General features: G+C 70.6%; 52 protein-coding genes, 2 tRNA genes and 1 other RNA gene (2 of these 55 running past the window's edge). 29 read left to right on the top strand and 26 right to left on the bottom strand.

Translation table 11 applies throughout. From position 1 onward, the window contains the following. Nucleotides 1-502 carry the 3' end of a DNA polymerase III subunit beta gene (gene dnaN, locus AB0I38_RS18390; protein ID WP_358468808.1) on the top strand. 599 nt of this gene lie to the left of the window's left edge, so the window shows 502 of its 1,101 coding nt (coding positions 600-1,101); the start codon falls outside the window, past its left edge; its stop codon occupies nucleotides 500-502. Between the two features lie 76 nt (nucleotides 503-578). On the opposite strand, the gene AB0I38_RS18395 is transcribed toward dnaN, so the two are convergent. The 6 genes from AB0I38_RS18395 to upp form a co-directional block, all read right to left on the bottom strand. After that, nucleotides 579-1,043 (bottom strand): MarR family winged helix-turn-helix transcriptional regulator, encoded by a 465-nt coding sequence (locus AB0I38_RS18395; protein WP_358468811.1) that lies wholly within the window; start codon nucleotides 1,041-1,043, stop codon nucleotides 579-581. Between the two features lie 31 nt (nucleotides 1,044-1,074). Further along, nucleotides 1,075-1,746, bottom strand: a complete 672-nt coding sequence (locus tag AB0I38_RS18400; protein WP_358468814.1) for a FadR/GntR family transcriptional regulator — start codon at nucleotides 1,744-1,746, stop codon at nucleotides 1,075-1,077. A 109-nt stretch (nucleotides 1,747-1,855) separates the two neighbouring features. Beyond that, complete coding sequence (locus tag AB0I38_RS18405; protein WP_358468817.1) at nucleotides 1,856-3,199, bottom strand: helix-turn-helix transcriptional regulator; 1,344 nt, start codon at nucleotides 3,197-3,199, stop codon at nucleotides 1,856-1,858. Nucleotides 3,200-3,295: 96 nt separating this feature from the next. Beyond that, nucleotides 3,296-3,826, bottom strand: coding sequence for a PH domain-containing protein (locus AB0I38_RS18410; protein WP_189122362.1), 531 nt, complete (start codon nucleotides 3,824-3,826; stop codon nucleotides 3,296-3,298). Between the two features lie 251 nt (nucleotides 3,827-4,077). Beyond that, complete coding sequence (locus AB0I38_RS18415; protein ID WP_358468821.1) at nucleotides 4,078-4,302, bottom strand: hypothetical protein; 225 nt, start codon at nucleotides 4,300-4,302, stop codon at nucleotides 4,078-4,080. Between the two features lie 139 nt (nucleotides 4,303-4,441). Then, the gene (upp, locus tag AB0I38_RS18420; RefSeq protein ID WP_358468824.1) at nucleotides 4,442-5,080 is read right to left on the bottom strand and encodes a uracil phosphoribosyltransferase; all 639 of its coding nucleotides are present in this window, start codon (nucleotides 5,078-5,080) and stop codon (nucleotides 4,442-4,444) included. A gap of 142 nt (nucleotides 5,081-5,222) precedes the next feature. Between upp and AB0I38_RS18425 the strand changes: the two genes are divergently transcribed. The 4 genes from AB0I38_RS18425 to AB0I38_RS18440 all read left to right on the top strand — a co-directional run bounded on the left by AB0I38_RS18425 (nucleotide 5,223) and on the right by AB0I38_RS18440 (nucleotide 6,779). Next, entirely contained in the window at nucleotides 5,223-5,732 is a 510-nt protein-coding gene (locus AB0I38_RS18425) for a tRNA adenosine deaminase-associated protein (protein WP_189122358.1), read from the top strand. Nucleotides 5,733-5,771: 39 nt separating this feature from the next. Further along, entirely contained in the window at nucleotides 5,772-6,227 is a 456-nt protein-coding gene (locus tag AB0I38_RS18430) for a tRNA adenosine deaminase-associated protein (protein ID WP_358468827.1), read from the top strand. After that, nucleotides 6,224-6,679, top strand: a complete 456-nt coding sequence (locus AB0I38_RS18435) for a nucleoside deaminase (RefSeq protein ID WP_358468830.1) — start codon at nucleotides 6,224-6,226, stop codon at nucleotides 6,677-6,679. Before AB0I38_RS18430 ends, AB0I38_RS18435 begins: the two co-directional genes overlap by 4 nt. A 10-nt stretch (nucleotides 6,680-6,689) precedes the next feature. After that, nucleotides 6,690-6,779 (top strand) — tRNA-Ser (locus AB0I38_RS18440). Nucleotides 6,780-6,825: 46 nt separating this feature from the next. Here AB0I38_RS18440 and AB0I38_RS18445 read toward each other — a convergent pair. From AB0I38_RS18445 to AB0I38_RS18460, 4 genes are all read right to left on the bottom strand, one after another. Then, nucleotides 6,826-7,122: a type II toxin-antitoxin system VapB family antitoxin gene (locus AB0I38_RS18445; RefSeq protein WP_358468833.1), complete on the bottom strand. Its 297-nt coding sequence runs from the start codon at nucleotides 7,120-7,122 to the stop codon at nucleotides 6,826-6,828. 47 nt (nucleotides 7,123-7,169) lie between these two features. Continuing rightward, entirely contained in the window at nucleotides 7,170-8,012 is an 843-nt protein-coding gene (ypfJ, locus tag AB0I38_RS18450) for a KPN_02809 family neutral zinc metallopeptidase (protein ID WP_358468836.1), read from the bottom strand. Nucleotides 8,013-8,224: 212 nt separating this feature from the next. Then, nucleotides 8,225-9,643 carry an Ig-like domain-containing protein gene (locus AB0I38_RS18455; protein WP_358468839.1) on the bottom strand — a complete coding sequence of 473 codons (1,419 nt, stop codon included), beginning with the start codon at nucleotides 9,641-9,643 and terminating at the stop codon, nucleotides 8,225-8,227. A gap of 318 nt (nucleotides 9,644-9,961) precedes the next feature. After that, nucleotides 9,962-10,049, bottom strand: a tRNA-Ser gene (locus AB0I38_RS18460). A gap of 83 nt (nucleotides 10,050-10,132) precedes the next feature. Here AB0I38_RS18460 and ffs point away from each other — a divergent pair. Continuing rightward, an RNA gene (gene ffs, locus AB0I38_RS18465) (signal recognition particle sRNA small type) lies at nucleotides 10,133-10,228 on the top strand. A gap of 32 nt (nucleotides 10,229-10,260) precedes the next feature. Further along, a complete protein-coding gene (locus AB0I38_RS18470; RefSeq protein ID WP_358468842.1) occupies nucleotides 10,261-12,720 on the top strand; it encodes a DNA polymerase III subunit gamma and tau in 2,460 nt (819 codons plus the stop codon). Nucleotides 12,721-12,924: 204 nt separating this feature from the next. Here AB0I38_RS18470 and AB0I38_RS18475 read toward each other — a convergent pair whose 3' ends face one another. Continuing rightward, on the bottom strand, nucleotides 12,925-14,352 hold the full coding sequence (locus tag AB0I38_RS18475) for a helix-turn-helix domain-containing protein (protein ID WP_358468845.1): 1,428 nt from the start codon (nucleotides 14,350-14,352) through the stop codon (nucleotides 12,925-12,927). A 327-nt stretch (nucleotides 14,353-14,679) separates the two neighbouring features. On the opposite strand from AB0I38_RS18475, the gene AB0I38_RS18480 reads away from it, so the two are divergent. The 5 genes from AB0I38_RS18480 (at nucleotide 14,680) to AB0I38_RS18500 (ending at nucleotide 18,569) form a co-directional block, all read left to right on the top strand. Next, entirely contained in the window at nucleotides 14,680-15,030 is a 351-nt protein-coding gene (locus AB0I38_RS18480; RefSeq protein WP_189122348.1) for a YbaB/EbfC family nucleoid-associated protein, read from the top strand. A 2-nt stretch (nucleotides 15,031-15,032) separates the two neighbouring features. Then, the gene (gene recR, locus AB0I38_RS18485; RefSeq protein ID WP_357680580.1) at nucleotides 15,033-15,632 is read left to right on the top strand and encodes a recombination mediator RecR; all 600 of its coding nucleotides are present in this window, start codon (nucleotides 15,033-15,035) and stop codon (nucleotides 15,630-15,632) included. Continuing rightward, the gene (locus tag AB0I38_RS18490) at nucleotides 15,625-16,155 is read left to right on the top strand and encodes a DUF5063 domain-containing protein (RefSeq protein ID WP_358468848.1); all 531 of its coding nucleotides are present in this window, start codon (nucleotides 15,625-15,627) and stop codon (nucleotides 16,153-16,155) included. The genes recR and AB0I38_RS18490 overlap by 8 nt, the downstream gene beginning before the upstream one ends. Nucleotides 16,156-16,239: 84 nt before the next feature. Beyond that, entirely contained in the window at nucleotides 16,240-17,514 is a 1,275-nt protein-coding gene (locus tag AB0I38_RS18495) for an aspartate kinase (RefSeq protein WP_358468851.1), read from the top strand. Then, complete coding sequence (locus AB0I38_RS18500; RefSeq protein ID WP_358468854.1) at nucleotides 17,511-18,569, top strand: aspartate-semialdehyde dehydrogenase; 1,059 nt, start codon at nucleotides 17,511-17,513, stop codon at nucleotides 18,567-18,569. Before AB0I38_RS18495 ends, AB0I38_RS18500 begins: the two co-directional genes overlap by 4 nt. A gap of 57 nt (nucleotides 18,570-18,626) precedes the next feature. Here the strand turns inward: AB0I38_RS18500 and AB0I38_RS18505 are convergent, their stop codons facing one another. Further along, a complete protein-coding gene (locus AB0I38_RS18505) occupies nucleotides 18,627-19,394 on the bottom strand; it encodes a hypothetical protein (RefSeq protein ID WP_358468856.1) in 768 nt (255 codons plus the stop codon). A gap of 173 nt (nucleotides 19,395-19,567) precedes the next feature. Between AB0I38_RS18505 and AB0I38_RS18510 the strand changes: the two genes are divergently transcribed. The 4 genes from AB0I38_RS18510 (at nucleotide 19,568) to AB0I38_RS18525 (ending at nucleotide 23,252) form a co-directional block, all read left to right on the top strand. Then, entirely contained in the window at nucleotides 19,568-20,236 is a 669-nt protein-coding gene (locus AB0I38_RS18510) for a TetR/AcrR family transcriptional regulator (protein ID WP_358468859.1), read from the top strand. An 81-nt stretch (nucleotides 20,237-20,317) separates the two neighbouring features. Further along, nucleotides 20,318-21,277, top strand: coding sequence for an LLM class F420-dependent oxidoreductase (locus AB0I38_RS18515; RefSeq protein WP_358468862.1), 960 nt, complete (start codon nucleotides 20,318-20,320; stop codon nucleotides 21,275-21,277). 11 nt (nucleotides 21,278-21,288) lie between these two features. Beyond that, entirely contained in the window at nucleotides 21,289-22,707 is a 1,419-nt protein-coding gene (locus tag AB0I38_RS18520; RefSeq protein ID WP_358468865.1) for an amidase, read from the top strand. Nucleotides 22,708-22,907: 200 nt separating this feature from the next. Beyond that, nucleotides 22,908-23,252 (top strand): YkvA family protein, encoded by a 345-nt coding sequence (locus AB0I38_RS18525; RefSeq protein WP_358468868.1) that lies wholly within the window; start codon nucleotides 22,908-22,910, stop codon nucleotides 23,250-23,252. On the opposite strand, the gene AB0I38_RS18530 is transcribed toward AB0I38_RS18525, so the two are convergent. From AB0I38_RS18530 to AB0I38_RS18540, 3 genes are all read right to left on the bottom strand, one after another. Continuing rightward, complete coding sequence (locus AB0I38_RS18530) at nucleotides 23,249-24,442, bottom strand: amidohydrolase family protein (protein WP_358468871.1); 1,194 nt, start codon at nucleotides 24,440-24,442, stop codon at nucleotides 23,249-23,251. The genes AB0I38_RS18525 and AB0I38_RS18530 overlap by 4 nt on opposite strands. 185 nt (nucleotides 24,443-24,627) lie before the next feature. Beyond that, the gene (locus AB0I38_RS18535; protein WP_358468874.1) at nucleotides 24,628-25,374 is read right to left on the bottom strand and encodes a tyrosine-protein phosphatase; all 747 of its coding nucleotides are present in this window, start codon (nucleotides 25,372-25,374) and stop codon (nucleotides 24,628-24,630) included. A 10-nt stretch (nucleotides 25,375-25,384) separates the two neighbouring features. Continuing rightward, nucleotides 25,385-26,173: an SURF1 family cytochrome oxidase biogenesis protein gene (locus tag AB0I38_RS18540; RefSeq protein ID WP_358468877.1), complete on the bottom strand. Its 789-nt coding sequence runs from the start codon at nucleotides 26,171-26,173 to the stop codon at nucleotides 25,385-25,387. Between the two features lie 199 nt (nucleotides 26,174-26,372). On the opposite strand from AB0I38_RS18540, the gene AB0I38_RS18545 reads away from it, so the two are divergent. Beyond that, the gene (locus tag AB0I38_RS18545) at nucleotides 26,373-27,020 is read left to right on the top strand and encodes a VC0807 family protein (protein WP_358468879.1); all 648 of its coding nucleotides are present in this window, start codon (nucleotides 26,373-26,375) and stop codon (nucleotides 27,018-27,020) included. Here the strand turns inward: AB0I38_RS18545 and AB0I38_RS18550 are convergent. Further along, a complete protein-coding gene (locus AB0I38_RS18550; protein ID WP_358468882.1) occupies nucleotides 26,994-27,461 on the bottom strand; it encodes a winged helix-turn-helix transcriptional regulator in 468 nt (155 codons plus the stop codon). The genes AB0I38_RS18545 and AB0I38_RS18550 overlap by 27 nt on opposite strands. A 60-nt stretch (nucleotides 27,462-27,521) precedes the next feature. On the opposite strand from AB0I38_RS18550, the gene AB0I38_RS18555 reads away from it, so the two are divergent. From AB0I38_RS18555 to AB0I38_RS18565, 3 genes are read left to right on the top strand one after another with little or no spacing between them, the layout of a single operon-like run. Then, nucleotides 27,522-28,004: a GNAT family N-acetyltransferase gene (locus AB0I38_RS18555; protein WP_358468885.1), complete on the top strand. Its 483-nt coding sequence runs from the start codon at nucleotides 27,522-27,524 to the stop codon at nucleotides 28,002-28,004. 26 nt (nucleotides 28,005-28,030) lie between these two features. Continuing rightward, nucleotides 28,031-28,630, top strand: a complete 600-nt coding sequence (locus AB0I38_RS18560) for a TetR/AcrR family transcriptional regulator (protein WP_189122334.1) — start codon at nucleotides 28,031-28,033, stop codon at nucleotides 28,628-28,630. A 34-nt stretch (nucleotides 28,631-28,664) separates the two neighbouring features. Next, entirely contained in the window at nucleotides 28,665-29,621 is a 957-nt protein-coding gene (locus AB0I38_RS18565) for an NAD(P)-dependent oxidoreductase (protein ID WP_358468888.1), read from the top strand. Here AB0I38_RS18565 and AB0I38_RS18570 read toward each other — a convergent pair. Then, the gene (locus AB0I38_RS18570; protein ID WP_358468891.1) at nucleotides 29,614-29,916 is read right to left on the bottom strand and encodes a hypothetical protein; all 303 of its coding nucleotides are present in this window, start codon (nucleotides 29,914-29,916) and stop codon (nucleotides 29,614-29,616) included. The two genes, AB0I38_RS18565 and AB0I38_RS18570, sit on opposite strands and share 8 nt — an antisense overlap. A 157-nt stretch (nucleotides 29,917-30,073) precedes the next feature. Between AB0I38_RS18570 and AB0I38_RS18575 the strand changes: the two genes are divergently transcribed. Then, a complete protein-coding gene (locus AB0I38_RS18575; RefSeq protein WP_358468894.1) occupies nucleotides 30,074-31,471 on the top strand; it encodes a class I SAM-dependent methyltransferase in 1,398 nt (465 codons plus the stop codon). 305 nt (nucleotides 31,472-31,776) lie between these two features. Here the strand turns inward: AB0I38_RS18575 and AB0I38_RS18580 are convergent, their stop codons facing one another. The 3 genes from AB0I38_RS18580 to AB0I38_RS18590 form a co-directional block, all read right to left on the bottom strand. Continuing rightward, nucleotides 31,777-34,743, bottom strand: coding sequence for an AfsR/SARP family transcriptional regulator (locus AB0I38_RS18580; protein ID WP_358468897.1), 2,967 nt, complete (start codon nucleotides 34,741-34,743; stop codon nucleotides 31,777-31,779). Nucleotides 34,744-35,018: 275 nt separating this feature from the next. Further along, nucleotides 35,019-35,663 carry a GNAT family N-acetyltransferase gene (locus tag AB0I38_RS18585; protein ID WP_358468900.1) on the bottom strand — a complete coding sequence of 215 codons (645 nt, stop codon included), beginning with the start codon at nucleotides 35,661-35,663 and terminating at the stop codon, nucleotides 35,019-35,021. Nucleotides 35,664-35,804: 141 nt separating this feature from the next. Beyond that, a complete protein-coding gene (locus AB0I38_RS18590; RefSeq protein WP_358469200.1) occupies nucleotides 35,805-37,091 on the bottom strand; it encodes a pyridoxal phosphate-dependent aminotransferase in 1,287 nt (428 codons plus the stop codon). Nucleotides 37,092-37,170: 79 nt separating this feature from the next. Between AB0I38_RS18590 and AB0I38_RS18595 the strand changes: the two genes are divergently transcribed. Genes AB0I38_RS18595 through AB0I38_RS18605 form a run of 3 tightly spaced genes read left to right on the top strand, consistent with a single transcriptional unit; the run spans nucleotide 37,171 to nucleotide 39,787 of the window. Beyond that, a complete protein-coding gene (locus tag AB0I38_RS18595) occupies nucleotides 37,171-38,109 on the top strand; it encodes a LysR family transcriptional regulator (RefSeq protein WP_358468903.1) in 939 nt (312 codons plus the stop codon). A gap of 11 nt (nucleotides 38,110-38,120) precedes the next feature. Beyond that, a complete protein-coding gene (locus AB0I38_RS18600; RefSeq protein ID WP_358468906.1) occupies nucleotides 38,121-38,792 on the top strand; it encodes a ribonuclease HII in 672 nt (223 codons plus the stop codon). Between the two features lie 2 nt (nucleotides 38,793-38,794). Continuing rightward, nucleotides 38,795-39,787, top strand: a complete 993-nt coding sequence (locus tag AB0I38_RS18605; protein ID WP_358468909.1) for an LLM class flavin-dependent oxidoreductase — start codon at nucleotides 38,795-38,797, stop codon at nucleotides 39,785-39,787. Between the two features lie 73 nt (nucleotides 39,788-39,860). Here the strand turns inward: AB0I38_RS18605 and AB0I38_RS18610 are convergent, their stop codons facing one another. Beyond that, on the bottom strand, nucleotides 39,861-40,247 hold the full coding sequence (locus AB0I38_RS18610; RefSeq protein ID WP_358468911.1) for an SCO5389 family protein: 387 nt from the start codon (nucleotides 40,245-40,247) through the stop codon (nucleotides 39,861-39,863). A 98-nt stretch (nucleotides 40,248-40,345) separates the two neighbouring features. Next, nucleotides 40,346-41,275 carry an ATP-binding protein gene (locus tag AB0I38_RS18615; protein ID WP_358469203.1) on the bottom strand — a complete coding sequence of 310 codons (930 nt, stop codon included), beginning with the start codon at nucleotides 41,273-41,275 and terminating at the stop codon, nucleotides 40,346-40,348. Between the two features lie 68 nt (nucleotides 41,276-41,343). Between AB0I38_RS18615 and AB0I38_RS18620 the strand changes: the two genes are divergently transcribed. After that, complete coding sequence (locus AB0I38_RS18620) at nucleotides 41,344-41,823, top strand: tetratricopeptide repeat protein (RefSeq protein WP_358468914.1); 480 nt, start codon at nucleotides 41,344-41,346, stop codon at nucleotides 41,821-41,823. A 94-nt stretch (nucleotides 41,824-41,917) separates the two neighbouring features. Here the strand turns inward: AB0I38_RS18620 and AB0I38_RS18625 are convergent, their stop codons facing one another. Next, nucleotides 41,918-43,285: an LCP family protein gene (locus AB0I38_RS18625; protein ID WP_358468917.1), complete on the bottom strand. Its 1,368-nt coding sequence runs from the start codon at nucleotides 43,283-43,285 to the stop codon at nucleotides 41,918-41,920. A gap of 128 nt (nucleotides 43,286-43,413) precedes the next feature. Between AB0I38_RS18625 and AB0I38_RS18630 the strand changes: the two genes are divergently transcribed. From AB0I38_RS18630 to AB0I38_RS18640, 3 genes are all read left to right on the top strand, one after another. Continuing rightward, nucleotides 43,414-44,127 carry a class I SAM-dependent methyltransferase gene (locus AB0I38_RS18630; protein ID WP_358468920.1) on the top strand — a complete coding sequence of 238 codons (714 nt, stop codon included), beginning with the start codon at nucleotides 43,414-43,416 and terminating at the stop codon, nucleotides 44,125-44,127. Nucleotides 44,128-44,164: 37 nt separating this feature from the next. After that, complete coding sequence (locus AB0I38_RS18635) at nucleotides 44,165-45,598, top strand: MFS transporter (protein WP_358468923.1); 1,434 nt, start codon at nucleotides 44,165-44,167, stop codon at nucleotides 45,596-45,598. Between the two features lie 173 nt (nucleotides 45,599-45,771). Then, nucleotides 45,772-47,028 carry an ATP-binding protein gene (locus AB0I38_RS18640; protein ID WP_358468926.1) on the top strand — a complete coding sequence of 419 codons (1,257 nt, stop codon included), beginning with the start codon at nucleotides 45,772-45,774 and terminating at the stop codon, nucleotides 47,026-47,028. A gap of 11 nt (nucleotides 47,029-47,039) precedes the next feature. Here the strand turns inward: AB0I38_RS18640 and AB0I38_RS18645 are convergent, their stop codons facing one another. Then, nucleotides 47,040-47,900: a LysR family transcriptional regulator gene (locus tag AB0I38_RS18645; RefSeq protein WP_358468929.1), complete on the bottom strand. Its 861-nt coding sequence runs from the start codon at nucleotides 47,898-47,900 to the stop codon at nucleotides 47,040-47,042. Between the two features lie 71 nt (nucleotides 47,901-47,971). On the opposite strand from AB0I38_RS18645, the gene dapA reads away from it, so the two are divergent. Further along, nucleotides 47,972-48,850 (top strand): 4-hydroxy-tetrahydrodipicolinate synthase, encoded by an 879-nt coding sequence (gene dapA, locus AB0I38_RS18650; protein ID WP_358468932.1) that lies wholly within the window; start codon nucleotides 47,972-47,974, stop codon nucleotides 48,848-48,850. Nucleotides 48,851-48,940: 90 nt separating this feature from the next. On the opposite strand, the gene AB0I38_RS18655 is transcribed toward dapA, so the two are convergent. Together AB0I38_RS18655 and AB0I38_RS18660 are read right to left on the bottom strand one after the other, a co-directional pair. After that, on the bottom strand, nucleotides 48,941-50,104 hold the full coding sequence (locus tag AB0I38_RS18655; protein ID WP_358468935.1) for a Cmx/CmrA family chloramphenicol efflux MFS transporter: 1,164 nt from the start codon (nucleotides 50,102-50,104) through the stop codon (nucleotides 48,941-48,943). Nucleotides 50,105-50,606: 502 nt separating this feature from the next. Continuing rightward, nucleotides 50,607-55,225, bottom strand: partial view of a DNA repair ATPase gene (locus AB0I38_RS18660; RefSeq protein WP_358468938.1) — the 3' portion only. Its footprint extends 268 nt past the window's final position; the window shows 4,619 of its 4,887 coding nt (coding positions 269-4,887); its start codon lies beyond the right edge, outside the window; the stop codon is at nucleotides 50,607-50,609.

Raw genomic sequence — 55,225 nt, forward strand, 5'->3', positions numbered from 1 at the left:
AGTGGCCAAGTCGCTGCGCGGGGGCGAGGTGGAGATCGCGATGGGCGACGGGGTGGCCGGGTTCGAGAGCGTCGGGCGCAGCACCACCGTCCGCCTGCTCGACGAGCAGTTCATCGACTATCGCGCCAGGCTGACCTCCGACTGGTCGATCAGGGCCGACGTACGGGTGGGGCCGTTCGTCGAGGCCATCAAGCGGGTCGCGCTGGTGGCCGAGCGCAACACCGCGATCCGGCTGTCGTTCACCCAAGGGCAGGTGACGATCCAGGCAGGTGGCGGCGACGTCGGCCGCGGCACCGAGGTGCTCGACTGCGAGCTGCACGGCGACGACATCCAGATCGCCTTCCAGTCGCAGTTCCTGATCGACGGCCTCACCGGCATCGACAGCGAGCTGGCCCGCATCAACATGGAGTCGCCGTCCAGGGCCGCCCTCATCCAGGACGTGCCGGGCGACGCCGAGCCCGCCTTCCGCTACCTGGTGATGTCACTGCGGCTCGGCGGCTGACCGGCGCCTGGCGACCAGCGTGGCTGACCGGCGCGGAGCGGCCTGCGCGGTGACGGGCGCCGGTCACCGCGGTTGACTAACGCTCGGTGGCCGGCGCGGTTGACCGGCGATCGGCGACCAGCCGGAAGACCCGCTTGAACTCCGCGTAGGCCTCCGCGCCCACGGCCGCGGCATGCCGGGCCTCGATGGCGGCCATGGCGGCATCCGACACGGCCATCTCCTCCAGGCCTTTCGCCGTGGGCACGATCAGCTTGGCCCGCCGGTCGGCCGGATCGGGCCGGCGCTCCACGTATCCCAGCTCGGCCAGCTCGTCGACGAGGGTGCCGATGACCTGCTTGTGCTGCCCTGACCGCACGGCCAGGTCGGTGGCCCGGCTGCCCTCCTCGTCGAGGTAGGCCAGCACCGCCCCGTGACGCGGCCTGAGCTCCGGATGGCCCTGCTCGGCGATGGCGGTGAAGAGCTCGCGCTGCAGGCTGAACAGCGTGCGACTGGTCAGGACGCCCAGGTCGGGATCGTCCCGCTTGTGCTGGCTCCGGCGCACGGCCGCCCCTTGGAACGTACTTTCAGCGCGGTCAATCGGTGAGGGCGATGAGGATGTGCTCCATGCAGGCGTGACCGGCGCGCTCGGCGGCGCTGGCGTCGCCCGCGGCGATGGCACGGGCGATCGCGTCGTGCGGGATGTAGGTCTTGTTCAGCGATGTGCCCGCGGCCGTGATGCTGGCCCGCAGCGCGGCTGAGAAGTCCTCGTAGAGGTCGATGAGCACCAGGTTGTGCGTGGCGTGCGCCACGGACATGTGGAAGGCCAGGTCGGCCTCCACGAAGTAGTCGGCGTCGTCGAGCTCCCAGGCCCGGTCGCGCTCGGCCAGGGCCGCCTCGATGCGCAGGATGTCCTCGTCGGTGCGCCGGGTGGCGGCGAGCCGCGCCGACTCGATCTCGAGCGCGCGCCGCACCTCCAGGATCTCCAGCTGCTCGGCCTGCCGCAGCCGCCGGAGCATGGCGCCCGAAAGCTCGCTCGTCGCGCGGACGTAGGTGCCGTCACCCTGGCGGCATTCGAGCAGCCCGGCATGGGTGAGCGCGCGCACGGCCTCGCGAACGGTGTTGCGCCCCACTCCTAGCTGCTCGGCGAGCACGGTCTCGGTTGGGATCTTGCCGTTCATCTGCCATGACCCTGAGACGATCTGCTCCTTGAGCTGATCGATCACCTGGTCGACGAGCGAAGCCCGCTGCGCCGTACGCAGACTCACAGTCCGCCTCCTCCGGGGGAAAACCAATCATCCGATGAGTCAATGACTGGTAAGCCCTAGTGTATTCCAGACTGGGCACCACATAACTGGAGCCCCCGGAGGACTGCGGTCAGCGAGATACAGAGGCGTCGACCGTAAGGCCTGCCAGCGCGGAACGCACTCCGGCGGCTTCGAGGGCTTTACGATACGCGCCGGTCTGCTGCGCCGGGTCACCGACCCTGCCGTACAGGTCACCCAGCTCGCCCCAGCAGCGAGCGACCTGCCGGTCGGAGCCGAACACCGGCCGGTTGAGCCCGTCGAGCAGCGCGCGAGCGCGACCCAGGTGCTTGGCGGCGTCACTGTCGAGATCGAGGGCGACGGTGGCGAGCACCAGGTGCGCCTCGGCCGGAGCGGTCCCGCGAGCGTCACCGAGCAGATCGAGCGCCGCCGTCGCGACCTCGCCCGCCCGGCCGGCGTCGCCGGCCCGCAACCTGACCCTGGCGTGCGCGATGAGGGTCTCACCGTGCTCGTGTGTGGTGCCCGGGGTGGACGCGAAGGCACGGGCCGCCGCGCCGACCAGGCGCTCGGCCTCCTCGACGGGCGTCGTGGCCAGCTTGGCCCAGTGCATGGCGACCCTGGCCAGCTGGAGCGCCAGCCGGTCCTGACGGCCCGCGGTGATGGCGTCGTCGGCCAGGCGTACGGCCAGCGCGGAGTCGTCACCGGCGGCCGCGGCGGCACTCGCCTGCCACAGCGCCTGGATCTCTCCGGAACGGTCCACAACGTCAGGCACGCCGGCGATGTCGAGCACGCGCTTGACGAAGGCGAGCTCGGGGGAGGCGGGGTCGTGCTCGCCGCGGGCCTCGACGATCGTGGCGGCCAGGTCGACGGCGATCTCGCCCTGCGCGATGTCAAGGCGCATGGCCTGCTCAAGGGCGTGGGCCGCGAGGTCGCGGGCTCGTAGCCGGTCGCCGGCCCGCTGGTAGCAGCGGCTCAGCGCGACGGCGAGGGGCAGATCGGCGAGCCGCTCGGGGTGGGCCGCCGCCTCTCGGCGCAGTCGCTCGAAGGCCTCCACCGCCTGGCCGAGCCGGCCCTGTGCCTCCAGCGCACGCGCCCTGCCGAAGCGGGCGTGCGCGGTCAGCATGGCGTTTTCCTCGTCGGCGACCTTCACGATCTCGGTGAAGCGTTCGGAGGCCACCGCCGGATCGCCGTGCTGGAGCTCCAGCTCGGCGTGGCGAAGACCGAGCTCGGTGTCGATGCGCTGCCGAGGCTCGATCCCGTGCAGGAGGAACTCGGTGGTGCACCCCAGGCGCTCGGCCAGGAGTCGGGCTACAACCGGAGTCGGAGTGCGCTTACCCGACTCGATGAGCGAGACATAACTGTCAGACAGGTCGGGTCCGGCCAGCTGGGCTTGGGACATCCGCCTGTTCAGCCGCAGTCCGCGGACGCGGTCACCGATGGTTCCCTGACTCGGCATCTCATCTCTCAAGGCGGGGAAGGGTCAACACTCCGCAATGATTGCATGAAGTAGCCGAATCGGGTATCCCCAGGTGAAGAATTCCCCAGCTAAGGGTTAATCGTCACCACTGTCCTTGCTGGGGAAGAGCATCTGACAGACCTCAAGGTAAAGCGTCTCAGGATACGGGATGTACTCGACGTTGGACAGAGCCTGATCCTGACCGGCGGACTCGAGAATGAACTCGCCGTAGCCGAGCATGCGCCCCATCAGCGAGCGCTTGAAGCTCATGTCGGTGACCTTCTGCAGGGGCATCATCGCGACCTTGCGCGTGATCAGGCCCGTGGTCAGCAGCATTCGCTTGGAGGTCACCACAAAGTAGTCGACCGACCACTCTGCGACCTTCCATACGAAGCGGATCAGAAGGAGCAGCCAGAGCCACCAGACGACGACGAGGGCCGTGCCGCCTCCCGAGTCGCCGAAGACCTTGCTGAGCAGGCCGGCGATGATCAGGCCGCCGAAGACTTCGGCGACCGGACGGAGTAGCACGGCCGGGTGGCGCCGCACCATGATGACCTGTTGTTCGTCGGGGAGTAGGTAGCGGTTGACCGACGACGGGGCGGAGTCCCCGTGGGTCACAAGTCTCATGCGAGGTTGTTCACAAATTGGGCCAGTGAGTCGGCCGCGTTGAACACGCTGGTGAACGCCCCTCGAACCGCGTCAGCGGCGTCGTCTGGGCGCGCGAAGAGGTAGTACGCCAGAAACCCGACGCCACCGTATGTCAGGACCTTTTTGACCTGCACTGTCGCCTCCGTACCACTTACCCACTACACCCGCTCTATACATTACCCACCTAGGTGCCGGGGTAAAGGTAACTTTGCGGGTTAGTTGTGATCTTGCTAGCCGCGCTCGCTAGCGACGAGCGCGAGGACATGAAGGTGCTTGCGCGCGATCCGCTCGACCAGGCTGGGATGGGCATAGCCCGTCACTTCCAGCGCGCCGTAGTGCGCCGCCTCGACGCAACGCGTTACGGTGGTCGCGGAGTGGACGCCGGCGAACTCACCACGAAGAGCCGTCTCGACGTCCGTGTACGGTGTCGGGTCCGGATGGGTGCGATCGCTCACGACGACACCCCCGCAACCGGAAAATCACTCATTGCGCCCCCTCGCGCCCCGTGCGGAAGCTGCCTTCCTGGCTCTTCGTACCCCCGCGACAGCATTATGTAACGAAGCGACCACTGCGCGTGACGGAAGGGGGGCTTTCTCAGACGACCCCGTAGAGCCGGTCGCCGGCGTCGCCGAGGCCCGGCACGATGTAGCCGCTCTCGTTCAGCCGGTCGTCGACCGCGGCCGTGACCAGGCGGATCGGCCGGCCGGAGTTGGCGAAGACCTTGTCCATGTAGGCGAGCCCCTCGGGGGCGGCGAGCAGGCAGATGGCGGTGACGTCGACGGCGCCCCGGTCGAAGAGGAACTGCACGGCCGCCGCGAGGGTGCCGCCCGTGGCCAGCATCGGGTCGACCACGTAGCACTGCCGCCCCGACAGGTCGTCGGGCAGCCTGGTCGCGTACGTCTCGGCCAGCAGCGTCTCCTCGTCGCGGATCATGCCGAGGAAGCCCACCTCCGCGGTGGGCAGCAGCCGGGTCATGCCGTCGAGCATGCCGAGGCCGGCGCGCAGGATCGGCACCACCAGTGGGTACGGCTTGGCCATCCGCACGCCGTGAGCGGGGGCGACCGGCGTCTGGACCGTGACATCGGCCACCCGGACATCACGGGTGGCTTCGTACGCCAGTAGCGTAACCAGCTCGTCGGCGAGCCGGCGGAACGTCGGCGAGTCGGTGCGGACATCGCGCAGCGTGGTGAGCTTGTGGGCCACGAGCGGATGGTCGACGACGAGGGTTTCCATATCGGGCAACGCTATCTTGTGTGGAACGAACCGGCACGTCGCGTCTTCGGATTTGATCACAATTTGGTCGGAGAGGCACACGGCGGCTGTTCGTGTCTGGAACGATTGGAGGCCGTAGAGGCCACGTCGGGTGGGGTGGACGATGACAGAAGAAGATGCGCTCGACTTCGCCATCGTGGTCTATCGCGAGGACGAGCGCTGGGAAGCCGAGCTGCTGCCCATCGCGCTCACGTCCGACCTCAGGGGGCTGATCAAGGCCCTGCGCCAGCAGCCGAGCGAGAGTGGCACGATTGGCCTGGTCGCCGTGGGGGATGAGTTCTTCGTGGCGCTGCGTGTTCTGCCCGATCGCGTCGATGTCTTCCTGTCGGACATCTCCGCGTCCTGGGACTATCCGCTGGCCGAACAGGTCCTCGAATACCTCGACATCCCCATTCCGGACGAGGACGAGCTCGACGAGATCCTGCAGGACGAGGAGACGGCCTTGCCCGCGGGCGACCTGTCCATCTTCGCCGATCTCGGGCTCGACGAGATGGAGCTGGGCATCCTGTCCGGCGACATCGACCTGCTCCCCGAGGACATGTTGTCCAGCATCGCCGCACGGCTCGGCTTCTCCGAGCCTTTCGAACGTGCGATCGAATCGGTCTTCGGCTGACCCTCTGGAGCTTGGACAATGGCGGCGAACACCTTCTCTGTGGCTCTCGTCAGGACCCCGGACGGCTGGAGCGGGGCCGAGATCGACCTGAGCGAATCCGAGATCGTCGACGACTTCGGCGACGCCGTGAGCGAGGCGCTGGGCCTGGCCGGTGACGAGCTGGCGCTGCTCTGCGTCGAGGTCGAGGACGAGTGGTTCGCCATCGTCCGCTACCTCGGCGAGGAGGAGCCGCGGGTGTTCCTCTCCGACGTGCACGCGGTCCAGCCCGGGAGCCTGGGCGAGCTGTTCGCCGAGTTCGCCGGCGTCGCGCCGGACAAGGAGGGCAACGGGCTCGGCGTACGGCCCGCGGGCGACTTCGAGCTGCTCAGCGATCTCGGCGTGAGCTCCGAGGAGCTGCTGGAGCTGAGCATGGAGGAAGGCGTGCTCCCGGCCGACATCCTCTCGGTGATCGCCGAGCGGCTGTCGTTCGCCGACGAGCTCGACCGGCTGCGGTGACCCACTCCGAGGCGATGCGCCTGGCCCTGGCCGAGGCCGTCGCCGCGGGCGCCCGTGGCGAGGTGCCCGTCGGGGCCGTGGTGCTCGACCCGCTCGGCGAGGTGCTGGCGGCCGCGGGCAACGACCGCGAGTCCGCTGCCGATCCCACCGCGCACGCCGAGGTGCTCGCGCTCAGGCGGGCCGCCCGGCTGCGCGGGCAGTGGCGGCTCGACGGCTGCACGCTCGTGGTCACGCTGGAGCCCTGCACGATGTGCGCCGGCGCCGCCGTACTGGCCAGGGTCGACCGGATCGTGTACGGCGCGATCGACGAGAAGGGCGGCGCCGTGGGCTCGCTCTGGGACGTCGTCCGCGACCGCCGGCTCAACCATCGGCCCGAGGTCGTGATGGGCGTTCTGGGCGAGGAGTGCTCTGCCGTGCTTAAGGAGTTCTTCGGCACTCGGCGGATCCGGTAAGCTCGTCGGCGGTGGTGTCGCCTAGTGGCCGAGGGCGCACGCCTCGAAAGCGTGTGATGGGGCAACTCATCCGTGGGTTCAAATCCCACCACCACCGCCACCGAAAAGGAGCCGCGCTCGCGGCTCCTTTTCTCGTTCGGCGGCTGCTAGGCGGGCAGCTCCAGCACCCTGGCGTGCAGGATCGATCGTTGGTGCAGAGCGGCCCGCAGTGCCCGGTGCAGACCGTCCTCGAGATAGAGGTCGCCCCGCCACTGCACCACGTGCGGGAAGAGATCGCCGTAGAACGTGGAGTCGGCGGCGAGCAGCGAGTGCAGGTCCAGCATCGCTTTCGTGGTGATCAAGGAGTCGAGCCGGACCTGCCGTGGCGGTATCTGAGCCCACTCGCGGTGGGTCAGACCATGTTCGGGATAGGGGCGTCCGTCGCCGACCAGCTTGAAGATCACCCATTGATTTTAGGAGAGTTTCCACATCCTCGCGCTGTCCGGAGCCGTCACCGCAGGTCCGCGGTGTCACATCGGGCGGGCCGGCCGGTCTTGTAGCCCTGCTGGAACGCGTTCACGCGCTGCTCCGAAGAGCCGTGGGTGAACGAGTCGGGATCGACCCGGCCCTGGGTCCGCTGCTGGATGCGGTCGTCGCCGACCGCCGCGGCCGCGTCGAGCGCCTCGGCGATCTCCGACTGGGTGAACGGCTTGTCGTAGAAGCCCGTGTCGATGGCCTTCTTCGCCCACACCCCCGCGTAACAGTCGGCCTGGAGCTCTGTGGCCACCGAGCCGCCGCCTTCGAGCGCGCCGAGCAGGTTCTGGACGTGGTGGCCGTACTCGTGCGCGATCACGTACGCCTGCGCGAACGGGCCGCCCTTGGCGCCGAAGCGGCTCTGGAGATCGTCGAAGAAGGTCAGGTCGAGGTAGACGCGCTGGTCACCGGGGCAGTAGAACGGCCCGACCGAGGAGTCGGCCGCGCCGCAGGCGGTGCGCACCCCGCCGGAATAGAGGATCGTCTTGGCCGCGCGATAGCCGGAGACCTCGGTCTTCCAGTAGTCCTGGATGCTGTTGACCACGCCCACGACCCGGCACTTCTCCGACTGGTCGGCGTCCTTGCCCGTCTTGCACTCCTGGGAGAGGTTGGAGGAGGGCTGCTGCTGCGCCGGTTGGCCTTCGCCGCCACCGCCGAGGCTGTTGATGACGAACACCGCGACCATCACGATCAGGGTGAGGATGCCGCCGCCACCGACCACCATGCCGCCCGGGAAGCCGCCCCCACCACCACCACCCCCGCGTCCACCGACGTCCTCGACCTGCGAGGAGTCGAGGTTGACGTCGTCTCTGAAATCCATGACCAACGTCCCTTCTCGGGTCTGCCGGGGGGACAGCTTCCCGAAAGGGACCCATAGATGCCATCCCCTGCTCCAGATCATTCACCACGTGTCTGTTGATGTGGCGAAATGATCGAAGGTTCGATCGGCATCGCACTGGAACGCGAGAAGGGGCGCACCGACAGGTGCGCCCCTTCAGGGAAGAGCCCCTGAGTGCTCGACCCTTATCCGTGTCATCCCGTGCTGGTCGTGTTCGGGCAGGGTGGCGTGCTGAACGTCACACCGTCCAGGAAGTTGCCGGCCGTCGGGGTACCGCCCGCGGCCGACACCGATTCGAAGGCGAATCGGGTGGTGGTCTGTCCCGGAGGTACGACGTACACACCGGTGTAGTAGCCCCAGGCGGTGTTGTCGTCGGAGATGTCCGGCGAGGAGGCCCCGGCAGGAGTTTGGGCCACGGTCGCGCCCGGCGCCCCGATGAGCACCCGCATCACGTCGGTGCCCAGGCGGCCCCGATGGTACAGCGACCAGGTCATCGGCGTTCCGGGAACGGTGGGCACGTCCTGGTAGAGCGTGGAGACCTGGTTCGCGTTGAGTTCGGCGTACTGCTGGCCGTCGGCCGCCGGTGCCCCGCTCCGCCAGATCTCCAGCTTGTTGTCGGTGGCGGTGGTGTGCCAGCCGACGCTCGGGTTGGTGGAGGCGTCGGGGATGTTCCAGTCGACCGTGGCCACGGGCGGCGTCTCGAAGCTGCCGTTGATCAGATTGACCGGTTTCCAGGGGCAGATGACGGTGACGGTGACCGTGGCGGTGCTGGTGCCGCAGGCGGTGGTGATGGTGTAGGCGAAGGTGTCGGTGCCGGCGAAGCCCGGAGCGGGCGTGTAGGTCACGTTGCCGCCGGAGAGCGTCGCGGTGCCGTTGCCGGGCTTGGTGACGTTGCTGATCGTCGGCGAGCTCGCGGTGTCGTTGCCCAGGACGGGCACGTTGACGGCTGCGCCCATGGGGGTGGTGGCGGTGTCGGCGACGGCGACGGTGGGCGAGATGGACTGCCCGTTGACGATCTGGATCGGCGGGGCGGGTGTGTTGTTGCCGAGCTGGCCGGGCGCCGCGATGACGCTGCTGATCCCGCTCGGCCGGATGGTCATGCCGTTCCCGATGGTCCCCTGCCTGACCTGGAAGGTGATGACCTTAGGGGATGGATCGGTCTTGGAGCCCGACGAGGTGATCGACAGAGTGTTGCCGCTGATGGTGCCGGTCCCCGACTCGCTGATGACGGTGGCGCTGGCCAGCAGTGACGACAGGTCCCACGTGGTGGTGTAGCGGGTGACCAGCAGCGGCCACTGGGCCGTGCGGTGCGTCAGTGTGAGGGTGAAGACGCTGCCCGGGGCGATCTGTCCGCCCCACAGAGATGGGGAGGTGTCGACCGAGACCGACCCGCTGCCCAGCCGTGCGCCGATGACGTTCTTCCAGTAGTAGCTGACGGGGTAGGTCGCCTGCCCCTGCCGGACACAGGGCGTGGCGGCGGCTCGCGTGAGAGTCAGCCGCGCGCTGTCGTGCGCACCGCCTTCGGCGGCGGCCACCGGCGTCCCGGGCACGGCCAGCAGCGTCAACAGCGCACCGGCCAGGGCGGTGAGCGCGGATCGGGATCGTTGTGACATCAACACTGAACTCCCACTGTCGTGAGGGATGTCGTCGTAGATCGACTTCACGACGGACGTTACTCTACGTAGTCGCTCAAGTGCGTTCAGGCGCGTACGCGATCTCCGTGTCGCATCCGGAGGCTCGGGGCCGGGGGCTCATCGAGCCGGGGAACCGCGCGGTGCCGCGATGCGGGAGCCGTCGGAATTCACGGCCGGGCAGCGATCCACCGCATCGTCGGCCGCGACGGGATGGGGGCGCCGGGCGCCAGTAGGTCACTGACATCAGCAGGCAAGCCAGAAGGGGTGTGCCGCTGAATCGGCACACCCCTTCTGAGCTGGCGGAGGATAGGAGATTTGAACTCCTGAAGGGTTGCCCCTTACACGCTTTCCAAGCGTGCGCCCTCGGCCACTAGGCGAATCCTCCGTCGCCGAGTTTACCGGACTCCTCAGGTTGTGGTGACCACGATTTCACTGGAGCGAGCACTGCGACATCCCGCTAGACTGTCCACGGACCCCTCGCGCGGCGTCATCCTGTGAACCTCCCCAGGGCCGGAAGGCAGCAAGGATAAGCGGGCTCTGGCGGGTGTGCGAGGGGTTCTCTTCGTTAGAAGCCCCCTCGCAGGCGGGATGGTCGCATGAGTCTTGCGCTTTACCGCAAGTACCGACCCGGGACGTTCGCCGAGGTCAAGGGTCAGGAGCACGTCACAGATCCGCTGCGGCAGGCATTGCGGACCGGCCGGGTCAACCACGCCTACCTGTTCAGCGGCCCGCGCGGCTGCGGCAAGACGTCCAGCGCCCGCATCCTGGCCCGCTCGCTCAACTGCGAGAAGGGCCCGACCCCCGACCCCTGCGGCGTCTGTGAGTCGTGCGTCGCGCTCGCCCCCACGGGGCCCGGCCACCTCGACGTCATCGAGATCGACGCGGCCTCCCACGGTGGTGTCGACGACGCGCGTGAACTGCGCGAGCGGGCCTTCTTCGCGCCCGTCTCCGCGCGCTACAAGATCTACATCATCGACGAGGCGCACATGGTGACCCGAGAGGGTTTCAACGCGCTGCTCAAGCTCGTCGAGGAGCCTCCGCCCCACCTGAAGTTCATCTTCGCGACGACCGAGCCCGAAAAGGTCATCGGCACCATCAAGTCGCGCACCCACCACTACCCGTTCCGGCTGATGCCGCCCGCGACGCTCCGGGCGCTGCTGGAGGAGATCCTCTCCTCCGAGAGCGTCCCTTACGAGCCCACGGCCCTGCCCCTGGTCGTCCGCGCGGGCGCCGGGTCCGCGCGTGACTCGCTGTCCATCCTCGACCAGCTGCTGGCCGGGGCCGACGACGCCGGCATCACCTACGCCAAGGCCGTCTCGCTGCTCGGCTACACCGACGGCGACCTGCTCGACGAGGTCGTCAACGCGTTCGCCGTTCGTGACGGGGCGCGGGTCTTCCACACCGTCAACCGGGTGATCGAGGGGGGCCACGACCCTCGCCGGTTCGCCGCCGACCTGCTCGAACGCTTCCGCGACCTGGTCATCCTGGCCAACGTTCCCGAGGCGGCCTCCAGCGGGCTGCTGGACCGGCCCGCCGACGAGCTGGAGCGCCTCGTGGCGCAGGCCGCGTCGATGGGGCCGGCCGAGCTGACCCGGGCCGCCGAGCTCTTCAACACCGGTCTCACGGAGATGCGTGGCGCCACCTCGCCCCGGCTGCTGCTCGAGCTCATGTGCGCGCGCGTCCTGCTTCCGGCCGCCGCGCAGGGCGAGGCGGCGCTCCTCGCCCGTCTCGAACGTCTCGAACGCGGCGGCGCCGTCGCCGCCATGGCCGCTCGCACCGGCCCCGCCACATCCGTCGCGCCCGTGCCACAGCCGGGAGTCGCCGGCGCCCAGATGGCCGAGCTCCGGCAGGCGGCCGCCTCAGTCGGGCCGGTGGTGCAGGGCGCGCCCGGCCACGATCTCGCTAGCGGTTCCGCGAGCGGTCACGCTGGGAGTGGCCAGGCCGCAGGGGGCCAGGATGTGGCCGGTCAGGCGGGTGACGTCGCGGCCGATCACGCCCGCGATGCCGCAGGCGGCGTGCCGACTTCGTCGGGTGGCCAGGCCGCCGACGACGGATGGCCGGAGCCGGCTCGTCCAGGAGCCCCGTCCGGCACCGCGCCGCACGCCGCGAACACCTCGGGATCCGGTACGAGGCCCGCCGCACAGGCCGGCGGGCCCGGCCCGGCTTCGCCGCCCGCCGCCGCGCAGGGCGGGGCCGGAGCGGGTGGTGCCGGGGCGCTCCAGCAGCAGTGGCCCGCGGTGCTGGCCGCGCTCAAGCAGCGCAGCATCGTGGTCTGGGCCAATGTGAGCACCAACGCCCAGGTGGTCGGCGTCGAGGGCAACCTGGTCACGCTCGGTTTCGCCCAGGTCGGCGCGATGAAGAACTTCACCGGTGGCGGCAAGGACGCCGTGGTGGCCGCCGCGCTCGGCGACGTGCTGGGCGGCACCTGGCGAGTCGAGGCGGTCGTGGGCGGATCGCCCGCGCCCCAGGCCAACCGAGGGCCGCAGTCGGGTCCGCCCTCCGGCCCGGCACGTCAGCAGGCCGCGCCGCAGCCGCAGACGCACACGCCTTCGGCTCCACAACACCAGTCCGGCGGCCGTACGAGCTCGCATGGCTCGTCATCGGGGCAGCTCGGCGCCCAGGAGGCGAGCCAGCCGCCTGGCCCGGCCGGGCACGCCGCGCCGGCAGGCGGTGGACCGGCGGCCGGCACGGCCGTCATCTCCGCGACCCCAGGCCGGCAGGCGACGGACGAGTCCTGGCCGGACGCCCCGGACGACCCAGGTCCAGGCTCGCCGCCGGCGCCCGATCCCACGCGCGCGAGCGTTGCCGCGACCGGTGCGGGCCTGGCCGCGGCCAGGTCGGCGGCCAAGGCGGCGGCTCAGGCGGGGCCTCGCTCTCCTCGGCAGACGGGCACGACGGCCTGGCCGGACGCCGTCCCCAACCGCCGCAAGGGGCCCGAGTCGGACGACGTCGACCCGCTCAACGACGCCGACGCCGACGTGGACGAGCTTTCGGGCATGGCGCTCCTGCAACGCGAGCTGGGCGCCCAGCTGATCGGCGAAATCGATCACACCTGATCGGTCAGGTGCCGCTGTGGTGGCGGCCAGTGGTCAAGGGGGAGAGGGTGAGATCCCTCACACCTGTGGAGGCATGGTCCAGTGCGCTGTGATGCGAGGTGGATCCGGCCGGCCTGTTCCGGCAGGCTCGGTGTGTGCGGGGTCAGTCGGCGGCGAGGCGGGCGTGGGCGGGGTCAGTCGGCGGTGAGGCGGGCGTGTGCGGGGTCAGTCGGCGGTGAGGCGGGCGTGGGCGGCGGCGGCGCGGTGGTCGGTGGGGGGTAAGGAGCCGGCGAGGCGTTCGAGGATCTCGATGTCCTCGCGCCCGTTGGTCGTCTGGGCGTAGGCCCACAGGTCGCCGGGTGAGCCGCTGAGCAGCAGACGGCTGCGCACCTGTACTTCGAGCTCGTCGCGTTGGCGGCGGATCTCGGGTGACTCCGAGCGGGGCAGCAGGGGGCCGGTGTAGGTGCGGGACAGGGCGGCTGGGGCGTTGGCCGCGAGGAGCTGCCGCACCTGCAGGAAGTCGCCCTCTACCGGCGAGGTGAGCTGGTAGGGCTTGGCGGTGATGTGACCGCCCAACTGGCCGCGGAGCCGGTGGATCTCGGCCCTGATGGTGACCGGGTTGCCCTCGTCGCCGTACAGGTGGAAGGAGAGCTGCTCGGCGGTGAGGCCGCGGGGGTGGAGCGCCAGGAGGGCGAGGATCTCGGCGTGCCGGAGGGAGAGCGGCAGGCGGCGCTCGCCGATGGCGGCGGTGTGCCGGCCGTCGCCGAGGAAGCTCAGGGTGAGCGTGGGCGCGGCCGGCGGCGCGCCCTGGACGAGGTAGCCGTCGGCGAACGGCTCCAGCGCGGCCACGCGGCCGTCGCGGAGCAGGAGGCGCTCGCCGGGGGCGGGGAGCTGGACGCGTTCGCCGAGGAGGCCCGCCGGGTCGCCGGCGATGACGCGGCCGGTGGCCGACAGCAGGATGCCTGGACGCCCGCGCAGGGCGTCGAAGCGGTGGCGCAGGCGGGCGTCGCGTTCGTGCATGCGCAGGGCGAGCTGGGCCTCGGCGAGCCTGGCCGCGGCGCCGACCAGGGCCACGGTGGCGGGATGCAGGCTGGGCGCGGTGCCGCTGACGTCGACGCAGCCGAGCAGCGCGCCCGTGTCGGGGTCGACGATCAGGGCGGCGCTGCACGACCAGACGTGCAGCATGCGCAAGACGTGCTCTTCGGAGTAGACGTGCACCGACCGGCGAGTGGCCAGGGCGGTGCCGATGCCGTTGGTGCCCATGCGGCCCTCGGCCCACTGGTGGCCGGCGGCCAGCCCCACCCGGTCGGCGAGGCGCATGACACCGCGGTCGCCGTCGCGCCAGAGGACCCTGCCCTCGCTGTCGGTGACCGCCACGACGTGCTCGGAGACCTCGGCCGTGGCGGTGAGCGTCTGGGCGAGCAGGGGGAGCAGGGGACGCAGCGGGTGGGAGGCGCGTACGTCGGCGAGGTCGGCGGAGTCGTAGACGAGGGGAGCCGGGCCGCCGTCGGGGTCGACCCCCGCGTCGATGGAGCGTCGCCAGGACGCGCTGATCAACTGGCGGAGGCCGGCCGGTGGGAGCTCGCCCGACACCGCCCTTTCGTACGCATGGCGCAGGCTGTCGGGATAGGCGTCGAGATCGGCGTAACTCATCGGCCACTCCAAGTAGTCAACCCCGCATGGCGAGCATCAGCGCTGGAGGTGTGTCGGCGCAACCCTTTCGAGGAATCGCGCAGGGTGATCGGGTCATCGCAACGTGTGTGCAACGTCACGACTTCTACGGTCTTAGCTCAAGCGTCGGCATGGGCGCGGCCGCTCCGGTCGGCGTGATGGCCGGGTCCTGGACACTGGAGGGGGGCCGGGACCCGGCCGAACAATGATCAGAGGTCGAAACACCTGCATGCCGCCAGTACATGACGACGCCCAAACACCGTAGGCTCGTGACAGTCAAGAACGCGGAGCCACGAGGAGCGCACGACGGTGAACCCAGGGGATGTCAACCTGCAGCAGCTGCTGGAGCAGGCCCAGCTCATGCAGCAGCAGCTTGTGAGCGCCCAGCAGGAGCTCAACGACGCGCAGATCGAGGGCTCGGCCGGCGGCGGCCTGGTCACGGCCGTCGTCAACGGTTCGGGCGAGCTGCTCGAACTCAAGATCGACCCGAGTGTGGTCGACGCCGCCGACCCGCAGGACACGGCCGACACGATCGCCGACCTGGTGATCGCGGCCGTGCGCGACGCGGTGCGCGCGGCGGCCGATCTGCAGCAGGAGAAGCTCGGTCCGCTGGCCCAGGGGCTGGGCGGCGGCGGCCTCGGTCAGCTGCCAGGGTTCTAGGCATGTACGAGGGCGTCGTCCAGAACCTGATCGACGAGCTGGGGCTGCTGCCCGGCGTCGGTCCCAAGAGCGCGCAGCGGATCGCGTTCCATCTGCTGGCGGCCGATCCGGTCGACGTCAAGCGGCTGGCGCACGCTCTGCTGGAGGTCAAGGAGAAGGTCCGGTTCTGCCGGGTGTGCGGCAACGTGGCCTCCGAGGAGGAGTGCCGCATCTGCCGCGACCAGCGCCGCGACACGCACGTGATCTGTGTGGTGGAGGAGCCGAAGGACGTCGTCGCGATCGAGAAGACGCGCGAGTTCCGCGGCACCTACCACGTGCTCGGCGGCGCGATCAGCCCCATCGACGGCATCGGGCCCGACGACCTGCGCATTCGCGAGCTCATGACGCGGCTGGCCGACGGCCGCATCACCGAGCTCATCCTCGCCACCGATCCCAACCTCGAGGGCGAGGCGACGGCGACCTACCTTGCCCGTCTGGTCAAGCCGATGGGTGTGAAAGTGACACGACTGGCCAGCGGTCTGCCTGTGGGCGGTGACCTCGAGTACGCCGACGAGGTGACCTTGGGCCGCGCGTTCGAAGGACGGAGGCTGCTGGATGTCTGACCAGTGGAGTGCGCTCGCCGAAGAGATCGCCGGGCACGCGCAGAACTACGTGGACGGCCTGACCAGGGTCGCCGGCGGTGAGGGCGGCGACGCCATCTGGTCGTTGCTGCTGGTCGAGGTGGCGCAGATGAGCCTCGCGGGCGCCAAGCTGGGCGCCAACGAGGACGTCATCCTCTCCGGCAACTACGAGCCGCCGCTGAGCGAGGACCCTGACATCGACGGGGTGCGCACGGCGCTGGCCGAGTTGCTGGAGGCGGTCGACGACTACGCCGAGGTGTTCGACCCGTACAAGGACACGGGCGTCACCCCCTACCGGCTGTCCGACGACCTGACCGCGGTCGCGGCCGACCTCATCCACGGGCTGCGCCACTATCAGGCGGGCCGGCCGCACGAGGCGCTGTGGTGGTGGCAATACTCCTACTTCAATACCTGGGGCAACCACGCGGGCGCGGCCATGCGCGCGCTGCAGGCCCTCGCCGCGCACTCGCGCCTCGACGTGGCGGAGGAGACCACCTCAGTTTGATCATCCACATAGTGATATAGCCCAGCGGCGCCATGAAACGCCCCCGGTAGACTGGCATCTCACAGTCCTAACCGGGAGACTCTCGTGGCGCTCGTTGTGCAAAAGTACGGTGGTTCGTCCGTCGCCGACGCGTCCTGCATCAAGCGGGTCGCGCAGCGGATCGTCGCGACGAAAAAAGCCGGCAACGATGTCACGGTGATCGTGTCGGCCATGGGCGACACGACCGACGAGCTGCTCGATCTGGCCGAGCAGGTGTCGCCGCTGCCTCCGGGCCGCGAGCTCGACATGCTGCTGACCTCCGGCGAGCGGATCTCGATGGCCCTGCTGGCGATGGCGATCGCCAACCTGGGCTACGAGGCGCGGTCGTTCACCGGCTCGCAGGCCGGTGTGATCACCAATTCCACGCACGGCAAGGCGCGCATCATCGACGTGACGCCGAGCCGCATCCGCGAGGCGCTCGACCGTGGCCACATCGCGATCGTGGCCGGGTTCCAGGGCGTCTCGCAGGACACCAAGGACATAACGACGCTCGGCCGGGGTGGCTCCGACACCACGGCGGTGGCGCTGGCGGCGGCTCTCGACGCCGACGTCTGCGAGATCTACACCGACGTCGACGGCATCTTCACCGCGGACCCCCGCATCGTGCCCACGGCCCGCAAGATCCCCAAGGTCTCTTATGACGAGATGATGGAGATGGCGGCCTGCGGGGCGAAGATCCTGCACCTGCGCTGCGTCGAGTACGCTCGCCGGTTCGCCCTGCCGATCCACGTACGCAGCTCGTTCAGCACCAAGGAAGGCACATGGGTCGTCTCCGACCCTTACACCGAAGGAACCGAGATGGAGCAGCCGATCATCTCCGGCGTCGCGCACGACCGGAGCGAGGCCAAGATCACCGTGGTCGGGGTCCCCGACAAGGTCGGAGAGGCTGCCGCGATCTTCAAAACCCTGGCCGGCGCCGAGATCAACATCGACATGATCGTGCAGAACGTCTCGGCCGCGGCGACGGGCCGCACCGACATCTCGTTCACGCTGCCCACGGCCGACAGTTCGACCGCGCTGACGGCGCTGAAGCGGATGCAGGGTGAGATCGCGTTCGAGTCGCTGCTCTTCGACGACCAGATCGGCAAGGTGTCGCTGATCGGCGCGGGCATGCGCTCCCACCCGGGCGTCACGGCGACGTTCTTCGCGGCCCTGGCCGACGCCGGGGTCAACATCGAGATGATCTCCACCTCGGAGATCCGCATCTCGGTGATCGTCGATCAGGATGATGTCGACGTGGCCGTGGCGGCCGCCCACCGAGCGTTCGAGCTCGACGCAGACCAGGTCGAAGCCGTGGTGTATGGAGGCAGTGGACGATGAGCAGGCCCAATCTCGCCCTGATCGGGGCCACCGGTGCCGTGGGCACCGTCATGCGTGACCTGGTGTCCACCCGCGACGACATCTGGGGCGAGGTCCGTCTCGTCGCCTCGGCGCGATCCGCGGGCAAGGTGCTGCGGGTGCGCGGTGAGGACGTCGTCGTCCAGGCGCTCACGCCCGAGGTCTTCGACGGCATCGACATCGCCATCTTCGACGTGCCCGACGAGGTGTCGGCCGTGTGGGTGCCGATCGCGGCCGAGCGCGGCGCCATCGCGATCGACAAGTCCGGCACGTTCCGCATGGAGCCCGACGTGCCGCTGGTCGTGCCCGAGGTCAACCCGCTCGACGCGCGCGACCGGCCGCGCAACATCATCTCCACGCCCAACTGCACGACGCTGTCGATGATGGCGGCCATGGGGGCGCTGCACGCCGAGTACGTCCTCAAGGAGCTCGTCGTCGCCTCCTACCAGGCGGTGTCGGGCGCCGGCGTGGCGGGTTCGGCCAGGCTGTACGACGAGGTCGAGGCGCTGGCCGGTGACCGGGCGATCGGTCAGGCGGCCGGTGACGTACGCAAGGCGCTGGCCAACAAGCTGCCCGAGGAGTCGCCGTTCCCCGCGCCCATCGCGTTCAACGTGGTGCCGTGGGCCGGCTCCTACAAGGACGGCGGCTGGGCGTCGGAGGAGCTGAAGCTCCGCAACGAGTCGCGCAAGATCCTCGGCATCCCCGACCTCAAGGTCTCCGCGACCTGTGTCCGGGTGCCGGTGATCACCACGCACTCGCTGGCCGTGCACGCCCGGTTCGAGCGTGAGATCACGGTCGCCGACGCGCACCGGATCCTCGAGGCGGCGCCGACCGTGGTGCTCATGGACGACCCGGCCAACGGCGTCTGGCCGACGCCGATCGACGTGGTGGGCACCGACCCGACCTACGTGGGCCGGGTCCGGCAGGCGGTCGACTTCCCCAACACGCTCGACCTGTTCGTGTGTGGTGACAACCTCCGCAAGGGGGCCGCGCTCAACGCGGCGGAGATCGCCGAGCTGGTCGCCGGCGAGCTGTAGGACACTTCCGCGCGACGGCGCCGTGCCCGGCCATCAGGGTACGGCGCCGTCACGCTGTCACCGGAACATGATGTCCCAGTGGTCCGACTCGTTGGCGAAGATCGTGCCCGAGGCGGAGCGGTAGAGAGTCGATCCGTCGCCGCGGTGACCCACCATCTGATGGGTGCGGCCGATGTGACGGTTGATGCACTCGTTCTTTGAGATGTCCAGCTTGTAGCCCTGGCCGTGGCTGTAGCGCCCAGGCGCGTGGCCGACCTCGGTGCCGCCGGTGACCATGATGGGGCAGCCGCTCTCGCGCTTGAGCTGGATGACCCGGGCGATCGTGTTCGTACGGACGGAGGCCAGGGAGGTGCACGTGCGCACCTGCTGGTTGGTGCAGCCGCCCGTCGACTTGTAGCGCAGCCCGGCGCTCTTCAGGTAGCCCGCGGCGAGGTTGTGCGACAGGTACGTCATCGCGTGCCGCGGCCTCGCGCGGCTCAGGTTCAGCTTCGGAAGTCCTTTCTGGTCGCCGTCGGTCATGGACCGCAGGGCGGCCAAGCCGATCTTCTCGCTCGCCTCGCCGAGCACGCCGGCCGTCTCGCCGGTCTCCCCGGTCACGATCTCCCCGGGCTGGCCGGCCAGACCGGCCAGCACGACGGTCTGGCCGGACGTCGGCGGGTACCAGCGGGCGACCTCGATCGGTCCCTCCAGCCGGTACGTCCGAGTGATGATCGATGGCGCTCGCCGTGGCCCCTCGTCGGGGGGCCTGGGAGCGGCGGAGGCTGCTGAAGCCAGCGCGATTATGGAGATCTCAATGCCGAGGAGCGCGCCTACCAGGAGGCGCACAGTTCCACGTATCCACATGTCGATGCCTTTTCGCGGAAATAGCCCTTCCGCCTGAAACATCAATCCCATGCTTCACACCAGCTGACCCCTGTCGCACACGGATTTTTGCCGTGTGTCGGCGATCACCGTGCGGCTCCATGACCTAATCGGCATCACGCCGTAAAGTGACGAAGGTGTCCGAAGCCCGAAGCAGAGGAGCGGAGAGCACCCGAGAGGTCATCGTCGAGACGGCCTTGCGACTGTTCCGGGAGCGCGGCTTCGACGCGACGACGATGCGTGCGATCGCGGCCGAGGCCGGTGTGTCCGTGGGGAACGCCTACTACTACTTCGAGAGCAAGGAGGCGTTGATCCAGGCGTACTACGACCGTGCCCAGACCGAGCACGAGGCGGCCTGCCGCGTGCTGCTCGCCACGACGCCGTCCTTCGCGGCCAGGCTGACCGGCGTGCTGCGCGAGTGGGTACGCGTGTCCGAGCCGTACCACGAGTTCGCGGTGAAGTTCTTCAAGCACGCGGCCGAGCCCACCAACCCGCTGAGCCCGTTCAGCGCCCAGTCGTCGCCGGCCCGCGAGGCGTCGATCGCGATCTACCGGCAGGTCGTCGAGGGCTCGCGCGACTCCATGAACACCGAGTTGCGCGAGGAACTGCCCGAGCTGCTCTGGCTGCTCTCGATGGGCATGGTGCTGTTCTGGGTGCACGACACCTCTCCCGGCTGCGAGCGCACCCACCGGCTGATCGACGCCACGGTGCCGCTCGTGGACCGGCTCGTCGGACTGTCACACCTGCCGGGGCTGCGGGGGATCACGAAGGACTTCATCGCGGTGGTGCACGAGTTGCGCGCCTGACCTGACCGGAGCTTCCGGGGCAGAGACGACATACCATCCGGTTGGTATGGTCGCGGTACTGTCGCTCGGCTGGAGGTCTCGATGACACAGAACTGGGGCATGACGATCCCCTTCTTCGACCGTTCGCTGGCGAAGTCGCGGGAGCTGATCGCGGAGCTGCCCGCGCTCGGCTACACCGACGCCTGGTCGGCCGAGGTCAACGGGGTCGACGGCTTCGTGCCGCTGGCCATGGCCGCCGAATGGGCCCAGGGGATCAGGCTGGGCAGCGCGATCGTCCCCGTCTCCACGCGCGGGCCGGGCCTGCTGGCCATGTCCGCCGCCACGCTCGCCGACCTGGCGCCCGGACGCTTCGTGCTGGGCATCGGCTCGTCCTCTCCCGCGATCGTCGAGCGCTGGAACGCCGGCACCTTCGCCAAGCCCTACGCGCGTACCCGCGACACCCTGCGCTTCCTCAGGAAGGCGCTGGCCGGCGAGAAGGTGTCCGAGACGTACGAGACGTTCGAGATCAAGGGCTTCAAGCTGGAGCGGGCGCCGAAGGTGGCGCCCAAGATCGTGCTGGCCGCGCTCCGGCCGCGCATGCTGCGCCTGGCCGCGGAGGAGGCCGACGGCGCGATCACCAACTGGCTCTCGCCCCAGGATGTGCGCCAGGTGCGGGCCGAGATCGGGCCGGACACCGAGCTGATCGCCCGGCTGTTCGTGTGCGTCAGCGAGGACACCGCCAAGGTACGCGAACAGGCCCGCTGGATGCTCGCCAGCTACCTCACCGTGCCCGTCTACGCGGCCTTCCACGACTGGCTGGGCCGGGGCGAGGTGCTGCGGCCGATGCACGAGGCCTGGGCGGCGGGCGATCGCCAGGCCGCGCTGAAGGCCATCCCCGACGAGGTGGTCGACGCGCTGGTGGTGCACGGCGACGCCGCGACGTGCCGGGCCCGGATCCAGGAGTACGTCGACAACGGCCTCGACACCCCCGTCCTCGCCCCCATCCCCGGCGGCGAGGTGTCCATCACCCAGGCCGTACGCGATCTGGCCCCCAAGGCCTGAACGGAGGACCCATGGACGACGTGCTGAGGCTGGACGCGATCGGGCAGGCGCGGGCCGTCCGCGACGGTCAGGTGTCGGCGCGGGAGCTGGTCGAGGCGGCGATCGCCAGGATCGAGGCGCGCGACGGTGAGCTCAACGCCGTCGTCCACCCACGGTTCGAGCGGGCGCTGGCCGAGGTCGACGACATCCCCGCCGGCGCGCCGTTTCGCGGGGTGCCGATCCTGCTCAAGGATCTCGGCTGGCGGCAGGCCGGGGAGCCCTACAGCGCGGGCTCGCGGGTGCTCGACGGCGTCCCGGTCGAGGAGAACGGCTACGGCACGGTCAGGCTGCGGGCCGCCGGGTTCGTGGTGCTGGGCCGTACGAACACGCCTGAGTTCGGCAGCACGATCACCACCGAGCCGGTCGCCTTCGGGCCCACGCGCAATCCGTACGATCCCGCGTATTCGGCGGGCGGATCGAGCGGCGGGTCGGCGGCGGCGGTCGCGGCCGGGATGACGGCGATCGCCACGGCCAGCGACGGCGGCGGCTCGATCCGCATCCCCGCCTCGCTCTGCGGCCTGGTGGGGCTCAAACCCACCCGCGGGCGCGTCAGCTTCGGCCCCCTGGGCGGCGAAGGGTGGAGCGGCTTCTCCTGCCCGGGATTCGTGACCCGGACCGTCCGCGACACGGCGGCGGCGCTCGATCTGGTCTCCGGCTACGTGAACGGCGACCCGTACGACGCCCCACGGCTGCCGGGGCCGCTCGCCGAGGAGGTCGGCGCGGACCCGGGACGGCTGCGCGTCGGGTTCGTGAGCAGCCACCCGAGGGGCGACGTGCCGGACGTGCCCGAGGTCACCGAGGCGGTCACCCGTGCCGCCGGGTTGCTGGAGACGCTCGGCCACGACGTGTCGCCCGGCTGCCCCGAGGCGCTCGGCGAGGCCGGCTTCCCCAGCCACTTCGGCGCGATCGTGGCGAACAACCTGGCGGCGGAGATGGAGAACATCGGCGTCCGGCGCGGCCGGCCCGTACGGATGGACGAACTGGAGCCGCGCAACGCCGCGATGGTCGGCGCGGCGGGCCACCACAGCGCGGCCGAGCACATCCTGGCACTCCAGTGGATCGACGGGTTCCGCAGGCGGATGGCGGCGTGGTGGGACTCGGGCTACGACCTGTTGCTGGCGCCGTCGCTGGGGGTGGCGCCGTTCGCGCTCGGCTGGATCCCGCCCGACGACCTCAGCGTCGCCCTGGGCCGCACCGCGCACGCCGTGGGCTACACCTCGCCGGTCAACGCGACCGGCCAGCCGGCGATCTCGCTGCCGCTGCACACCACGCGGGCGGGGCTGCCGGTGGGTGTCCAACTGGTGGCGGCCGCGGGCCGGGAGGACCTGCTGGTGCGCGTGGCGGCGCAGATCGAGCAGGCCGCGCCGTTCACGCACGGCGCCGTGCGCTGAGGACCGGCGCGGGGCACGGCCTCGCGGCCGGGAGGCATCGCGCGGCCTCGTGGTCGGGAGGCATCGCACGGCCTCGCGGTCGGGAGGCATCGCGCGGCCTCGCGGTCGGGAGGCAACGCACGGCGTCGTGCGCTGACGGTGGGAACCATGCGGCCCCCGCGACGCGTTATGTCGTGAGAAGTCAGGGTAGGAGGGACGTCATGATGGCGAAGGCGGCACGGGCGGCGGCGGCTTGGCGGGCCTACCGAGACGTGACCAAGCCCGGCACACCGGGCGTGATGGCGCGGGTGCGGGCGATCCCGCGGATGGTCGGCGCGGTGATGCGCGGGAAGTACACCGGACTGGGCAAGAGCAAGCTGGCCCTGATGGGCCTCGGCGTGGTCTACATCCTCTCGCCGATCGACGTCATCCCCGACTTCCTGGTGCTGGTCGGGGTCGCCGACGACTTCGGTGTCTTCCTCTGGCTCTTCGGCTCGCTGCTCGGTGAGAGCGGTCGCTACATCGACCACGAGCGCGATGTCGTCCAGGGCAGGATCGAGAACTAGATCTCCTCCATCCGCAGCCAGGCGCGCGACGGCAGCGGGTGGCCGAACAGGCGTGCCGCGTTGCCGTAGGCGACCCTGGCGACGTCGGCGGGCGGCAGGGCGCCGAGGTTGTGGGTCACCGCGTGTTGCGTGTCGGGCCAGGTGGAGTCGGAGTGCGGATAGCCGCTCTCCTGGAGCACGTGGTCGAGCCCGACGGCCAGCCGCACTCCTGACAGGGCGTGGTCGTCGAGAGTGCCGAAGTAGAAGTTACGGCGCAGCACCTCGCTGGGCTTGAGCCCGCCCTCCCACGTCACCTCGCCCACGGGATGGTCGAGCGCGTAGTCGGCCCGCTCGGCCAGCATCGGCAGCCACGCGACGCCGCCCTCGACGATGAGGATCCGCAGCGCCGGGAAGCGCAGCGGCAGCCCCGACCAGAGCCAGTCGGCGCAGGCGAACATGGCGGCGGTGGGCATCAGCGTGGTGATCGCCTCGATGGGCGTGTCAGGGGAGGGCACGGGCGACCAGCTCGACTCGCCGGTGTGCAGGGCCACGACCGTGCCCGTCTCCTCGCAGGCGGCGAAGAACGGGTCCCAGTGGCCGCTGTGGATCGACGGCAGCCGCAGCCGCGTCGGGAACTCGGGGAACACCACGGCCTTGAACCCACGGGCCGCGTTGGCGCGGATCTCCTTGGCGGCGATGTCGGGATCGGGCAGCCACGGCAGTTGCAGGCCGATGATGCGCTCGGGATAGGTGCCGGCCCAGACGTCGATGTGCCAGTCGTTCCACGCCTTGACCAGGGCCAGGCCCAGCTCCTGGTCGCGGGTGCGGGCGAACGGCATGCCGGCCTGCCCGGCCAGCATGCCCGGAAAGCAGAGCGCGGCCCAGATGCCCGCGAGGTCCATGTCGGCGATGCGGGCCTCGATGTCGTGGCAGCCGGGACGCATGCTGTCGAAGCGGACCGGATCGAGGGTCCACTGCTCGCGCGGCAGACCGGCGCCCACGTCGAGACCGGCGCACGGATAGGTGGCGCCTCCGTATCGCCAGGCCTGGTGACCGGCCTCCGTCTCCACGACCTTGGGCGCGACATCGGCGTATTTCTCCGCGAGCCGGCCCTCGAAGAGGTCAGGGGGCTCGATCAGGTGATCGTCGGCGGAGATGATCACATAGTCGCGCCGCCTCGGATCCGGATCGGGGAGCAGCGGCGTAGTCACGCAGGTAACCGTACGACGGCGGGATAACGTGGAACAAGCTGCGACGTCTCCGTTGGGTCTCCCCAGCCGCGTGGAGCCCGGAATCGCCTGGAGGGGGATGGTCGGCGATCCCGGGCCCGGAGGGTCCGCCTTGCGAGGATGCTGCTCATGCGAACCCGGTCGCCCCCTACCCCACGAAGTTCTGGTCAGTCGGTGTTCTGATCGGTCGGCGCGAGGAGATGGCTCCGCAGCGCCTCGACGGTCCTGGAGTCGATCCGGAGCACGTCGGCACAGTAGTCGTCGATCGAGCCGTGACGGTCGGCGAGATCGGCGAGGAAGAGCCGCATGGCCTCGGCCGGGGCCACGCCGAAGCCCGGCCACCTGCTGGCGGTCGGATGGCGTTTCTGCCAGCTGACGATGAACCGCTCGGTGGCCAGGCCGGTCAGCGCGTAGTCGGCGATGATGTCCTCCTCCGCCACGCCCACCAGGGCCAGGACCAGCGCGGTGAGCAGCCCGGTGCGGTCCTTGCCGGCGGCGCAGTGGATCACGACCGGCGCGTTGTCGGCCAGGGCGATCGTCTCGACGGCCTCGCGCAGGTTGTCGACGCCGTCCTCGGTCACCTCGAGATAGCGGTCGGCCAGGTATCTGCCGACGCCCAGGGTGTCGTTGTAGGCGGTGACGTCCCAGCGGCGCCCTTCGATGGGCAGGTTGAGGTAGTCGAGCTCGCCGGCCTCGGGGACCCGGCCGGAGTTGGCCACTTCCTCCGGATGCCGCAGGTCGATGACGGTCCGCACGCTCAGCGCGCGGAACGTGTCGATGTCGGCCCCGGCCAGCCAGCCGAGGGAGTCGGCCCGGTAGAGCCGTTTCCATCGGACGGATCGCCCATCTTTTCCGGCGTATCCGCCCACGTCACGAAAGTTGTAGATGTTGAGGAACTCAATGTGACGAAGCACCCTTAGTACTTTAACCGGTGGACGTGGTCTCCTCTGAGGCCACACTCCCTGCCGCCGCGGCCTTCCTGTCGGCCACCTCGCGCCGGATGAGCAGCAGCCACCCGCCGATGGCCACCCCGATGAACAGCCACCACTGCACGCCGTAGGCCAGGTTGAGGCCGCCGCCGGAGCCCACGTCGGGCGCGGGGACCGGCGCGGGCGCCGGGTCGGTCTCCGGTTGCTGCGCGGTCAGCTCCACGTAGCCGTCGAGCAGCCGGTAGGGCAGGCTCTGGCCGATCGCGTCGCTGTTGATGAGCAGCACCTGGCCCGCGGGCAGGCCGGGCCGGTCGCGCAGGCCGCTCGACTCCTCGGTCTCGGTCAGGCGTAGCCGTCCGGTGACATTTACCTGGCCTGCCGGCGGCGGCGGCACCTCGGGCGGCGTGTCGGCCGTCGCCCCGGCCTTCACCCAGCCGCGGTTGACGAGCACGGCCCGCCCGTCGGCGAGGGTCAGCGGGGTGAGCACGAAGTATCCCGGCCGGCCCTCCTGTGGCCGCCGTCGCACCAGCAGCCCGTGGGCGGGGTCGTAGGTGCCCGTGGCCGTCACGGTCCGGTAGCGGTCATCCTGGTCGATCTCCTGCCCGGCCAGGCTCTCCACGGGCACCGCGGGGGCGGTCAGGTTGGCGGCGACCCGGTCGGAGTTGGCCGAGCGTTCCTCGAACCGCCCGAACTGCCATTGCCCCAGGAAGACGAAGGCAGGGATCACCAGCAGCACGACGACGTGCAGGGCGATCCAGCGAGGTGTGAGGAGGAACCGGTACACCCTTCAAGGGTAGGCACCGGCACCCGTGCTCTCCCACGCGCCTCCGCTCCTCCTCGCAATGGCGCGATCGTTATCCGGTCGAAATGGTTACCGGATCACGGTTCATCGCGTACGGTCGGAATTCGTCCCGTACGACCCCCGCGCAGGGCCTCATCCGGGATCCCCCCGCCACCCTCGTGAGAGGCCCTCGAAGACCCCCATGACCATGCTTGCCACGCCCGCCGCCGGGCCCGTGTTCGAGCTGCCCAAGCTTCCGTCGCTGCTCCGGCACGCCGTGCCGAGGATCGTCGAGGGCATGATCCTGCCCGTCGCCGTCTTCTACGCCGGCCTGGTCGTCGCCGGTGTCGCCGGAGGCGTGGTGGCGGCGATGGCCTGGGTGTACGGGGGAGTGGCGTACCGGCTGGTCAGGGGCCGGCTGGTGCCGGGGTCGGTGCTGCTGGCCGCGGGCATGGTCAGCGTGCGGGCGGTGCTGGCGCTGCTGTCGGGGAGCGCGGTGCTGTTCTTCCTGCAGCCGACGCTGGGCGTCTTCTGCGCCGCCACGGCGTTCCTGGCGACGGCGAGGGTACGCAGGCCGCTGGTGCGCCGGGTGGCGGAGGATCTGGTGCCCCTCCCCGCCCATGTCCTGGAAAATCCGTTGATGCGGCGGTTCTTCGCCCGGCAGTCCCTCGTCTGGGGATGCGTCCAGCTCGGCAACGCCCTTCTGAGCCTCTGGCTGCTGCTCAGCCAGCCCATCCAGACCTACCTCGTCGTACGCACCTCGGTGGTGGCCGTGCTGCTGACCGGGGCCGCGCTGCTGACGCTGGCCGACTTCCGGCGCTGCCTACGCGCCCTTGAGCGCGGCGCCTGAGCCAGGCAACGGCGTCACCTCGCGCGGTCCGGCAACCTCGTGACCGGCGGCGCACCGGAAGTGCTGCTCGATCGCGGCCCCGCAGTCGCGGTGGGTCAGGAGCACGGGCGGCCCCTGCTCGCCGGAGAGGTATTTGTCGCCCCAGTGCATCAGTGAGACCAGCAGCGGATAGAGATCGCGGCCCTTCTCGGTCAGGCGGTACTCGTCGCGCTGGCGCTGACCGGGCTCGCGGTAGGGGACCTTGCGCAGCAGCCCCTCGTCGACCAGGCGCGCCAGCCGGGCGCTGAGCACCTGCCGCGGCGCGCCGGTGGCGGCCTGCATGTCGGCGAACCGGCGTACGCCGCCGAATGCCTCACGCAGCACCAGGAACGTCCATTTCTCCCCGACGATGTCCAGCGTTCGCTCGATCGAGCAGTTGTCCACCCGGAAAGAAACGTTCATGCTCTCTATCATACCTGAGTTCATTTGACAGACCCAGGGTCGATGGGCAAAGCTGAGTTCGTGATTGGAACTCAGATACGACTGGCCCGCTCCGACGACGAAGACCGGATCAGGCGTTTCCTGACCGGGCTGTCCCTGCACACGCAGACCCTGCGCTTCTTCACCGGGGTCGCCAGTCCGGCCGCCGGCCTGGTGCGCGCCCTACTCGCCGTGGACGAGCGTCGTGACGTCCTGGTCGCCACGCACGAGGGCGAGATCATCGGCCATGCCATGAGCTACCGGGGCGGTCCGGCCGACGTGGAGGTCGCGGTCGTGGTGACCGACCAGTGGCAGGGCGTCGGGCTGGGGCCGAGGTTGATCGACATGCTGCTGTTACGGGCCGCCGTGCGGGGCGCGACCACCGTCGGCATGGACGTGCTCGGCGAGAACAGGCGGGTGCTCAGAATGATCCGCCGCCAGTGGCCGGACGCCACGATGAAGGTCGTTTCCGGTTCGGTCGAGGTGACCGCTATGATCCAACGGCCGGGAGTATTTGCGGAATAAGGTTCTGGTGCCCCACCATTGACCTCGTGAAGAGTGTCAAGAACGGACGTGACGGGCGTACCCGGATCATCGAGGGCGCGCTCCGCCGATTCAGCCAGGACGGGGTGTCGGCCACCACGCTGGCCAGCCTTCGCGAGGAGAGCGGCGTCAGCGTCGGCAGCTTCTACCACCACTTCGCGAGCAAAGAGCACGTCTTCGGCGTGCTCTACACCGAGATCCTCAACGCCTACCAGGCCGCGTTCCTCGCCGAGCTGGTCCAGCACGAGAGCGCGCGCGACGGCATCGAGGCGGTCGTCGCCTTCCACATGCGGTGGGCCCGCGAGCACCCCGAGCGGGCCAGGCTGCTGATCAGCGAACGCCCGCCGCGCAAGAACGAGCCCGGGGGCGCCGAGGTGGCCGAGGGCCGCCGCGCGTTCTTCCGCCACGTGTCCGACTGGTGGATGCCGCGCATGAAGGCGGGCCTGCTCCGGCCCGTGCAGCCCACGATGTGCTACGTCCTCTGGCTCGGCCCAGCGCAGGAGATGTGCCGGCTCTGGTTCGCCGGGGCCTACACCCCCACCGACGAGGAGATCAAGGGGCTGGGAGAGGCCGCGTGGCAGAGCCTCCGCCAGCGCGGGGAGCAATGATCCCAGCACCCTCCGTGGTGTTATTGTCGCGGATGTGAAACGACCTCAGGCGCTGGTGCTGCCCGCTCTGCCGGAAAGTGCCCTCGCCCGCCTGGGCGAGGTCGCCGACCTGGCCGAGGTTCCAGCACGACCGAGCCTCGGCTTCACCGACGAGCAACTCGCCGACCTGGTCATCGCGACCGGCGCGACCGTGATCATCACCGACGGCGACGAGGTGCGCGCCGCGGTCCTCTCGCTGCCGCTCGACGTGGTGGCCACCATCGGCGGGCCGGCCGGCGTCGACCTGGCGCTCGCCGCCGAACGCGAGGTGACCGTCCTGTCCGCCACCGACCGCGACTCCGAGGCGGTCGCCGAGCTGACGATCGCGCTCATGTTCGCGGTCGTCCGCAACATCGTCACCGCCGACCGGGAGGTCCGCCGGGGCCGCGTCTACCGCGGCCGGGTGCCACCCGCGCAGCGGCATCGCGGCCGGCGGCTCAGCGGCAGGACGTTCGGCGTCGTGGGCCTCGGCCGGGTCGGCAGGGCCATGCGGTGGCGCTGCGAGGGCCTCGGCATGCGGGTCATCGCCTGCGACCCCTACGTCGCGGAGGCCACCCACACCTTGCCGGCCCTGCTGGCCGAGGCCGACGTCGTCTCGCTGCACGTGCCGATGACCAGCGAGACCAGGGGCTTCTTCGGCGGCGTCGAGTTCGCCGCGATGCGGCCCGGCGCCATCTACCTCAACACCTCGCGCGGCGGGCTGCACGACCTGACCGCGCTGGTCGAGGCGCTGCGCTGGGGGCAGCTGGGCGGAGCCGGGCTCGACCACTTCGAGGGCGAGTGGCTCGACCCCACACATCCGCTCACCCGGCTCTCCAACGTCGTGCTCACGCCCCGCCTGGGCGAGGCGACCGGGGAGAGTCAGGCGGAGCGGGCGGAGGCGATCGTGGAGGACATCGCGCGGCTGCTGCGTGGCGAGCGGCCCGCGTACGCCTGCGGGCCGGTCATATGAATTGGCGGATCCGCGTAGACACCCGCCAGCGGCCCGCGTCGAGCGAGATGTCGAGCCGCAGGTCACCCCGCTTCCGGCTGAGCCCCGGCACGCGCAGCCGGTCGTCCACGGCGAACCGCCCGCGATAGGGGTAGCCGAAGCCGAGCTCACCGGGCAGCACGCGGAGGTCGTCACGGTTGCCGCAGCGGGGGCAGGTCCACGACACCAGGTCCAGCCCGCGGTTGTAGTCGGAGCAGGCGCGGAAATACTCGTCCGGCACGAATCGGGACTCGCAGGCCAGGCACGGGATGAGCATGGGATCCGCTCCTCTTGCGAACGGCGAGGCAGGGCTTCCCTAGAGATATCGCGCCCCACTTGTCCAGCGCTTGCAGAACGCTTGGGTATTTCGGTAACAGTATGAACACCGTGAGTATTGGATCAAGTGTGGCGCTCTGCGGTGAAAGGATGGACCCGTGGAACGACTGCGCGACCACCTTCTGGAGACCGGCTACACGATCGACGGCGTCCGCGACCGGCTGGGCCGGATGGCGGCCTCCGCCCTGGCCCGCGAGGAGCTCGTCCCGGCCCTGCGCGCCACGGCCGACGGCGACCCGCTGGCCACGATGATCCGGCTCTGGTGGCTCGGCGTTCCCGTTCCCGCCCCGCACCTGCCGCCGGCGGTGCTGGAGTCGGGCCTGGTCGTCGGCGAGGGTGAGCGGGTCAGGGCCGAGGTGCACCTGCAGCCCTGGGAGACGGGTGGCTACCTGGTCTCCGACCGCACGGTGCGGCCGGGCGACCCGGCCCTGCGTGCCGACCACGTCGTGGGCGCGGGCGGCGCCTCGGCCAACCTGGCCCAGCTGGTCAGCCGCCGGCCGGTCGGCCGGGCGCTCGACCTCGGCACCGGCTGCGGCGTGCAGGTGCTCGGACTGGCGGGCCGGGCGGACGAGATCGTGGCCACGGACGTCAACCCCCGGGCCGTCGAGCTGGCCCGGCTGAGCTGGGAGCTGTCCGGCATCTCGGGCGTCGACGCGCGAGTGGGGTCGATGTTCGATCCGGTCGAGGACGAGCTGTTCGACCTCGTCGTCTCCAACCCCCCGTTCGTCGTCTCTCCCGGCGGCGAGCTGACCTATCGCGAAACAGGCGAGGAGGGCGACGCCTTCTGCCGCGATCTCGTACGACGGACGCCCCGCCACCTCAACCCCGGCGGCCAGGCCCACTTCCTGGCCAACTGGCTGCACGTCGAGTCCGAGGACTGGCGCGAGCGCGTCGGCGGCTGGCTGTCCGACACCGGCTGTGACGCCTGGGTGGTGCAGCGCGACGTGCAGGACCCGGCCGAATACGTCGAGCTGTGGCTCAGGGACGCCGCCGAGCAGGGCACGCCCGGCTACACCGAGCACTACGACCGCTGGCTGTCGTGGTTCGAGGAGCGCAAGGTCGAGGGCGTCGGCTTCGGCTGGATCACCCTGCGCAACTCCGGCACGCTCGACCCGGTGGTCCGCGTCGAGCAGCTCACCCACCAGGTCACGCTCCCGGTGGGCGACTACGTCGACGACGTGCTCGACGCCATCGCGACCGCGCACCGCGCCAAGGACCTGCCGTCCGCGCTGCCGCGGACGGCCGACGGGCTGCTCGACGAGCGGATCGGCCTGCCGGGCGCCGAGGACCCGATGCGGATCGTGCTGCGCCAGACCACGGGCCTGCGCCGGGTGCGGGAGGTCGGCACGGTGGAGGCCGCGCTGGCCGGGGTGTGCGACGGCGAGCTGGCACTGGGCCCGCTGCTCAACGTGATAGCCGAGCTGGTCGGAAACGGCGAGATGCCGCACGCCGACGCCATCCGCCCGCTGATCGCCGAGGGCTACTTCCTGCTCTGACACGTCTCTGACACGTGCGGCAATCGGCTGTTGATCGGATGTTGAGCCTCCGGGGAGATGCTCTGACCACGACACGGACCCGGGGGGTTCGAGGTCCGTGTCTGGTCCGGTCGGCCGTCTTCGTGAGGCGGCTAGCCGGCACGCGGAGCATCCGGATAACCGGGCCCCCTAGCGACGCGTGACGGTCAGGACGGCCGGCCGGGCCGAACCTCCTCAGGAACCGCCGGTCACGGGGGCTTCGTGACTCCCAAAGGACAGCCTTGATCAACCATGTGTGGATGACACGTCTGGACGACGAGCTGTACTCAGGACTCGACGACCTGAGCACTGTCGAGGAGGACCTTGAGGTCCCCGGCCTCGGGGGCGCCGAGCCTGGTGAAGATGCCGAATGCCTGCCGTAGACAGTCGGTGCTCCGCTCGGTGTTGCCGAGCCCCTTGAGCGCCTCGCCCAGCACCGTCAGCGAGAGCGCCTCGCCGTACGGATGACCGATCTCCCTGGACACGATCAACGCCTCCTCGGCGTGCCGTACGGCGTCGGTGTGGCGCTCGGCGGCGATGAACGTCTCCGCGAGGCGCGAGCAGACCCGCTGCTCCCACACCCGCTGCTTGCTGGCCCGGAAGAAGGCCAGGCACTCGGCGTGGTGGTGGACCGCCTCGGTGAGGCGGCCGACCCGGGACAGCACGATGCCGAGGTGATAGCGGGCGCGGGCGGTGCCGGCTCCGCTGCCGATCTCGGTGAAGATGGCCAGTCCCTTCTCGGCGGCGGCGATCGCGTCCTCGGACCGGCCGAGGCCGAGATGGTCGCGGGCGGAGTAGCTGAGCACGAGGGCCTCGCCGGCGGGCACGCCGTTGGCCCGGTAGAACCCCGTGGCCGACTCGAACCACGACAGCGCCTCGGTGTGCCGGCGCTGCCGGCCGACGACGACGGCCAGCGCGTTCATCACCTCGCCGGTGACGACCTTCTCCTCGCGGGCCACCGACAGCTCGTGCACGATCCTGAACTGCGCCTCGGCCTCGGCCAGCCGGTTGCCCGCGAACAGCACCCTGCCGAGGACGTAGCGGGCGCGCAGCTCGCTGCCCTGGTCGTCGATGCGCTGCGCGGTGGCCAGCACGGCGCGGGTTCCCTGGGCGAACTCACGGGTGTGGGTGCCCGCCTCCAGCAGCGGCTCCATCGCCACCAGCAGGTCGCCGGCGGGCAGCAACTGCTCGGACGTACGGGAGGAGTCGGCGGCCTGGTTGATCGCGGCGAACAGCGAGTCGCCCTCGGCGATCAGCCACGCCACGGCCTCCTGGACCGTGCCGAACTCGCGCCCGCTGGCGACCACCACCAGATTGTCGGCGATCATGCTGCCCTCGTAGGCCAGCCGGTGCGCCGACTGGGCCGAGGCCAGGTAGAAGCCGAGCAGCCGGCGCAGCGCCATCGTCCGGGCCTGCTGCCGCTCGGTCTTGTCCAGGAGCCGCCGGGCGAACAACCTGATCAGGTCGTGGAAGCGGTAGCGGCCCGGCGCGGGCGCCTCCAGCAGGCTGGCGTCGACCAGCGACTCCAGCAGGTCCTCGGTCTCCAGCGTGCTCATCGACAGCACCGCGGCAGCCGCGCCCAGCGAGATGTCGGGCCCGCTGGGCAACGACAGCAGCCGGAACGCGCGGGCCTGGGCGGCTTCGAGCTGGCCGTACCCGAGGGCGAAGGTGGCCTCGACGGCCAGGTTGCCCACGCGCAGCTCGTCGAGGCGGCGCTGCTCGTCGGCCAGCCTGGGCACCAGAGAGGCGACCGTCCACGAGGGCCGCGCGGCCAGCCTCGCCGCCACGATCCGTACGGCCAGCGGCAGGAACCCGCAGGCGGCCACCACGTCCATGGCCGCGCCGTGCTCGGCCGCCACCCGCTCGGGCCCGGCCACCGCGGCGAACAGCGACAGCGCCTCGTCCGGCTCCATCACGTCGAGGTCGATCAGCCGCGCCGACGGCAGGTCGGCCAGCTTGACCCGGCTGGTGATGATCGCCGCGCAGCCGGGCGAGCCGGGCAGCAGCGGGCTGACGTGCTCGGCGTCGCGGGCGTTGTCGAGCAGCACGAGGATGCGCCGGTCGGCCAGGATCGACCGGTAGAGCGCCGACCGCTCGGCCAGCCCCTCGGGGATGACGTCGGCGGGGATGCCGAGGGCCCGCAGGAACGCTCCCAGGGCCGACTCGGGCGCGGTGACCTCGCCGGTGTTGCCGCGCAGGTCGGCGTAGAGCTGGCCACCGGGGAACAGGTCATCGGTGGCGTGGGCCACGTGCACGGCCAGCGCGGTCTTGCCCACGCCCCCTATGCCGCAGATCGCGGCCACCGGCACGCCCTCGCCGGACGCCTGCGCCGACAGCAGTGTGCGCAGCCGCCCGACGATCTCCCTGCGCCCGGTGAAGTCGTTCACGGCGGCGGGGAGCTGCGCCGGCCTGGGCAGCTCCGGCGCCGGCTCCTCCTCCTCTTCGGGCTCCTCGGGGTGCTCGGCCACGGCCAGGGTCGGGTCGGCGGCCAGAATGCGGTGGTGGAGCTGGGTCAGCTCGGGGCCGGGCTCGATGCCCAGCTCGTCGATCAGCGCCTCGCGCGTCTCGGTGAACACGTTGAGCGCCTCGCCCTGCCGGCCGCACCGGTAGTAGGCGAGCATGAGCTGGGCGCGCAGTCGTTCGCGCAGCGGGTGCTCGGCGGTCAGCGCGATCAGCTCCGACACGACCGACGCGTGGCCGCCCAGCTCCAGGTCGACGTCCATGAGCGTCTCGATCACGTTGATCCGGCGCTCGGTCAGCCGGTCGCGCTGGTGCTCGGCGTAGGGGCCGACGGCGCCGGCCAGCGGCTCGCCCTCGAACAGGGCGACCGCGGTGCGCAGCGCCCTGGCGGCGTCGGTGAGCCGGCCGGACCTGCGGGACGCCTCGGACTCGGCGACGCAGCGTTCGAAGCGGGTCAGGTCGAGCGACCCGTCGGGCAGCCGCAGCGCGTAGCCCCGGCCGACGGAGGTCAGCAGCTCGGGCCGGGAGCGGGCGGGCCGGTCGGGTTCGAGCACGGTGCGCAGCCTGGAGACGTAGGTGCGGAGCGCGCCCAGGGCTCTCGGCGGGGCCTCCTCGCCCCAGACGGCGTCGATCATCTCCGAGGGGGTGACCGCGCGGCCCTCGCGCATCAGCAGCATGCCGAGAATGGAACGCTGCAATGGGGTGCCCAGGTCGAGCTCCTGGTCATCACGCCACGCGCGCACAGGACCGAGCACGGCGAAGCGCAGTCCGCCTTCGATGTCCTGACCAGCCATGCCGTACATCTCCCAGGCAATGGAACGATTTGTTACCAAATCATAGATCCATCCTCGCGTAACAGACAGGCGCCGTGCACTTCGTTAACCGAAGCGTTGATCTGCCGTTGATTGTCTGTTGAACGTCCGGTCGCATGCTGAGGTCAGTAAAGGCATGGCCCCAGTACACGGGGGCGGTCATGCCTCTTTCATATCGGGCTCGGAGAAACAACAGGCCCCGCCCTGGGTTTGCGGGCGGGGCCTTGGGTGGACGTTTTCCTATGCCGCCGGTTTTCCTACGCGGCCGGGACCAGGCCGAGCCGGAGCGTCAGCCGTTCTCGGACCGCGGGCCATTCGGAGTGAAGAATCGAGTAGTACGCCGTATCTCGGACCGTGTCGTCGGCGCCCCGGCTATCCGCTCGTCGCACCCCGTCGAAGTGTGCGCCGAGGGCGTCGATGGCGGCCCGGGATCGGCTGTTGCGGACATCTGCCTTCAGGGTGATGCGGTGGACGTTCCACGTCTCGAAGGCGTGCGAGAGCAGCAGGAACTTGCTCTCCCGGTTGACACCCGTGCCCTGGGCGGACGCGCCCAGCCAGGTGTAACCGATGTCGGCCACGGACGGGACCTCGCCCACCGCGCCCCGCGTGCCAGGAGGCCAGGGCAGGGGACCCTGCCAGTACTCCAGGTGCATGAGACGGGTGGCACCGACCACGCGGTCGGTGTTCAGCCACCGGATGGCGAAGGGCATCGTGCGGCCCTCCGCCTGCTCAGCCAGGGCGGCCTCCACGTAGGAGACCATCTCGTCCCGGCCATCCGGGACCCGAGTGAAGGCATACGCGGAGCGGTCTTCACTCGCCGCGGCGACGAGCTCGTCGACCGCCGCGTGGCTGAGAGGTTCCAGGCGCACGAGGCGCCCGGACAAGGTGACAAGAGCGGGCATGAGCACATGATGAGGGCTGCCCGGGCATGGCGTGACCAGGCGCCGCCGGACAACTTTCGCGTCGTTCGACGAGGTAGGTGTTCGCCCAGGTCAGGCGGCTGATTTCGACGCCCGGGAGCACCCCGTCGGGAAAGATTTCGGCTAGCCGTGACAGGCGGTCGGGACGAGCGCCGGACGCCGTTCACGGGGGGCCGTGCGGCGGACTGCGGACAGCCCCTTCAGACCGGTCGAAAGGTGGTCGAGGCTGGCCGCGATCCAGGGCAACCGGAGTGGGTCGGAGCTGTGCAGGGCGGCCAGGCGCTGGGCCTTCGTCTCGCCGTAGAGGAGGCTGACCGCGACCCGCACCCGCGCCGCGGCCGGGTCGTCGCCGAACGCCTGCCCGGGCAGTACGCCGATGCCGTGCTCGTCGAGCAGTGTCCGGGCGACGTCGGCCGAGCCGCCCAGGCGCAGGTGGCCCAGGTCGGGGTAGAGGTAGAAGCCGCCCTGCGGCGCCGGTGCCGAGGCGCCGATCTCGGCGAACCTCTCGTGCACCGCCCGCGCCACCGCGCCGTGCAGCCGGCGGCTCTGCGCGATGCGGCCGAGCAGCTCGGGCGGGTCGGTGAAGGCGTAGGCGGCGGCTTCCTGCACCGGAGCGGCCGGGGCCGACCAGATCTCGCTGGCCACCGCGAGCAGCTTGCCGCGCAGCTCGTACGCGCCGTCGGGCAGCCGGGCCACGCCGATGCGCCAGCCGCCCAGGGCCAGGCTCTTGCTCAGGCCGGTGGTGATGACCGTGCGCTCGGGCGCGAACTCGGCCGGTGACGCGTAGGGCAGGTCGGGGTCGTGCAGCAGGTCGCGGTAGATCTCGTCCGAGATGATGACCAGGTCGAGGTCGCGGGCGACCTGGACCAGCCGGCGGACGGTCTCGGGGGTCGCGAGCCGTCCGGTCGGGTTGTCGGGCAGCGTCACGAGCAGCGAACTGACGGTCCGGCCCTGGGCGCGCGCGTGGAGCACCGACGAGGTCACCAGGTCGGGGTCGGGCACGCCGCCCTCACCCGGAGGCGCGGGGATCAAGATCGGGTGGGCGCCGATGAGGTCGGCCTGCGCGGCGTAGCTGACCCAGCTGGGCATCGGCAGCACGATGTCGCCGCCGATCGCCAGGAGCAGGCCGTACAGGAGGGACTTGCTGCCGGGCCCGCAGACCACGAGTTCGGGGTCGGTGGGAAGCCCTCGCCGGGTCCAGTAGCCCGCGGCCGCCGCGCGGAGGCCGGTGGCGCCCGCGACCGGCCCGTAGCCGTTGCGGCCGGAGGCGGCGACCAGCCTTTCGCGCAGCGCCGGGTGGACGGGCAGTCCTGCCTCACCGAAGGCCAGATGCAGGACCTGCTCCCCGGCGCGCCGGCGTCGGTCGATCTCCTCGTTCGCCGCCAGCGTGGCGGACAGCGTCACCGTCATTTTTGTCACGTTCCCAGGGTGGTTTGATGAAGGCATCAGCACAAGCGACCCTTGTTGTGGGTAGGCATAAGGAAGTCCGATGCTCGAATTGCGACGGTTGGCGTTGATCTGCGAGTTCGCACGTCGTGGCAGCATCGCCGCCACGGCCGAGTCGCTCGGCTACAGCCCCTCCGCTGTGTCCCAGCAACTCGTGGCCCTCGAACGTGAGACCGGCACCGCGCTCATCGACCGGACCGCGCGCAGCGCCGAGCTCACCGACGCGGGCCGCCGCCTCGTGGTGCACGCCGAGCGCATCCTGTCCATGGTCGAGGAGGCCGAGTCGGACCTCTCGGCGCACGCGGGCACTCCCAGCGGCCGCGTGGTGCTGACCGCCTTCGCGACGGCCGCCGTGGCGTTCGCGCCCGCGCTCGCCCGCTCCCTGCGCCGCCACACCCAGCTGACGTTGCGGATGCGCCAGAGCAGGTCCGGGCGCGGCCTGCGCGAGGTGCAGTCGGGTGAGGTCGACATCGCGCTCGTGGACGACTGGTACGGCAGGGCCGGCCGCGGCAACGAGAGCGTGCGGGTGTTCCCGCTGCTGCACGACCCGCTCGTGCTGGTGGTGCCGCGCAAGCACCGGCTGGCCGACCCAGAGGTGCCGCTCGACCTGCGGGAGCTGCGCGACGAGCCGTGGATGGCCACGCCCGACGGGGAGCCGTCCCGGCTGGCGGTCGATCGGCTGTTCGTGGACGTGGGCGGCACCAAGCCGACGCCCTGGGAGTTCGAGGGGCTGGGCACGATCCTGTCGCTGGTGGCCAAGGGCATCGGCATCGCCGCCGTGCCCGCGCTGGCCCTCGGGGCCGGGGTGCGCGGGCTGGCCGTCCGCCAGTTCCCGGGCGACCCGGTGGGCCGCGAGGTGCACGCCGTCGCCCGCGCCTCCAGCGTGCACCGCCCCTCGGTGTCGGTGACCCTGCGGGCCATCCACGTGGCGGCCCGCCTCATCGCCGCCGATCTGGATCCGGTACGTCTCGCGGACCGGTAGCGTCTGCGGCTATGGCGCCGTCCTACGACATCGAGCACCTCCTGCTGTCCCGCTCCAGCGCCCGTACGGTGGCGGGCATCGACGAGGTGGGCCGCGGCGCCTGGGCGGGCCCGGTGACGGTCTGCGCGGTCGTCACCGACCTGTCGGTTCCGCCGGCCGGCCTGACCGACTCCAAGCAGTTGACGGCCGCCAGACGCGAGGCACTCGCCGTCGAGATCGAGTCGTGGGCCGCCGGCATCGGCTACGGCGAGTCCACGCACGCGGAGATCGACACGCTGGGCATGACCGAGGCCCTGCGCCGGGCCGCCCGCCGGGCGCTCGACGCGCTGCCCGTCCGGCCCGACGCGGTGATCCTCGACGGCGGCCACGACTACATCGGCGCCCCATGGCCGGTCCGCCTGGAGGTCAGGGGAGACGCCGCGAGCATCTCGGTGGCCGCCGCGTCGGTGCTGGCCAAGGTGCGCCGCGACGCCTACATGGCGACGATCGGCGGCCCTGACCACGGCTTCGCGGACAACGCCGGCTACCCGTCGCCCGCGCATCAGGAGGCCCTGGCCCGGCTCGGGCCCACCGAGCACCACCGGATGTCCTGGTCCTACCTCGACGACCTGCCGCGCTGGCGGCACCTCAAGCGCCACCGCGATCCGGCGGTGAGCGAGGGCCAGGGCAGCCTGTTCGGCTAGCCATGCGCATCGGGATCTTCCTCGTCGTGGCGCAGTTTCCCGGGCAGCGGCCCGAGCGGGTGCTGGCCGACTCCGTCGAGCTGGTCGTGGCGGCCGAGGAGGCCGGGTTCCACGACGCGTGGATCGCCGAGCACCACTTCATGAGCTACGGCGTCTGCCCGTCGGCGACCACGCTGGCCGCCGTGGCGATCGGCCGGACGACGCGCATCGGCCTGGGTACGGCGGTGAGCGTGCTGTCCACGTGGCACCCGATGGCGCTGGCCGAGCAGGCGGCCATGCTGCACCACCTGTCGGGCGGCAGGTTCACGCTGGGCGTGGGCCGGGGCGGGCCGTGGGTGGATCTGGAGGTGTTCGGCACCGGTCTCGACCGGTTCGAGCGGGGCTTCGGAGAGTCGCTGGACGTGCTGGTGCGGGCCCTGGCGGGGGGCCGGGTGTCGGCGGACGGGGAGTTCTTCCGGTTTCGCGAGGTGCCGATGGTGCCCTCGGCCCGGCTGCGGCCGGTCGTGGCGTGCACGTCGGCGTCGACCCTGGAGCTGGCCGCGGACCGCGGACTGCCGATGCTGCTGGGGATGCACGTCGACGACCGGGAGAAGGCCGCCGCCGTGGCAGCGTACGAGGCCCGCAGGGGAGAGCGCGAGACCGGGCACGTGGCGGCGGTGGTCGGGCACGTGGCCGATTCCACCAGGGAGGCCGTGCGGGAGCTGAAGGAGGCGATGCCGCGCTGGCTGGAGCCCGGACTGGCGGGCTACGTGACGGTGGACGGCCGGGCCAGGGCACCCCGCGATGTCGGTGAATATGTGGACTTCCTGACCCGTGTTCACCCGGTCGGGTCGGCGGATCGGTGCGTGGAGACGATCCTGCGCACCGCCGAGGCGACCGGGGTGGAACACCTCGTCCTGATGGTCGAAGGGCTCGGTGACCACCGGCGCACCCTGGCGAACATCCGCCGGCTGGGCGCCGAAGTGCTGCCCGAGGTGCTGCGCGAACGGCGGTGAACCGGATGGCGCCGAGGTGCCGCGCGAACGGCGGTGAACCGGGCGGGACCCGGCTCACCACCCGCACCCTTGATCAGCAGTCGACCAGCTCCGGCTCCTGGTTGAGGATCTGGGCCCTCGGGGTGACGAACTCGCGCAGGGCCTTGGTCGCCGCCGGGTCGAACACCGCGACCCGATGGCAGTTCTGGAAGGCCAGCCGTACCCCGAAGTGGTTCTCGAGGGCGCCGCGCATCGCGTCGCTGGCCAGGCAGCGCAGGAGCTGGCCGCGCGCCTCCTCCGACGGTGGCGGGACGTGGTTGTCGGCGAACTCGGCGCCGGACTGATCGCGTTGCTGGACCAGCTCGCTGATCACCGACCACGCGTAGGGCAGGGAGTCGCGGACGCAGGCGACGAACGCCGCGTCGTCGATCTCGCCGGCTCTCGCCTGGTCGAGCAGATCGTTCGGAACGGTCAGCGACATGCTGTCTCCTCTCAAAAGGGGATCAACCTGACGCTATGTGGGGTCGGCGTAACGCTCCAGATGGCTGGAGGGCGACAGTCGTGTGGTCAGCCGGGTGGTCAGGGGCCGTAGACGAACTCGGAGTCGATCTGGTCGGCGAGGTCGAACCCGGCCCTGGCGTTGGCCCACGCGCGGGCGTTGCGCAGGTGGAACTCCTCGGTCTGGTGGCCGAACCTGACCCAGTCCTTCTCCTGCGCGTCCACCTGCTTGAGCAGCGTGGCCAGCGCGTCGGTGTTGGCGGGCTCGAGGTCGTCGAGTGCGAACGCCCGGCCCTGCTCCATGGCCCGGACCCCGGCGGAGTGCTCCATCCAGGTCAGCAGGTCGTCGCCCACCTGGGAGCGCAGGAAGTCGACGTCGGACGGGCCGTGCACCTTGTTGCCGACCACCGCGAGCGGCACGTCGAAGTCGGCGGCGTAGTCGTGATACTGCCGGTAGACGCTCACGCCCTGCCGGGTGGGTTCGGCGACCAGGAAGGTCAGGTCGAAGCGGGTGAACAGGCCGGAGGCGAAGGAGTCGGCGCCGGCGGTCATGTCGACCACGACGTACTCGCCGGGGCCGTCGACGAGGTGGTTGAGCAGCAGCTCCACCGCGCCGACCTTGGAGTGGTAGCAGGCCACCCCCAAATCCTCCTCGGCGAACGGGCCGGTGGCCATGAGCCGGGCGCCCTCGGACGTGGTGACCGCGTAGTCGCCGCCCGCCAGATCGTCGAAGGAGAGCAGCCGCGAGCCGCGGCCCGGTGGGGTGGTCTTGACCATGGCGTCGGCCGAGGGGATGCGCGGGTTGTCGCCGCGCAGGCGGTCCTTGATCTCGGTCAGGTGCGCGCCCAGCGGCTCGGGTGGCTGGTCGACGCCGAGCACCATGGCGAGGTGCTGGTTGATGTCGGCGTCGATGGCGACCACCGGCGCGCCCAGGCTCGTCACGTATCTCGTGAACAGCGCCGACATCGTGGTCTTGCCGCTGCCGCCCTTGCCGACGAACGCCACCCTCACGTCCACGCTCCAATGATTATGAAAACCGTTGTCGTTGTGGTCGGTGGTCATCATGCCACACTGGCCACATGGCGAACGGGGAATTGGCACACGCCGTGCGACTGCGCGAGAAGGGCGACCACGAGGCGGCCCGCGAGCTCCTGCTGGAGCTGTCCAAGCGGCATCCGGACGATCCCGAGGTGGCTTACCAGACGGCCTGGGTGCACGACGCGCTCGGTCTGGAGGCCGAGGCGGTGCCGTTCTACCAGCGCGCGCTGGCGGGAGAGGGGCTGGCCGCCGGCGACCGGCGCGGCGCCCTCACCGGGTTCGGCAGCACGCTGCGGGTGCTCGGGCGCTACGGCGAGGCGCTGGAGGTCTTCGACCTGGCCCTGACGGAGTTTCCGGACGACCCGGCGCTGCGGGTGTTCCGCGCCATGGCCCTCTACAACTCCGGCCAGGCCCGCGAGGCGGTCGGCACGCTGCTCAAGCTGCTGGCGGGCACCGAGCAGGTCGGCGGCTACCGCCGGGCCGTCGAGTACTACGCCGACCACCTGGACGAGACGGTCTGAGCGGAGTTACGCGGCCGAACCGGGCCCGGCGGCCGAGCCGAGCTAGGGTTCGAGCCGGGCTAGGGTTCGAGCCGAGTCAGGCGTTCGAGCCGGGCTAGGCGCAGGTCGCGTCGAGGGCGAGCGGGGAGGCGGGGCCCCTGTTCTGCCGGGCCTGCGCGCCCGGCTGGTGGCCGGCCCGCCTGGCGAGCGCCTCGGTGACCGTGTTCCTGATCAGGCGCCAGTCGGGGTCGGCGGTGCTGATCAGCGGCGGCACGAAACTCACGCTCCTGATGCGGGTGTCCTTCACCTCGGCCGCCAGCTCGATCAGCGGGGGCAGCAGGACCTGCGGGAGGTCGGTGGCGATGGCCCGCTTGGTGGCCGAGGCCAGCTCCTCGAAGCTGTTGAGCACGGTGATCGGGTCGGCCTGCTTGGCCACGGCGTTGAGCAGGCACTTCTGCCGCCCCATCCGCACGTAGTCGTCGCTGTCGGTGCGCGAACGGCCGTACCAGAGTGCCTCCTCGCCGGACAGCCTGCGGGTGCCGGCGGCCAGCAGTCCCTCGCGGTACTTGCCGTACACGATCGGCTCCTTGATGGTGACCTTGACACCGCCCATCGCGTCGATGATCTCCGCGAAGCCGTGCATGTCGACCATCGCGTAGTAGTCCACCGGGATGCCGAGGATGTCGCTGATCGTGCGCTTGAGCAGGATCGGGCCGCGATGCCCCTTCCGGGCGCCCGGCACCATCTCCGGGTGGTCCTCGGCGTACTGGAAGACCTCGTTGAGCAGGCCGGGTGTGCCCGGGCCTTCGCCGGTGAAACCGTACGGGAAGCGGTGCCTGGCGGGGCCCTCGGGCATCCGCACCTCCTCCAGGTTGCGCGGCAGGCCGAACAGGGTGGTGGCGCCGGTCACGGTGTCCACGCTCGCCACGGTCATGCTGTCCGTACGCACTCCGGGCCGGTTCGGGGCGGCGTCGGCGCCGATGAGCAGGAAGTTGATCCGCTGGGCGCCGTTCCACGGGTCCTGGGCCAGGATCGGGGAGGCGCTGTTGCCCGCGAACAAGGTGGTGACCACCTCGCGCGACAAGTAGGCGAGCCGGGCCGCGTAGGCGGCCGGGGCCAGGATGAGCGCGCAGAGCGCGGCGGCCACCACCGCGGTCAGGGCGCGGCCCACGGTGTCACCGCGCGGAGGGCGTACGAGGATGAACGACCAGATGATCACCACGGACCAGGCGAACGCGATGAGGGCCAGCGTGATCGTGAGGACGGTGAGCCAGACCGGCTGCACTGCCAGCGACAGCAGCCTGGGCCCGAACCCGGTGACGGCGGTGATGGTGACCGCCAGCACCAGCACGTACGCCGCCATGAGAGCGAGACCGGTCCGGCGGCGCTCCGTGGCCAGGTGGGCCACGCCCCACAGGAGGGCGGAGCCCACGGTCAGCGCGATGCCGGCGAGGGGGCCGAAATTGTTTTCCCTGCCTGTCATACCTGGTCAACTCCCCGAATTCACGCGGATCACTGTCAGGCTAGGCATGGGTTCCGGTGGATATGGGTGACGAAAGGGAAGTGTCGCGCCAATTCCCGGCCAAGCGATGGTTGAGATATAACGTGAATGTGAGACGCGGAAGCTACGGATTCGATGCGCCCTGGTCACTGGCAGGTCTGGTCTTCGGCGCCGTCGTGTTGCTGGCGCTGAGCCTCGCCTCGTTCGCCTTCGACGTTCCGGCCGCCGGGGTGGCGTTCCTGCTCGGCGCGCTCTACACGGCGGCCAGCGCGGCCAGCTACCTCTACACGACGCGGCGCGGCAAGTTCCTCGTGTGGGCGGCCGAGCTCGACCGGTTGCGGGGCGACGAGCGGCTGCTCGACCTCGGCTGCGGGCGCGGCGCGGTGCTGACGCTCGCCGCCGAACGGCTGCCCGAGGGCCGGGCCACCGGCGTCGACCTGTGGCGATCGACCGACCAGTCGGGCAACGACGAGAGCGTCACCAAGGCCAACGCCGAGGCCGAGGGCATCTCGGTCGAGCTGGTCACCGGCGACATGCGCGAGCTGCTGTTCGAGGACGAGTCGTTCGACGTGGTGGTGTCGGCACTGGCCGTCCACAACATCCCCGACGCCGACGGGCGCGAGCGGGCCGTGCGCGAGGCGCACCGCGTGCTGCGTCCGGGCGGCCTGATGCTGATCGCCGATTTCCAGCACACGCCCGCGTACGAGGACACGCTGCGCGCGCTCGGCGTGGTCGACGTGCGCAGACGGGACCTCGGCCGGCGCTACTGGTACGGCGGCCCCTGGTTCAGGACGTGGATGCTGGAGGCTCGCAAGCCCGCCTGACGTTTGCCCGCCGCGCTCCGGGTATCGAGTTGCTCCCATGAGCGACGTGGAGACCGGCGCCGTCACCACGAAGGTGCCGGCGCGGCTGGACCGGCTGCCATGGTCACGCTGGCACTGGATGATCGTCATCGGGCTCGGCACCGTCTGGATCCTCGACGGGCTCGAAGTCACCATCGTCGGCAACCTGTCGGCCCAGCTCGCCAAGCCGGGAAGCGGCCTGGACATCACGCAGGCGCAGGTCGCGGGCATGGCCGCGGCGCTCTACGTCGCCGGCGCGTGCTCGGGGGCGCTGTTCTTCGGCTGGCTGACCGACAGGTTCGGCCGCAAGAAGCTGTTCATCATCACGCTCGTCGTGTATCTGGTCGCGACGCTGATGACGGCCCTGTCGTTCAGCGTGTGGTGGTTCTTCCTGTTCAGGTTCCTCACCGGGTTCGGCATCGGCGGCGAGTACGCGGCCATCAACTCGGCCATCGACGAGCTGATCCCGAGCCGGCACCGCGGCCGGATCGACATCCTGATCAACGGCAGCTACTGGCTCGGCGCGGCCGGTGGCGCGCTGCTGACCGTCCCGCTGCTGAACGACCTGCCGGTCAACATCGGCTGGCGTGTCGCCTTCGGCCTGGGCGTGGTGCTGGGCCTGGCCATCCTGCTCGTCCGGCGGCACGTACCGGAGAGTCCGCGCTGGCTGTTCATCCACGGCCGGGACAAGGAGGCCGAGGAGATCGTCAGCGGCATCGAGAAGCAGATCGACGGCGATCTGCCGGAGCCGCGTGGCTCGATGACCATCCACCAGCGCAAGTCGATCGGCTTCATCCGCATCGCGCACACGATGGTCGCTCTCTACCCCAAGCGCACGATCCTCGGCCTGTCGCTCTTCATCGGGCAGGCGTTCCTCTACAACGCGATCACCTTCGGCTACGCGCAGATCCTGTCGACGTTCTTCAACATCGACACCTACACCGGCTACTACTTCGCGGTCATCGCCGTCGGCAACTTCCTCGGCCCGCTGCTGCTCGGGCCGCTGTTCGACACGGTCGGCCGGGTGCCGATGATCTCGGCCACCTACATCGGCTCAGGGGTGCTGCTGCTCGGCACGGCCTGGCTGTTCAGCCAGGGCATGCTCACCGCGGTCACGCTGACCGCGTGCTGGTGCGCGGTGCTCTTCGTCGCCTCGGCCGGGGCCAGCTCCGCCTACCTGACCGTCAGCGAGATCTTCCCGATGGAGACGCGGGCGATGGCCATCGCGTTCTTCTTCGCGATCGGCACCGCGGCGGGCGGCATCGCCGGTCCGCTGATCTTCTCCGAACTGGTCTCGACCGGCATCCCCGCCGACACGGCGCTGGCGTTCTCGATCGGCGCCGTGCTCATGATCGCGGCCGGGCTGATCGAGCTCTTCCTCGGCGTCAGGGCCGAACGCAAGGGCCTGGAGGAGATCGCCACCCCCCTCTCCACAGCCGAACGGCCCGCCTAGCGTGCGTCAGGGTTGCCACGCGGCGAGCAGGTCCTCCGGCCCCACTGCTGATCGAGGGGGTCACGACCTCCCGCGTTGGCGGCAGACTGACCACGTGATCTCCGGCAGACTGACCACAGGTGGTCCGGCAGACTGACCACACACCACCTGTGAGCTGGTGTAATGTTCGAAACATGATCGACCGGAATATGTATCCGCGAAAGGCCGAGGCCATGGCCCTCGAAGCTTTGGCGGATACCCGCGTGGTGGTGGTCAACGGCGCTCGGCAGGTCGGCAAGAGCACCCTCGCCAAGAGGATCCTGGACGGCATGCCCGGCGCCAAGGAGCTCTATCTGGATGATCCAGCGGTGCGTGCGGCGGCGCGGGAGGACCCGGTCGGGTTCGTCCGGCACGACGACCTGCTGTTGCTCGACGAGGTGCAACGGGCTCCCGAGCTGTTGTTGCCGATCAAGCGTGAGGTCGATCGTGACCCTCGCCCAGGGCGTTTTCTGCTCACCGGGTCTGCGCGGCTTCTCGACCTGCGCGATCTGCCCGATGCCCTGCCGGGACGGGCGGAGACGATCGAGCTGTGGCCGCTGTCCCAGGGGGAGATCGACGCGCAGCCGGACGGTTTCGTGGACGCGGTCTTCCGCCGGGGGCACGCGGTCGAGATCGAGCCCAGCTCGTTGCGTAAGCGCGACTATGTCTGCAGAGCCTTGCGTGGAGGATATCCGGAGGCCGTCCGCCGTGATGCGGGTCGCCGTCGCGCCCGGTTCTTCGACTCGTACATCTCGGACCTGGTCACCCGTGACGTCCGGCAGGTGACCGACATCGAACGTCCTGCCGAGATGCGCAGGCTGCTCAGCGTGATGGCGGCGCGGATGGGAAACCTGGCCGTGGTGCACTCGCTGGCCGGAGACGTCGCGATGCCGCGTACGACACTGTCGCGCTACCTGGACCTGCTGGAGCTGGTGTTCCTCGTCAAGCGGATCCCGGCCTTCGCCTCTAACCTCACCACGAGGGCGATCGCCACCCCCAAACTGCTCGTCGTCGACTCCGGGATCGGTGGCAGGCTGATCGGCATGACGCCGGAACGGCTGGCGGATCCGACCGCGCCCGTGGGCCCGTTGCTGGAGAACTTCGCCGTCGGCGAGATCGCCCGCCAGCTCACGTGGGCCGAAGAACCGGTCCAGCTTTTCCACTATCGCGACCGCGACCAGATCGAGGTGGACGCCGTGCTGGAGCATGCTTCGGGCGAGGTGGTCGGCGTTGAGGTCAAGGCGGCGGAGACGGTGCGAGGGGATGACTTCCGAGGGCTCCGGCATCTGCAGAGTCGGCTGGGGAGTCGTTTTGTGGCTGGGTTCGTCCTCTATGCCGGGGAGCAGTCGCTTTCATTCGGCGAACGGTTGAAGGCGCTTCCTCTGGCGGCGTTGTGGCGGCTGGAAGCGTGACGGGCCGACGGTCAGGGGGTGAGCGCGGTTTCGAAGGCGGCGATGGCCGCTCTGACCGCCGGGTGGTCGCCGTACCCCCGGCGGAAGGCCGCCAAGGTCCGGCGGCTCAGGGGCAGCTCGGTGAGGGTGACGCCGGGCGGCGGGGAGAGGGCTGCCAGGCGGGGCACGAGGGCGACGCCCTGACCGGCGGCGGCGAAGGCGAGCACGGTGTCGAAGTCGTCGACGTGGTGGCGGACGCGCGGCTCGTAGCCGGCCGCCTGGCAGGCCCGGATGGCCATGGTGTGGCAGAGCGTGCCGGGCTTGTTGGTGATCCACGGATCGTCGCGGGCGGCGGCGAGCGAGGGGCGGTCAGTGAGATACATGGGCTCGCTGAACAGCGGCTCGGTCTCCATGGACGGGTCGGTCACCGGGGGGACGAAGTCGTATTCGTGCACGAGGGCGACGTCCAGCTCGCCCGCCCGGAGCGCGGCGGAGACGTCGGCCGGGTCGATCTCCGAGACCATCGGCACCAGGGCCGGATGCGCGCTCGACAGGGCGGAGAGGGCGGGGGGCAGCAGCACGCGGGCCGCCGTGGGGAACGCGCCGATCCGCAGCGGCCCCGACGGGTCGCCGCGCACCGCGGCGAGCGCGGCCGAGGCGCGTTCGAGCTGTTCGAGCACGGCCTGGGCGTGCTCCACCAGCAGGTGACCGGCGGGGGTCAGCGTGACGGTCCGGCCGGTACGCTCCAGCAGCGGCACCCCCGCCTCCCGCTCCAGGGAGCTGAGCTGCTGTGACACCGCGGACGGCGTGAACATCACGGCCTCGGCGACCGCGGCGATCGTGCCACGGCGGGCGAGTTCGCGGAGCAGGTGGAGCTTGCGAGGGTCGAGCATCAGTCCAGCTTAAGCTCGACCGAAGAAATCCGCGCTGGACCTAACGGGTGCTCCCGCGTCAGGCTCGGAGCATGCTGAGAGGAATCCACGTACCCCTGATCACTCCGTTCGACGCCACCGGCGAGGTCGCGTACGACGCGATCGAGAAGCTGGCCGGGCACGTGCTCGACGAGGGCGCCTCCGGGCTGGTCGCGCTCGGCACCACCGGGGAGGTCGCGGCGCTGACGTCGGACGAGCGGGCCCGGGTGATCGAGGTGTGCGCCCGGATCTGCGGGGAGCGCGGGGTGCCGCTGACCGTGGGGCTCACGGGCAACGACACGCGTTCGACGGCGGAAGCGCTCAAGGCCCTGCCGCAGGGGGTCGCCGCCGCGCTGGTGACGGTGCCGTACTTCCTGCGGCCGTCGGAACGAGGGGTGATCGCGCACTTCGAGGCGCTGGCGGAGGAGACGCCGGTGCCGCTGGTGATCTATCACATTCCCTATCGGACCGGGCAGGCGGTGAGCGCGGCCACGCTGCGTCACCTCGGCGGGCATCCGATGATCGCCGGAGTGAAGTACGCGACGGGCGGGATCGACCAGGACGCGGTCGACCTGCTGGGCGACCTGCCCGAGGGGCTGGCGGTGCTGGGCGGGGACGACGCGTTCATCTCGCCGCTGCTCGCGCTGGGCGCCTCCGGCGGGATCCTGGCCTCGGCGCATCTGTTCACCGGCCGGTTCGCCGAGCTGGTCGACGCCTGGCAGGCGGGCGACGTGGTCCGGGCCCGGGAGCTGGGACACCGGCTGGCCAGGGTGTCGGCGGCGCTGTTCGCCGAGCCGAACCCGACCGTGATCAAGGGCGTGCTGCACGCCCGGGGGCTGATCCCGACCCCGGACGTGCGGCTGCCGCTGCTGCCCGCGAGCGAGCGGGCCGTGTCACAGGCCGACCTGGTGGCGGCACATCCAGGCATGTGACTCTCGTGGGGCCATTAACACCCGCTTGGATCGGCCGGTGTTCGATTCCGGGTGCGCGGCTTGCGGCGGGGCGGTGAACCTTCGGTTGGATCAGCCGGTGTTCGCTTCCGTGTGCGCGGCTCGGGTGCGAGAGGCGACGAGGACGACGGCCGCCGTCGCGGCCAGGGCGGCGCTGACCCACGCGGCGTGCCGGTAGTCGTGCGTCGTCTCGGTCGTGATCCCGGCGAGCAGCGGTCCCAGGAACGCGCCCGCGTTCAGCGCGACCGTGGCGAACGACCCGCTCAGGGAGGGGGCGCGGGACGCGACGAACATCACGCGATTGACGAGCATCGATCCGATGCCGAACGACAGCCCGCCCTGGATGACCGTCACGACGAACAGCGGGACCGGGTGGGCACTGGTCGCGGCCAGCACCGCCCAACCGGCCGGCAGGGCGCACAGGGTGAGGACCAGGCCCCGCCGCAGTTGTCCGTCGCCGACACGACCGGCTGTGGTGACCCCGATGAACGCGCCCGTGCCGAACGCGGCGAGCAGCCCGGGAATCGCACCGCCAGGCAGGTGGGTGACGTCCGTCGCGATGACGGCCAGGTAGGCGAACGTCGCGAAGGTCGCCCCGTTGACCAGAGCCGCGAGGATCAGCGCCAGCCGTACGGGTCGCGACCGCAGCTCTCGCGCCTCCTGCCTGATCGAGACGTCGTGATGACGGGCCGCGGCGGTGGGGGCCGACCGGAACACGAGCGCCAGCGCGGGCAGGCACAGCGCGGCGACCGCCCAGAACGCCGATCGCCAGCCGGACCAGTCGCCGAGCATCGCGCCGGCGGGCACGCCGGCGACGCACGACAGCGTCACTCCGGCCAGCAGGGTCGCGGTGGCTCTGGCGTGCTTCGCCGGGGCTGTCAGGGCGGTCGCGACGGACATCGCGACCGCGAGGAAACCGGCGTTGACGATCGCGGCGACGATGCGGGTGCCGAACAGCACCGGGAAGCTCGCCGTGACCGCGCCGATCACGTGCACGACGACGAACGCGGCGAGGAAGCCCGCCAATGCCCGGCGGCGCGGCCATCGGGCGCTCATGGCGGCCATGACCGGCGCGCCGACGATCATTCCGACGGCGTACGCGGAGGTCAGGCTCGCGGCGGCTCCCACCGACACGGACAGGTCGTGCGCGATGCCGGGCACGAGCCCGGCCAGCATGAACTCGGAGGTGCCCTGCGCGAAAACGGCAAGGCTGAGGACATAGACGAACAGAGGCAAGGGGTCGACTCCAGCGCTGAGGTACGCGGGCAGGGACATCCGCGCGCCGGGGCCTCGACCTGTCGCGAAGCGAGAACCGGATCCAAGTGAGGGCCGGAACCAGGCGAGCACCGGAACCAGGCGAGCACCGGAATCAAACGAGAGCCGGAGCCAAGCGAGAGCCGGAGCCAAGCGAGAGCCGGAGCCAGAAGCAGACGCGCGGGACTCGTGTCCGGTCACTGGAAGCGAGATCGACCGAGAACCGATGAGGTTACCGGTCAGCGACCGATGGGATTCCTGGTCACAGAGACCGATGGGGTACCGGTCAGCGACCGATGGGGCATCGGGTCAGAGAACGATGGGGTACCGGTCAGCGACCGATGGGGCATCGGTCAGAGAACGACTCGCCGCCGGGCGACCGGCGGCTCAGTTCTGTCTGATTCGGGGCTCGTCACCCGAGGCACCCTACTCACGGCTCTTCCGACGATCAACCGGATTACGGCCCCGACCCGTACCGCGACGCCTACGTCTCCCTGATGGCGGAGCCGACTTCGCGTACCTGGTCGGCGAGCAGGCCGATGGCGCCGACCGCTCTGCTCATCGGGTCGTCCTCGCCGCCGCCCAGCGCCTTGGAACGCAGGTAGGCGGCCTTGACGGCCGACCAGCGGGCGGTCTGCTCGGGCGTCAGGCGGCCGCGCAGCTCGGCGAGCTTGAGCAGGTTGGACTCCGCGTCCGCGGTCAGGGTCTGCGCCTCACCGAGGTAGTGGTCGTCGATCACCGCCTCCAGCTCCTCGTCGTTCATCGCGGGGACGATGCGCTCGGCCAGCTTGTTCATGTTCCGGTACGAGCCCTGCAGCCGGTACGGCGGCTCGGTGCGCGAGGCGTCGGACTGGGCGGCCGAGGCGATGTAGGCCTGGTTGTTGGCCAGCACCACCTCCTGGACGCGCACCAGCTTGCGCAGCACGCTGAGCACCTGGTCCAGCTCGGTCCTGGCGAAGGGGTGCTCCAGCTGGTCCGGTTTGACCGTCTGGTCGCCCTTCGCCAGCCGTACCAGGAGCTCGACGTCGGTGCGGGAGCGGGCGGACAGGGGCGCGAGGACGGGGTTGGAGGTCAGCGCGTTGTCGATGTAGCTGAGCGCGAACAGCTCGTCCCGGCCGGAGAGGACGTCGCCCAGGTTCCACACGTCGGCGCGGTTGGCCAGCATGTCGGGGATGCGGAAGCGCCGGCCGGACTCGGTGTAGGGGTTGCCCGCCATGCACACCGCGAACCTCTTGCCGCGCAGGTCGTAGGTGCGGGTGCGGCCGTTCCAGACGCCCTCGATGCGGCGCTGGGCGTCGCACAGGGAGATGAACTTCTGCAGCAGCTCGGGCGAGGTGTGCTGGATGTCGTCGAGGTACAGCAGCGTGTTGTTGCCCGTCTCCAGCGCGAACGAGATCTTCTCGACCTCCTGCCGGGCCGTCGCGTCGGGTGCCTCAGCGGGGTCCAGCGAGGTCACCCCGTGGCCCAGCGCCGGGCCGTTGACCTTGACGAAGACCAGGCCGAGGCGGCTGGCGACGTACTCCATCAGGGTCGTCTTGCCGTAGCCGGGCGGGGAGATGAGCAGCAGGAGGCCCATCTGGTCGGTGCGTCTGCCCTCGCCGGCCGCTCCGAGCTGCTTGGCCAGGTTGTCGCCGATCAGGGGCAGGTACACCTCGTCGAGCAGCCGGTTGCGCACGAACGCGCTCATGACCTTCGGTTTGTACTCCTCCAGCCGGAGCCGCGCGCGCTCGGCGCCGACCAGCCGGTTGCGGCGCCGCTGGTAGTCGCGGTACGCAGGGACCCGCTCGGCGCGGAAGCGGCGCGTCCGCGCCAGCAACTCGTCGAGGCGCAGCTCCAGCTTGCGGTCGGCGATGCGGGGATGGCTGCCGAGCAGCCCGTCCACGGTGTCGGCGACGGTGGCGCTGGAGTCGTGCCGAGGCAGGTCGCAGAGCTGTACGGCGAGCGCCTCGGGCAGGTCGGGTCCCCGGTCGTGGGCGCTCAGCCAGGCATGGGCGAGCTGGACGCGTTCCCTGAGCGGCACCGCTTTGAGGTCGTCCTCCAGCTCCCGTACCTTGGCCGGGCCCAGGGCCTGGCGGAAGCGGTCGAGCAGGGTTCGGGCGGCCTCGCTGGTGACGAAACCGGCCGGAGCGCAGGCCAGCTCCTCCACCAGGTACTCGCCGGCCAGCGCCGCCGTTGCCGCCTGCTCGGTCGTGCCCGGTGCGGCCGGGGCCGGGGCCGGGTCGATCGCCGACGTCGGTCCGAGTTCGGTCAGGAAGGAGCCGATCAGGGCGCCGAGTTCGTCCGACAGGTCGGTGACGGCGGCGGAGCCGAAGACCGTGCGGGCTCTGACCAGCGACGTCGCCCGGATGGTGAATGTTGCACGTGAAACCTTGTCCATGCCGAACGCCCAGAAGAGCTGGGCCGCGGCCCGCGCGTCCGGCGGGTAGCGGAGCAGCCCGGCTCCGTCGCGCAGGCGGACGAGCGTGTCCAGGATGGCGGCGGCGTCGTGGTCGTGGACGCCTCGCTCGTAGCCCTCGTCGTAGCGTTCCTCGGCCGCCCGGCGTACGAGATCGCCCACGGGAGCGCCCGGGGTGACCCGGTCGAGGAGGGCGGCCGCGAGGTGCTCGGCGCGGTAGACGTCGGGGGTCTCCGAGACGAGCAGTTGGTCCCAGAAAGGGCGGGTATCGGCGAAAGAGTCGGGCACGGGCGCGCGGTAGTCGGTGCCCGTGATGGCGAACCGCATCTCGGCCGGCTCGCCATCACGGCCGGAGTGGGGCACCAGCGTGAGGTCGATGGGCTGGGTGTTGACCGCGAAGCGGTGCAGTCCGAGCCGGATGGTCTCGCCGCCGTCGCTGAAGAGGTCGAGCCGGTCCCGCAGGGCGCGCCCGGCCTCCTGTCGCGCGGCCTTGAGCCGGCCTTCCAGCTCCCCGGCCCGTACGGCGTCGCCGAGCCCGCGCAGTTCGGCGGCCACCGACCGGAGCTTGGCCGGCATGGGGTCGGCGGCGAAGTAGGTGTTGACCTCGTCCAGCGAGCCGAGCGACGAGAGCCGCCGCGTGACGCTCGCCAGGATGCGCTCGGCCGAGGCGAAGATCCGGTCGGCGCGGCGGGCCAGCGCGTCGAGCTGGGTCTGCTTGCGTGCCGAGAAGGCCTCGTAGACGTCGTCCCGCTTGCCCGCGAGCTGGGCGGCGAAGTCGTCGAACTCGCCGAACCGCGACTCCAGGCTCTCCACCTGGAGCATCAGCCGGCCGAGCTGTTCGTCGCACTTGTCGGGAGTGTCGGCCACCGCGAGCGCCCCCGCGATGGCCTGCCCGAGCAGCGCGAACTCGGCGGCGAACGCCGCGCGTCCCTCCGCGCCGAGCAGCTCCCGCCGCCGGCCGTCGAGCACGGCCCGCGCCCGGTTGATCCCGCCGAGCACCTCGGCGACGCGGCCCAGGATGGCGGTGCGGACCGTGGCGTCGGCGATCTCCAGCGAGCCGACGACCTCGGTGACCACCTCCAAGCCTTCGGACTGCGTGGCCAGGCGGTCGGACAGGGGAACGGCCTCGGCCGCCGTGGCGATGGCGGCGGCCTCCTCGGCCAGCCGCTCGACGGCCGCGTGGTAGCCGGTGAACGCGTCGGGGCCGGACAGGAAGCCGACGGCCCGGCCGCCGGCCGCGGCCAGCTCCTCGGTCAGGGCGCCGTGGAGAGCGTCGAGCCGGGCCAGGTCGATGTGCCGGACCTCGCGCAGCGTCACCAGGTGGCCCTGTGCCCGGCGCAACGTGGCCAGCAGGGTCACCCAGGCGTCGGCGGTGGCCGGTGACTCGGCCTTGGCCTGCCGTACCAGCTGGGTGATCTCGTCCGTGGCGGCGGTCAGCTCGTGCTCGGCCCGGCGGGTGAGCTCCTCGACGTGTTCGTACTCGTCCAGGACCTGCTCGGCGGTGGCGCGTACCCCCGCGAGGGGGTCGCGCAGGCCGTGCTCGCCGAGCCAGTGGTAGTGGTCGAAGGCGCGCGTGCAGGCGGCGATCAGCGCCTCGAAGGTGGCGGCCGACGGCGCCATCTCCTCGACCATCCGCGCCACGGACAGGCAGTCGGAGATGCCGCGCACCAGCTCGGCGTTGCCGATGCGCTCCAGCGGGCCGGTGCCGGCGGGCTGCGCGGCGGCGTAGGTGTCGGAGACGTACGGCGTCTGCCAGATCTGCATCGGGTGGACCCGGGTGGGCTCCTCGGAGGTGGCCCGGAAGACCACCATCGTGCCGTCGTCGAACAGCGAGTAGCCGTGGCAGACGATGGGGTTGGCCACCTCCTTCCTGATCACGTTGTACGGCAGCAGCAGCGAGCGGCCGTCACCCCGGGCGTGGAAGACGTACAGCACGTCCTCGCCGTTGGGGGAGCGGACCACGCGCTCGAACTCCAGGTCGGTCACGTCCGTGTCGAACGTCTTGCTGACCCCGGTGTCCAGGTAGTAGCCGCCGGGGAAGATCAGGCCCTGGTCCTCGGGCAGCCGCTGGCACGCCTGGCCGAGGCCGTCGAGCCTGGTCACGGCCTTGGTCCGGGTGTTGAAGACCAGGTGGCGCCAGTCGGTCTCCTTGTACGGCCGGATCCGGAGCAGGATGAGCGGGCCGACCCTGGCGTGCTCGACGACGGCGTCGGCCAGGCTCTGCAGGCGTTCGGTGACGGGCTCGGTGTAGACGCCCTGGCCGGTCTCGGTGTTGTTCTCGATCTTGATGGTGAGGTCGCCGTTGATCGTCTCGACGAACACCTCGTCGTCGATCGAGATGTGGGGGTGGCGGCCCGGCACGTGGTCGTCGCGGGTGGTGGCGGTCCACTCGAAGTCGTGGGAGGGCGGGAAGACGTGGTCACGCTCCCCGCGGTTGTCCTGATATTTCGCGACTCCCTGGGTGCTGACCGTCCACCGGAGGACCCGCGTGTCCGCCGGCCCGGTCTGAAAGACGGCCAGCAGCTTGCCCTCGACCCGCCTCAGCTGCTTGAGCCTGGACTCCTTGTAGTAGCGGTAGAGCTCGGCGAAGTCCTTGCGGAAGGCAGGGTCCTCCAGCGCGGGCAGCCGCTCGGCGTCGAACCTGAACGCGTCGCCGTCCCTGGTGAAGCGGTGCACGGAGAAGACGTCGGCGACCGTGGTCTCGGGCT

Source organism: Nonomuraea cavernae (assembly GCF_040655715.1).
GTDB classification, from domain to species: domain Bacteria; phylum Actinomycetota; class Actinomycetes; order Streptosporangiales; family Streptosporangiaceae; genus Nonomuraea; species Nonomuraea cavernae_A.

Bases quoted from the DNA above. Each gene is read 5' to 3' on its own strand.
- AB0I38_RS18405 (WP_358468817.1), bottom strand. From the start codon at position 3,199: ATGCCGAGTCAGGGAACCATCGGTGACCGCGTCCGCGGACTGCGGCTG.
- AB0I38_RS18410 (WP_189122362.1), bottom strand. From the start codon at position 3,826: ATGAGACTTGTGACCCACGGGGACTCCGCCCCGTCGTCGGTCAACCGC.
- upp (WP_358468824.1), bottom strand. From the start codon at position 5,080: ATGGAAACCCTCGTCGTCGACCATCCGCTCGTGGCCCACAAGCTCACC.
- AB0I38_RS18425 (WP_189122358.1), top strand. From the start codon at position 5,223: ATGACAGAAGAAGATGCGCTCGACTTCGCCATCGTGGTCTATCGCGAG.
- ypfJ (WP_358468836.1), bottom strand. From the start codon at position 8,012: ATGGATTTCAGAGACGACGTCAACCTCGACTCCTCGCAGGTCGAGGAC.
- AB0I38_RS18455 (WP_358468839.1), bottom strand. From the start codon at position 9,643: ATGTCACAACGATCCCGATCCGCGCTCACCGCCCTGGCCGGTGCGCTG.
- AB0I38_RS18470 (WP_358468842.1), top strand. From the start codon at position 10,261: ATGAGTCTTGCGCTTTACCGCAAGTACCGACCCGGGACGTTCGCCGAG.
- AB0I38_RS18475 (WP_358468845.1), bottom strand. From the start codon at position 14,352: ATGAGTTACGCCGATCTCGACGCCTATCCCGACAGCCTGCGCCATGCG.
- recR (WP_357680580.1), top strand. From the start codon at position 15,033: ATGTACGAGGGCGTCGTCCAGAACCTGATCGACGAGCTGGGGCTGCTG.
- AB0I38_RS18490 (WP_358468848.1), top strand. From the start codon at position 15,625: ATGTCTGACCAGTGGAGTGCGCTCGCCGAAGAGATCGCCGGGCACGCG.
- AB0I38_RS18500 (WP_358468854.1), top strand. From the start codon at position 17,511: ATGAGCAGGCCCAATCTCGCCCTGATCGGGGCCACCGGTGCCGTGGGC.
- AB0I38_RS18515 (WP_358468862.1), top strand. From the start codon at position 20,318: ATGACACAGAACTGGGGCATGACGATCCCCTTCTTCGACCGTTCGCTG.
- AB0I38_RS18520 (WP_358468865.1), top strand. From the start codon at position 21,289: ATGGACGACGTGCTGAGGCTGGACGCGATCGGGCAGGCGCGGGCCGTC.
- AB0I38_RS18525 (WP_358468868.1), top strand. From the start codon at position 22,908: ATGATGGCGAAGGCGGCACGGGCGGCGGCGGCTTGGCGGGCCTACCGA.
- AB0I38_RS18545 (WP_358468879.1), top strand. From the start codon at position 26,373: ATGACCATGCTTGCCACGCCCGCCGCCGGGCCCGTGTTCGAGCTGCCC.
- AB0I38_RS18550 (WP_358468882.1), bottom strand. From the start codon at position 27,461: ATGAACGTTTCTTTCCGGGTGGACAACTGCTCGATCGAGCGAACGCTG.
- AB0I38_RS18570 (WP_358468891.1), bottom strand. From the start codon at position 29,916: ATGCTCATCCCGTGCCTGGCCTGCGAGTCCCGATTCGTGCCGGACGAG.
- AB0I38_RS18580 (WP_358468897.1), bottom strand. From the start codon at position 34,743: ATGGCTGGTCAGGACATCGAAGGCGGACTGCGCTTCGCCGTGCTCGGT.
- AB0I38_RS18585 (WP_358468900.1), bottom strand. From the start codon at position 35,663: ATGCCCGCTCTTGTCACCTTGTCCGGGCGCCTCGTGCGCCTGGAACCT.
- AB0I38_RS18590 (WP_358469200.1), bottom strand. From the start codon at position 37,091: ATGACGGTGACGCTGTCCGCCACGCTGGCGGCGAACGAGGAGATCGAC.
- AB0I38_RS18595 (WP_358468903.1), top strand. From the start codon at position 37,171: ATGCTCGAATTGCGACGGTTGGCGTTGATCTGCGAGTTCGCACGTCGT.
- AB0I38_RS18600 (WP_358468906.1), top strand. From the start codon at position 38,121: ATGGCGCCGTCCTACGACATCGAGCACCTCCTGCTGTCCCGCTCCAGC.
- AB0I38_RS18605 (WP_358468909.1), top strand. From the start codon at position 38,795: ATGCGCATCGGGATCTTCCTCGTCGTGGCGCAGTTTCCCGGGCAGCGG.
- AB0I38_RS18610 (WP_358468911.1), bottom strand. From the start codon at position 40,247: ATGTCGCTGACCGTTCCGAACGATCTGCTCGACCAGGCGAGAGCCGGC.
- AB0I38_RS18620 (WP_358468914.1), top strand. From the start codon at position 41,344: ATGGCGAACGGGGAATTGGCACACGCCGTGCGACTGCGCGAGAAGGGC.
- AB0I38_RS18625 (WP_358468917.1), bottom strand. From the start codon at position 43,285: ATGACAGGCAGGGAAAACAATTTCGGCCCCCTCGCCGGCATCGCGCTG.
- AB0I38_RS18635 (WP_358468923.1), top strand. From the start codon at position 44,165: ATGAGCGACGTGGAGACCGGCGCCGTCACCACGAAGGTGCCGGCGCGG.
- AB0I38_RS18640 (WP_358468926.1), top strand. From the start codon at position 45,772: ATGATCGACCGGAATATGTATCCGCGAAAGGCCGAGGCCATGGCCCTC.
- AB0I38_RS18645 (WP_358468929.1), bottom strand. From the start codon at position 47,900: ATGCTCGACCCTCGCAAGCTCCACCTGCTCCGCGAACTCGCCCGCCGT.
- dapA (WP_358468932.1), top strand. From the start codon at position 47,972: ATGCTGAGAGGAATCCACGTACCCCTGATCACTCCGTTCGACGCCACC.